Source organism: Mesorhizobium sp. WSM4871 (genome assembly GCF_055811295.1).
In genome coordinates this window covers 227996-285666 of record NZ_JBVVPU010000005.1, presented here as the reverse complement: position 1 = coordinate 285666, position 57671 = coordinate 227996, and the positions used below count along the sequence as shown (strand labels likewise).

Here is a 57671-nt window from a genome sequence, read left to right as displayed (position 1 = left end):
GCCATCGCGCAGGCCGGATGCCAGCCTGTATATGGTCACCGAGGCTTCGGGAACATCGGAGAGCAATCCTTCGACTGTCTTGAGATCCGCCGCGGACGCAGCCCCCGTCATGTCGGCATAGGCCCGATTGGCATAGACGACACGGCCTTTGGTGTCGGTGACGAGAAGGCCCTGCGACATTGAATCGACGAAGGCTTTCGACAGCTCGTCGTTTGTCGAACGCGGTGTGATCTGCACAAAACCGATCGCGGTGGCGAACAGAAAGCCGACGCCGATCATTGCCAGCACGCCAAGCATTCCAAGCAGGAAGGGATCGCCAAGACGGTCGCGGAACAGGCCGAAAACGATCGCGGCCCCCGTCAGGACGACGATGAAGACGATGAGCCGGGTAACCGCACCCGGTCGCGTGTTCTGGTCGACGATAGGTACCGGATAGAAATCGCCGCGCGCTTCCTTGACCATGTGCCCCTGCTTGTGAATTCCGGTACTTGCCCCTGCCCGGTTGAATCACATTCTCAATGCCTGGAAAAGGCCTCGGCGGCAAATCCACCCTAAAAATGACGCGTTCGGCGGCTAATCTCTACGGTGCAAAAGTGCGCGGCGGTTTTGCGACAACGGCATGCATGAAAACAAGACTTGATGCGCCTTGCATGAATCCGTTCAAACGCAACGCGCTTTGATGTTTCACGCTGTTCACGATGCGACAAAGGCAACTTGCGGTAGCGTGCCGCAACGGTCTAGTGTCGCGTTTCTTCGAAAGCCGTTTTGGGGGCACCGATGCTGCAGTGGCTGGATAGCGTGGCGGGTCCTGGTTATGCCGCAGCAATCCTGTGGGCGGTTGCCGCGCTTGTCCTCCTGGTCATTGTTTTGCTGGTCATCAAGCTGGTCCGCAGCCTGACCTTCGGAACATTCGTTGCCGGTGGCAGAAACCGCAAGACCCGGCTGGCCGTCATGGACGCTACCGCTGTCGACAGTCACCGCCGGCTGGTTCTGGTGCGCCGCGACGATATAGAGCACCTGCTGCTGATTGGCGGCCCGACCGATGTCGTCGTCGAACGAGACATCAGGCTGGCTGCGCCGCGCCGTCCTGCACTGACCGGGGATAGCGGTGGCCATCAGCCGGCACCGCGGCCACGCCCGCCTCAACCTGCTCCCACGCCCGCCAAGCAGGCACCGCAGCAATCGGCAAGCGCCGCACCAGCGCCTGTCCGCCCCCGTCAGATGGAACCGGCGCCAAGGCCGGCAACACAGCCGTCCCAACCGGCGGCCATCGCTTCGTTGCCCCCACATGGATCTGGAAATGGCAGTGTCGCCCGACACGCGCCGTCGCCGGATAACCAGGCCTCCGTCGACGATACGCTGATGCGGGAGCTTGAGTTCTCACTCGACGATTCGCCCACCAGCAGGACTGCGGGCAAGCCGGCGGCAAAGGCGCCACAGTCTCTCGATGACGAGATGACGAGACTTCTCGGCGAGCTTTCCAGTCAGAAAAAATAGCCAAACAAGAATGGCCGGGGATATCCCGGCCATTGACTGTTCTTGCCCGATGGCGACGCTTCAGTCGTCGCGGTAGACCTTTTCGCGGCGCTCGTGGCGCTCCTGCGCCTCGATTGACAAGGTCGCGATCGGACGAGCATCGAGCCGTTTCAGCGCGATGGGTTCGCCGGTTTCCTCGCAATAGCCGTAAGTACCCTCATCGATGCGCTGGAGTGCGGAATCGATCTTTGAAATAAGTTTTCGCTGGCGATCGCGGGCGCGCAGTTCGATGGCGCGGTCGGTTTCCGACGAGGCGCGATCGGCCAGATCGGGATGGTTGGCGTTTTCCTGCTGCAGGATCTCGAGAGTTTCGCGCGCTTCGCGCAGTATGTCGTTCTTCCAGGTGACGAGCTTCAGGCGAAAGTAGGATTTCTGCCGTTCATTCATAAACGGCTCGTCTTCAGAGGGTACGTAATCGGCGGTAACGATGTCGTTCATTCGACTCACCCAACAACCCCAAATTTGGCGCCTATATATTCGCGGACCGAAGGCTGCACAAGCGCAATCCGCGACAGTTTCACGCAATTGTTAATGTCGGACCGAACGGCATCGGCGACATCCTTCGCATGAAGGGCAAGACCGAATTCGCTTATGATTCGTTAGGTTTGAACGATGCCAGCCATTGTGCGCGAAGCCTTTCTCATAGCTAATCCTGCTATAGTCCTGGCGCCTGCGCCGACATGAACGGGGGTTTGGTGAGCAGACTTTATCTGTTGAGGCATGCGAAAGCCGGATGGGCGCTGCCCGGCGTCCGCGACTTCGATCGCCCGCTCGATGCATCGGGCGTCGCCGACGCCGAAATGATGGGCACCCTCATGCGGATCCGCAACTACACCCCCGATCTTACCCTTTGCTCCAACGCAAAGCGGGCGCGCCAAACGCTGGAAAGCCTAGCCGGACATACCGATACCGGCCGGGTGCTGTTCCTCGACACGCTCTACAGCGAGGACGCCGCCGCCTATCTGGCCGCCGTCCGCGACAATGGGGGGCCAGGTTCGGGTGGGCCGGACTCCCTGCTCGTCATCGGCCACAACCCGATGACGGAGGATCTCGCACTGGCACTTTCGGGCGACGGCGACGAGGCGGCACGGGGGTTGCTGAACCATGGTTTCCCAACGTCCGGCCTGGCGGTGGTCCGTTTTCCAGGCAAGCTTGCCCATGCAGCTCAAGGTGCAGGCTATCTCGAAGCCTTTATGACGCCGGCCGAGCCCTGACGCCATTTCAAACCTGCGATGCAAGGCCTATATCGGAGGCCACGGGAGTCCAAGAGAGCAGATTTGGCATCATCGCTGACCACTTTCACCGACGAGGCGAGGATTGCCCTGGATACGCTGTCGGGGCGCGCCGCCGGGCTTTTTTCACCGTCGCTGCGCCTTGGCGTGACCGGACTGTCGCGCGCGGGCAAGACGGTGTTCATCTCGGCTCTCGTCCACAACCTGATCCATGGCGGGCGCCTGCCCCTGTTCGAGGCGCAGAAATCCGGACGAATAGCCCGGGCTTTCTTGGAAGAGCAGCCTGACGCCGCCGTACCACGCTTCCAGTACGAGGATCACGTCGCCGCCTTGGTCAATGACCGCCTGTGGCCGGATTCGACGCGCGCCATTTCCGAGCTCAGGCTGACCATCGAATATGAATCGGCCTCCGGCTGGAGCCGCATGTTTTCATCAGGCAGATTGTCGGTCGATATCGTCGATTATCCCGGCGAGTGGCTGCTCGACCTGCCGCTGCTCGGCAAATCCTACGCCGATTTCTCACGCGAAGCCTTCGAGATGGCCGTGTTGCCGGTGCGCGTGGAACTTTCGCAGGAATGGCGGGCACTCTCCGCCGCCGTCGACCCCGACGCGGACGCCGACGAGATGACGGCGCGCCGCCTCGCCGAAAGCTTCGCTGCCTACCTCAAGGCATGCAAGCTCGATGAACGGGCGCTTTCGACCTTGCCGCCCGGCCGCTTCCTCATGCCCGGCGACCTTGAGGGCTCGCCGGCGCTGACATTCGCGCCGTTGCCGGCCTTAAGCGACCGGCGGGCGCGTTCCGGCTCGCTGCAGGCGATGATGGAGCGGCGCTACGAGGCCTACAAGACGCATGTCGTCAAACCGTTCTTCCGCGAACACATCGCCCGCCTCGACCGTCAGATCGTCCTGATCGACGCCTTGCAGGCCCTGAACGCCGGTCCAGGCGCGATGGCCGATCTGGAGCGCGCGGTGACCGAGATCCTCGCCTGTTTCCGTCCTGGCCGGGGCAATTTCCTGACAGATTTTTTTTCAAGGCGCATCGACCGCATCCTGGTGGCGGCGACGAAGGCCGACCATCTGCATCATGAAAGCCACGACCGACTGCAGGCAATCGTGCGGCGGCTCGCCGACCGCGCCGTAGCGCGGGCGAATTTCACCGGCGCCGATGTCGATGTGGTCGCCATGGCGGCCGTGCGCGCGACGCGCGAAGGCACGGTCAAGCAAGGCCGCGAAACGCTGCCGGTCATTATCGGTACGCCGCTGAAAGGCGAGAAAATCAACGGTGAAACATTTGACGGAAAAACAGAAACAGCCATATTTCCCGGAGACTTACCGAAGAAAGCTGATGCTGTTTTCGATATCTCCGGGCCAGACCATCGGCAGAACAGTGACGACCCTGCGATTCGCTTCGTACGCTTTCGCCCGCCAAAACTCGAACGCACCGCCGAAGGCGTCACGCTGTCGCTGCCGCATATCAGGCTCGACCGCGCCGTGCAGTTCCTGATCGGAGATCATTTGGCATGACCGCGCCGCGCAAGCCGGCGGCATTCCGCATCGAGCCGGAAGCTCCGCCAATCCAGGAAGTACCGGGCCAGGAAGCACCGGGCCAGGAAGCACAGGAAGGTCGCCGCTCCGACACACAGGCTGTGCGAAAACCCCGCGCGGTAAAGGCCGATGTCGCGGTCGTCGTGCCGGCCGAGATCGACGTCTTCGACGAACCCGACATCGTCGCCGCGGAACCACCGCCGGCAATCGCGCCGCGCAAGCGTTCGTTGCTCGGCAGCATATTCTTCGGCGCCATCGGCGTTCTGGTTTCTCTGGCCGTCGGTCTGTGGACTGACCAGCTGATTCGCGACCTGTTCCAGCGTGCGCAATGGCTGGGATGGCTGGCCGCCGGCATGGCCGCCATCGCGGTTTTGGCCCTGTTGGTCATTCTCGTCCGCGAATTCCTGGCGATCTCCCGTCTCGCTGAGGTCGAAAAGCTGCAGAAACGAGCGCTCGACGCCATCGCCCGCGACGACCCCAAGGCCGCGCGCGCCGTAGTCGACGAACTCTCCGCCTTTGTCGCGGCCAAACCCGAAACCGCGGCCGGCAGGCGCGCACTGGCCGAGCTGCGCGGCGAGATCATCGATGGCGGCAATCTGGTGCGCCTGGCCGAGGCTGAAATCCTCGGGCCGCTCGATGCGCGCGCCAAGGCAATGATCCTCGATGCGGCAAAGCGGGTGTCATTGGTGACGGCCGTCAGCCCGCGTGCGCTGTTCGATGTCGCCTATGTCGTGTTCGAAGCCGGCAGATTGATTCGCCGCCTGTCCGAGCTCTACGGTGGCCGGCCGGGCACGCTCGGGTTCTTTCGATTGGCGCGCAGCGTTCTTGCCCATCTGGCGGTCACCGGCTCGATTGCCGTCGGCGATAGCTTCGTGCAGCAGATCATTGGCCATGGCCTTGCCGCGCGGCTCTCGGCGAAACTTGGCGAAGGCGTCGTCAACGGCATGATGACGGCGCGCATCGGCATCGCGGCGATGGAGACGGCAAGACCCCTCCCCTTCAGCGCCGCGGGGCGGCCGGGATTGGGCGATTTCCTGTCCGCGCTGACATCGTTTGCAACGAAGAAAGAAAGTGAAACGACCCCCGACAAGTGAAGAACCGCGTATCCTTCGGGCGTTCCAGGGGCAGTTGTAGTGCTTTGATCCTTGCGCGTGACCCCCGTTGAAATCGATTCCGGTTTTCGGGGGATATGCCGCTTGTCTACCTGCATTTGCACGATGCCAATTGGTTCGACCTGGCCCGCAATAAGGCTTAAGCGGTCACCAAGCATTAACCAATCTTGTTCATGGTCGGGTGGGTTCCAAACTGATCTCTTTGTTGCCGGGTGTCGTCGATGAAAAGCGCAATTCTGTCCAGCGTCCTGCCCATGGCCGTCGCGCTGGCCGCAACCGCCGGCCTGGCCGGGAAAGCCCTTGGAGCAGAGCCGGACAAGCAGTTCTTCCGATCGGTCGAAGGCAAATGGGTCGGCCCGGGAGAAATCGTCGCCGGCAAATACAAAGGCACCAAATTCACCTGCAGTTTCACCGGCTCGACGCCTGACGGCAAGGTCGGCATGTCGCTCGACGGCGGCTGCCGCGTCGGCGTGTTCACCCAGCAGATGTCGGCCACCGTGCAGCACAAGGGCCGCCAAGGCTACAAGGGCAGCTTCATGGGTGGCGCCGCCGGCTCCGGCCTCGACATCATCGGCGGCAACGTGGTTGACCCGCACAAAGTCGTCTTCACCATCAACCGCAACCAGTTGCGCGGCGTCATGCAGGCTCTCGTGCCCGACGACAATTCGATGACGGTGACGGTCGCGGTACGCGTCGACGAGCAACTGGTGCCGGTCATCGGCATGAAGCTGAAGCGGATCGATGCTGTCGAAGTCGGATCGATAGCGCCGAACTGAACGCCGTCGCGGGCAACAATGCCGATCCTCCAGAGCAGTACTTAGCAGGCGCAACAAGAAGGTCGCGCAACCTTGTGTGACGTGCCGGCAACATGCGTCGCTCCACGTTCCGAATTGGCACTGTTCGATCTCTCCCGAAGCCCCTATCTTGGCCGCTCGATTGCCCAACGAAGGCGATCCCTAGAGAAAGAGCGGAACAGCAGGCATGGCAGCAGAAGCATCGGGTAGCGAACTGATCCAGGTGGTGGCATTGCTCGCCGCAGGTGTCGTCGCGGTACCGATCTTCAAGCGCCTGGGGCTCGGCTCCATCCTCGGCTATCTCGCCGCCGGCGTGGTGATCGGCCCGTTCGGACTTCGTATCTTTGCCGAATCGCAAGCCATTCTTCATGTCGCCGAACTCGGCGTCGTCATGTTCCTGTTCATCATCGGGCTGGAAATGCAGCCGTCGCGGCTTTGGGGCCTCAGGCGCGAAATCTTTGGCCTAGGGGCATTGCAGGTCGGTGTGTGCGCGCTATTGCTGACCGGGGTCGGCCTGGCGGGCGGCTTTCCGGTCTCGCAGTCCTTCGTCGCCGGCGCCGGCTTCGTGCTGACCTCGACCGCGATCGTCATGCAGCTTCTGGAAGAGCGTGGCGAAATCGCCGCGCCCAAGGGTCAGCGCATCGTCTCCATCCTGCTGCTCGAGGATCTGGCGATCGTGCCGCTGCTGGCCCTGATCGCATTCCTGGCGCCGGGCGGCGCCCATATGAGCCTGACGGAGCGGCTGACGGAGGTGGGCATCGGTCTTGCCGCGATCGTCGGGCTGGTGCTGGCCGGACGCTATCTGCTCAACCCGCTCTTTCGTATCCTGGCCGATTCCCGCGCCCGCGAGGTGATGACCGCCGCCGCACTTCTGGTCGTACTGGGGTCAGCGCTTGCCATGCAGCTCTCGGGCCTGTCGATGGCAATGGGCGCTTTCCTGGCCGGTGTGTTGCTCTCGGAATCCACCTTCCGTCATCAGCTCGAGGCCGACATCGAGCCGTTCCGGGGCATCCTGCTCGGCCTGTTCTTCCTGGCCGTCGGCATGTCGCTTGACCTCAATGTGGTCGCGCAGAACTGGCGGCTCGTCGCCATCTATGTCGTTGCCTACATGATAATGAAGGCGATCGGCATCTATCTCGTCGCCCGCATGCTCAAGACCGGCCATCGGGAGGCGCTTGAGCGTGCCGTCTTCATGGCGCAGGGCGGCGAGTTCGCCTTCGTTCTCTACTCCGCCGCGGCGGCGGTCGGCATCATCGACAGCCAGGCCAATGCGACGCTGACCGCGATCGTCATCATCTCCATGGTGCTGACGCCGCTGGCCATCCTGGCGCTGCGCTATCTGACGCCGCGCGACGAGCAGTCGCTTGAAGGGGTCGACATTGCCGACGGCCTTACCGGCAGCGTGCTGATCATCGGCTTCGGTCGCTTCGGCCAGATCGCCAGCCAGCCGCTGCTCTTGCGCGGGATCGACGTGTCGATCATCGACAATGAGGTCGAGATGATCCAGGCGGCGGCCGATTTCGGCTTCAAGGTCTATTACGGCGACGGCACGCGGCTGGACATTCTGCGCGCCGCCGGTGCTGGCCGGGCGCGCGCCGTGCTGATCTGCGTCGACAAGCCAGATGCCGCCGTCCGCATCGCTGAGCTGATCAAGGCGGAGTTTCCCCTGCTGACCGTGCTGGCACGCGCTTTCGATCGCGGAACCGCGCTGCAGCTCATCCGGGCCGGCGTCGACTTCCAGCTGCGCGAAACCTTCGAATCGGCCCTTGTCTTCGGCGGTTCCACCCTTGAGGCGCTTGGCGTCGATCCCGAAGACGTCGCCGAAGTCATCGAGGATGTCCGCCGCCGCGACGCCGCCCGTTTCGAGTTGCAGCTCGCCGAAGGCGTTCGCGCCGGGGCGCGCTTCCTCAAAGGCAATATCGGCACGCCCATTCCGACACCGCTCAGCACCCCGCGCCGCGCGGGCCAGGCGCTTAATGAAGAGACCGCCGACGTGCTGCATAAATCCGAAACGGCCGACTGAGGAGCTCGCAGATGATCGAAATGGACGAGCGGGCCCTTGCCGTCGCCCAATTCTGGCGTGATGCCGGAGAGGATGCGTGGTTCGAGAAGAACGACGCCTTCGATGCCGACTTCCGCAACCGGTTTCTCGACCTGCATTATGCCGCCGCCCGGCGCGAATGCGACGACTGGTCGAACCATGCTGAAGGCTCGCTCGCCTTGATGATCCTGCTCGACCAGTTTCCGCGAAACTGCTTTCGCGGCACCGGGCACATGTATGCGACCGACCCGCTGGCGAGATACTTTGCCGGAAAAGCCATCGCCGCCGGCCAGGATCTGGCGCTCGATGAAGATTTGCGTGTTTTCCTCTATCTGCCCTATGAGCATTCGGAGCTGCTCGACGATCAAGAACGGTCGGTGGAACTGACGGCCACCAAGGCGCCCGAGTATCTGAAATATGCTGAGGAGCATCTGGAAATCATCCGGCGCTTCGGCCGCTTTCCGCACCGCAACAGGATGCTCGGCCGCGAAACGACGCCGGAGGAACAGGCGTTCCTTGATGGCGGCGGGTTCTCCGGCTGATCTCTTGCGGAGCCTGCCGGCGTCAGGCCAGCCACCAGTCGCGGCCGGACGGCAGCCGCTCTATGCCAACCGTATCGACGGAGGCAAGCCGCTCGGGCACGCTCCTGCCGCCGACGGCGAGGCCGGGCGCGATCTCGGCCAGCGGCGCCAGCACGAAGGCGCGCTCCAGCATGCGCGGATGCGGCACTTCCAGCCCCGTCTCATGGATGATGCGATCGCCGAACACCAATATGTCGATATCGATCAGGCGCGGTCCCCAACGTTCCTCGCGCACCCGCTTCAGCCGGCGCTCGGCGTCGAGACACAGATCGAGCAACGCACGCGGTGTAAGCGCAGTTGATATTTCGGCTGCCGCATTGAGGAAATCCGGCTGGTCGAGCTTGCCCCAGGGCGGCGTCCGGTAAAGCGAGGAGACCGCGACGACACGCGTCTTCTCGTCGCCATCCAACATGCGCAGCGCCGCAGCCATAGACTTTGCCGGATCGCCGAGATTGCCGCCAAGGCTGAGGTAGACCGTATTATTCTGGCCAGACAACGGTCACCTCGACATGATCGAGCACACCGGGCACCGGCGCGTTCGGCTTGCGCACGGTGATTTCGGCCCTTTTGATCTGCGGAAACCGCGCCGTCAGAGCCCGGGCCACCTCCAGTGCCAGCGCTTCGATCAGAAAACGGCGCTCGCCGGTGACGATCTTTTCGATCACCGCGAAGGCAATGCCGTAATTGACCGTGTCGTCGATGGAATCATCAACCAGCGCCCGGCCCGGTTCTACCGTGAGGGCGGCATCGACATAAAAACGCTGGCCGAGCGTTTCCTCCTCGTCCAGCACGCCATGCCGGGCGAAGAAGGCGCAGTTCTTCATTCGGATGACATACATCGCTCAGCTTCCCCGGACATCTCGCGCCAGCATAGCATCGGCAATGGCCAGTGCATCCATGTTGATTGCGACATCGTGGACGCGAAAAAGCTGTGCGCCCTTAAGCCTTAGAATCACGCTTGTCGCCGCGGTCCCCGCACCCCTCGCCGAGGCGTCGCGGCCGGTAACAGTGCCGATGAAACGCTTTCGCGATGTGCCGGCCATCAAAGGAAAGCCCAACGCATCGAGTTCGGAAAACCGCGCCATCACGTCGAGGTTTTCCTCCGCTGTTTCCTTGGCGAAGCCAAAGCCTGGATCGAGCACGATGTGGTCATCGGCGACGCCGCTTCGCCGGGCGATTTCCAGCGATTTCCCGAGGAAGAAAAGCTGGTCCTCGATAACGTCGGGCAGTTTTTGCCGGTCACGCCCGGTGTGCATGATCACCAGCCCGGCGCCGGTTTCGGCTGCCACGCGCGCGATGCCCGGCTCGCGCTGCAGGCCCCAGACATCGTTGACGATATGCGCGCCGGCCGCCACCGCCAGCCGGGCAGTGTCCTCGCGATAGGTGTCGACCGAAATCAGCGCCTCGCCAAGCCCGGCCAGCGCCTCGATGACCGGCAACACGCGGGCCTGCTCTTCGTCAGCGGTTACCGCGGAGGCGCCGGGACGCGTCGATTCTCCGCCGACATCGATGACCGAGGCCCCCTCCTCCGTCATGCGGCGTGCCTGGGCTACCGCATGTTCGGGCGCGACGAACAGCCCGCCGTCGAAAAAACTGTCCGGAGTGACGTTGAGGATGCCGACAATCACCGACTTGCCGCCAAGGTCGAGATGGCGTCCGTGCGCCAACTGCCATCGCCTTGTCGTCATTGTCCATCAACCATGTGTGATCCGCCAAAGATCAATTTCGTTGCGTCGAGGACGGCCGTAACGCAAGGTGGCTGAAGAGGCAACAAGATGAACCGACCCCTGCTCTGCGCCCTGATGCTCGCAATGATCGCTTTGCCCGCGGGCGCTGCGTCACTGGTGAAGACATACAGCTATTTCCCCGTCGGCGGCAGGACGCTAGACGACATCGAGACTCAGCTCACCAAACACGGGCCTCGCGTGAAGAGCACCGGGATGAGGCATCCCGGTGCCACGCAAATGGCCTTCACCACGCGTGTCGGCTACGCGGAGAATGCGAATTCCTGCCGCATCGTCGCCGCCACCGTGACCGTCAAGGTCAAGGTGATCCTCCCGGAGTGGCGCCGTCCGCGCAAGGCCGATGCCGGCGTAAGATTGTTCTGGGACACTCTGTCTTCCGACATCAAGCGCCACGAGGAACGCCATGTCGAGATCGCCAAGAACCATGCCAGGGAACTCGAGGACGTGCTGAAAGCGAGCTATCCGCAGAAGACCTGCCAGGAGGCCAAGGCGAAGGCTGCCGAGATCACCGCAGCCATGCTTGCCAGGCATGACCAGGATCAACTGCGGTTCGACCGCGTTGAAAGCGTCAATTTCGAAAGCCGCATCATCCGGCTGCTGCGCTACCGCATGGAGCGCATCGAGAACGGCCGGTTGCCGCCGACCTGAGATTTCGCCGGGTCAGGGAACGCGCCGGCGCGAGCCAATTTCGCCGAAGCATGGTGCCAGGCTGGAAAAACTTCGAGCCGCTGTCGAAATCGGCCTATATGGGACGACATATGTCAGGTTCGCCAAGGCGAAACCCCAGAACCACGAGATAACGATCGACGCGGCAGACGCACCGGACCGGCCTCCGGGGACGCACGCAAGCCCATGAAAGACTTAAGACGATGGACCAGGCTGTCGACAAGCAGGCGACGATGGTGCCCCCATCACCGCTGACAGAGAGCGAGAAGAACGCCATCATCGGCGGCGTGCTGTTGTCGATGCTGTTGGCGGCGCTCGACCAGACCATTGTCGCACCGGCCATGCCGACCATCGCGCATGCGCTCGGCCATGCCCAATACCTGCCCTGGATCGTGACCGGCTATCTCCTGACCGCAACCGCGATGGCGCCGCTCTATGGCAAGATCTCCGACGTCCATGGACGCCGGCCGACCGTCTATGCGGCGATCCTCATCTTTCTAGCGGGCTCGCTTGTCAGCGCCATGGCCCCCAACATGCTCGTGCTGATCATCGGCCGGGCGATCCAAGGCGCCGGCGGCGGCGGCCTTTTCGCCTTGGCGCAGACCGTCATCGGAGACCTCGTGCCGCCGCGAGAGCGAGCGCGCTACGCCGCCTGGATCGCGGGAACATGGGCCGTCGCCAGCATCGCCGGGCCGCTGCTCGGCGGTGGCTTCGCCGAACATCTGCACTGGTCATTGATCTTCTGGATCAACCTGCCGCTCGGCTTTCTGGCCATGGCGATCATCAACAAGCCGCTGAAGAAGCTGCCGATCGCAGCAAAGCATCATCGCATCGACGGGCTGGGCGCATTGCTGCTTGTGGTGGCGACGGCATTGCTGCTGCTGGCGCTGAACTGGGGCGGCAGCACCTACCCCTGGCTGTCCGGCGAAATCCTTGGGCTGCTCGCCTGTTCGGCAATGTTCTGGGGTGCCTTCGCGCTGCGGCTGCTGAAGGCGGCAGAGCCGCTCATCTCGCTCGAGGTGCTTGGCAATCCGATCGTCCTGACCGGTACATTGTCCATGTTCCTGCTGCAGGCCGCCAATATCGGCCTGGCGGTCTACCTGCCGGTCTATCTGCAATCGGTCATCGGGCTGTCGGTTGGCGAATCGGGCATTGCCATGCTGGGACTGATGCTCGGCACCGTTGCCGGCGCGACATTCAGCGGCCGCACGATACCGCGCTTTGTCCACTACAAGCGGATCGCGATGGCCGGGGTCACCTTCGCCATAGTGTGTCTGGGCGTGCTCAGCCTTGTGGCGGGACATGCCTCGCTGCTGGTTGTCGAAATCCTGACGACATGCATTGGCCTCGGCAGCGGAACGACCTTTCCGGTTGCCACCGTATCGGTTCAGAACGCCGTCGATCAGCGGCACCTCGGCGTCGCCACTGGTGTGCTGACCTTCCTTCGCTCATTGGGCAGCGCCCTCGGGGTGGCGATGCTCGGCGCGGTCGCGCTGGGCTACGGCCTGCCGCTGGCGAGCGAAGGCGCGCGTACGACCAGCGCGGCTGCCGACACCGCCGCATTCGCGATGATCTTCCTCGCCGCGGCCGTGACCCTGGTCCTGGCGCTGGTCACGCTCGGACTGATGCCGGAAAAGCCGCTTCGCGGCCATGCGGAGACCGCGCCGGGTCTCACGGAGTAAGCCCGCGACCACGTCAATCGTGGACGCCCAGCTTCTTCTGCAGGCTGGTCGACGAGGTCGTATACTGGAATACGATGCGCTCGCCTGGGCTGATAATGCGCTTTGCCGCCTGCGCCATCAGCGCGACCTCATGGAACCCCGACAGGATCAGCTTGAGCTTGCCGGGGTACCAGTTGATGTCGCCGACGGCGAAGATGCCCGGCACCGATGTCTGGAATTTCTCGGTATCGACCGGGATCAAGTTCTCATGGAGATTGAGCCCCCAGTCGGCGATCGGACCGAGCTTCATGGTCAGGCCGAAGAACGGCAGCATGCGCGTGCACGCCACCTCGACATCGCCATCAGGCCCCTTGATGGTCGCCGATGAAAGCAGGCCGTCGGCGCCGGTCAGGCCTATCACCTGGCCGAGCTGGAAAGCCAGTTCCTTCGTCTCCTGCATGGCATACATCTTGTTGACGCTGTCCGGGGCGGCGCGGAATTCGGGGCGCCTGTGGACCAGCGTCACGCTTTTCGCCACCGGTTGCAGGTTCAGCGTCCAGTCGAGCGCCGAATCGCCGCCACCGACGATGACGAGATCGTGGCCGCGAAAATCCTCCATCCGCCGAACCGAATAGAAGACGCTCTTTCCTTCATAGGCCTCGATGCCCGGGATTGGCGGACGTTTGGGCTGGAATGAGCCGCCGCCAGCGGCGATGACCACCACCTTGGCTTCAAACACCTCGTTCTCGTCGGTGATGACGCGAAAGCCGCCGTCATCCAGCTTTTCGAGGCTTGAAACCATGCGATTATAAGTGAATTCGGGCTTGAACGGCGCGATCTGCTCAAGCAGCTTGTCGACCAGCCCCTGCGCCGAGATCGAGGGCCAGCCTGGTATGTCGTAGATCGGCTTTTCCGGGTAGAGTTCCGCGCATTGCCCGCCCGGCCGGTCGAGTATGTCGATCAGGTGGCATTTCATGTCGAAGAGGCCGAGTTCGAACACGGCGAACAGGCCGACCGGGCCTGCCCCGACGATGAGAACGTCCGTCTTGATCGTGTCGGTCATGCGATGCGCCTTGTGCCAAACTGGCGCGACACTGCATGACCATTGGCCCGCTGCCAAGCTGTCGCCGGGAAAATCATCGGGCCGTGACGTCAGCCCTGGCGAGCAGGCACGCGCACGACCAGTCCATCCAGCGCATCGCGCACCTTGATCTGGCAGGACAGCCGCGAGTTCGGCTGGACGTCGTAGGCGAAGTCCAGCATGTCCTCCTCCATCGCCTCCGGTTCGCCGACTTCAGCGGTCCAGGCCTCGTCGACATAGACATGGCAGGTTGCGCAGGCGCAGGCGCCGCCGCATTCGGCCTCGATCCCTGGCACCGCGTTGCGGATCGCGTTTTCCATGACGGTCGAGCCGTTCTCGGCATCCACGTCGAACTGCGTGCCGTCATGGGCAATGAAGGTCAGCTTGGTCATTTGTCACCTGAAGGGAAGTCCCAGCCAGATAATCACTCCGGCAGACAAGTCAACTGCCGTGCGAAAACGCCGCTCTATGCCGTTTTTTTGGAAACTGGAATTAGCGGTTGATGGCTGCGATGAAATCGCGCACTTCCTCGATCAGCGCGCCAAGGCGCTTGAGCGTGCTGGAGTCTTCGGGCTGACGCTCGATGGCGGTGGCGCAATCGGCGATGGCGAAGGCGCCGACCCCCCGGGCAGAGCCCTTCAGCCCGTGTGCCAGAAACAACCTTTCCCGGACGTCGGCGTCGGCTATCCGGTCGCGCACCGACAGCGCCTGTTGTACGAACAGGGCAAGAACCTCCCGCTCGAGCTCGCGATCGCCCATCGTCTGGCGGGCCAGATGCGCCATATCCACAGGCCGTGCCGGCCCGGTTCCCGACACGTCGCCGCCGGGCATTGAGAAGGCGATGCCGTTTTCGCCACGCATGAACTCTAACTCCTTGATCGTCGGATCGCCGGAAAAGCTAGGCGAATCCCATGGACAACGGGTTAATGAGTGGCCGCGAAAAATGTTGCGAAAACGGCGCCGGGATCACGGTGTTGTTAACCTTATATTTAAAGTTTTACGTATCTCGCGGAATGCATGTTTTCTTTACCCCGGTGTGTCATTACGATACGAGGGGTCCATTTTTCAGCCTCCTGCGCGGGATGCGAAAATCACAATCATAAGTCCCGCCGCAGCTTGTACAGGGTAGCGAAGGCATGGCGAAGAAAACAACGACGACAAGAACGCTCGACAGCGACGTAGCCAAGGAACTCGAAAAAGCGCTTGAAATCGACCTGAGCGGGGATGCCGTCGGCGACCTCGACATTGCAGCGTCGATGGAAGACCTGGAGGCGCAGATATCGCAGGCTGCGGACGAGCTGGCGCGCGAAGGCCGCAACCAGGACGCGGAGCCTGCCGTCAGCCAGAGCGAAACGCCAGCGCCTGTCGCAAACCAAAGCCACGCGAACCAAAGTCAAAAAACGGCGCCCGCCGCCAACCAGAGCCAGAGCGCGAAGTCAGCGGCAAAGGCCAAGCCAGCCGAACTGCGCCCGGTGGAAACGCGCAATGGCTCGCAGCCGGCCGGTTTCGCGCCAGCCAACGACGACCGTCAAAAGGATTACAAGACGCTTCTTCACAGCCTCAACCGGCGCGCCTCGAACACGATCTATTGGGTCGTGGCGATCGTTTCGCTCGTCTGGCTTGCCGGCGCTGGAGCGTTGGCCAATCTGCTGTTCGGACCGGATATCTGGAAAATCCGCACGCTTGACCAGTTTTTGGCCCGTCCCGAACTGATCGGCCTGGCGGCCGCGGCAATCCTGCCCGTTATCCTGTTCTGGGCGTTTGCCGCCATGATCCGCCGCGCCCAGGAGATGCGCATCGCCGCCCAGTCGATGACGGAAGTGGCCTTCCGCCTGGCCGAACCTGAAAGCCTTGCCCAGGATCGCGTGATGATGATCGGCCAGGCCGTTCGCCGCGAGGTGGCAGCCATGGGCGAAGGCATCGAGCGCACGCTGGCGCGCGCCGTCGAGCTCGAAACCCTGGTCCACAGCGAGGTGAACCAGATCGAACGCTCCTATTCGGAAAACGAAACCCGCATCCGTACGCTCGTCGACGGGCTGGGCAGCGAGCGCGAAGCCGTGGTCACCCACGCCGAGCGCGTGCGCGCATCGATCGCCGGCGCGCATGAGACGCTGAAGGAAGAAATCGGGTCTGCCAGCGACCTCATCCGCGACAGCATCCTCAACGCTTCGACCCAGCTGTCCATGACCATCACCAATTCCGGCGATACATTGATCGACAGGATCAACGGAAGTTCGATGTCGATCTTCGATCAGGTGGAAGGCCGGCTGGATACGATCACCGACCGGCTGTCGACCTCGGGCGAGGCGTTTGCCAGCCTGCTCGATACACGCATCGCCAAACTGACGGACACGACCGACGGCCTGACACGGTCGCTGACCGACCTGCTCGACGACCGGACCAACGGCATGGTGTCGCTGCTCGGCGGCGCCGCGCGCACGCTGAGTTCCGAGTTCGAAGCCAGCCTTAGCGGCATCGAGCGCACGCTTGCCGAACGGGGCCAGGCGCTGATCGGCGAATTCCAGACCCGTGCCGAAGCGCTGGACACCGGCACGCAGAAGCTCAACGCCGCGCTGGAGGCCCGTGCACGCCAGATCAACGAGACGCTGGTCGAACGCGCACGCGAAATCGCCCACACCTTCCAGGAAAGCAAGGACACGCTGTCGGCCATGATCGATCAGGGCAAAACCCAGATCGGCGCCGACATGGCCGACATCGTTTCGTCGACCTCATCCATGCTTGAAGCGCGTGCCAGCGACTTCGCCGGGCGCATGGAAGCGGCGCGCCATGTCGTTTCCCGTTCCTTCGACAGCGATATCCAGCGACTTGCCGACGCCCGCGTCGGCATCGAGGAGGCCGTCGAAAACCACAGCCGCAAGCTGTCGGAAAGCCGCGAGCGCATGACGGCGGCAATGCAGGCCGATCTGGAGAAGTTCGCTGAAAGCCGCGCCGGCATCGACGCAGCCGTGACCGACCAGGTGCAGAAACTTGCCGAGGGCCGCAGCCTGATCGCGCGCGCTCTCGAAGAGGATCTGCGCAAGGTCAACGAGTCGCGCGCCGCCATCGACGCTTCGCTCGGCAGCCATCTCGAAAGGCTCGAAGAAGGCCGCAACAGGCTTGCGCTTGCCCTCGACGAAGACTCTGGGAAACTTGTGCAAGCCCGCACAATCATTGATGAAATGGTTGCTGGTCACGTCGGAAAGCTTGCTGAGGGTCGCGGCATTCTTTCGCGGGCGCTGGAGGCCGACCTCGCCAAGCTGGCCGACAACCGCGCCGGCATTGACGGGCTGGTCGCCGCCCAGGTTGAGAAGATCGCCGAAGGCCGCGCCGTCCTCGCCAAGGCACTGGAAACCGACATTGTCGGCATCAAGGACCTGATCGAGAGCCATTCCGCGAAACTGGCGGAAGACCGCGCCGGGCTGTCGCGTTCGCTCGACGATGACCTGTCCGGCATCAGGGGCCTGATCGACAGCCATTCGGGCCGGCTTGCCGAGGATCGCAGCCTGTTGTCGCAAACGCTCGAGGCCGACCTCGCCAAGCTGGCGGAAAGCCGCACTAGCATCGACGGACTGGTCGCCGGCCAGGTCGAGAAACTGGCCGAAGGCCGCGATATCCTCAAGCGCGCGCTGGAAACCGACCTGAACACGATCAAGGGCGTTATCGCTGGCCAGTCCGAAAGGCTGGCGGAAGACCGCAACCAGCTTTCACGAGCGCTGGAAACAGACTTGCAGAGCGTCAACAGTCTTATCTCCGACCACATGAACAGGCTCGCCGAGGACCGCTCGACACTGTCGAAGGCGCTCGAGGACGATCTCGCCAAGCTGGCCGAAAGCCGCTCGAGCATCGACGGGCTAGTCGCCGGTCAGGTCGAGAAGCTGGCCGAGGGCCGGGATATCCTCAAGCGCGCACTGGAAGCCGATCTCGGCAGCGTCAACAATCTCGTCAACAGCCACGCCGAGAAGTTGGTCGAGGACCGTTCGGCCTTGTCGAAGGCTCTTGAGGACGATCTCGCCAGGCTGGCGGAAAGCCGCTCAAGCATCGACGGGCTGGTCGCCGGCCAGGTCGAGAAACTGTCCGAAGGACGCGACATCCTCAGGCGCGCGCTGGAAGCGGACCTTAATACGATCAAGGGCGTCGTTGCGGACCAGTCCCAGCAATTGACCGACAATCGCGCGGAGTTTGCGCGGGCGCTGGAAGCCGATCTTGGCAGCGTCAACAGCCTCGTCGGCAACCATGCCGAAAAACTCCTGCGGGACCGCTCGACGCTGTCGAAGGCGCTTGAGGACGATCTCGCCAAACTGGCGGAAAGCCGTACGAGCATCGACGGACTGGTCGCCGGCCAGGTCGAGAAATTGGCCGAAGGCCGCGACATACTGAGGCGCGCGCTGGAAGCCGATCTCAACACGATCAAGGGCGTCGTTGCGGACCAGTCCCAGCAATTGACCGACAATCGCGCGGAGTTTGCGCGCGCGCTGGAAGCCGATCTCGGCAACGTCAACAGCCTCGTCGGCAACCATGCCGAAAAACTCCTGCAGGACCGCTCGACGCTGTCGAAGGCGCTTGAGGACGATCTCGCCAAGCTGGCCGAAAGCCGCTCAAGCATCGATGGGCTGGTCGCCGGCCAGGTTGAGAAATTGGCTGAAGGCCGCGACATACTGAGGCGCGCGCTGGAGGCCGATCTGGAAAGGCTTGCGGCAAGCCGTGGCGAAGTCGACGACATCATTACCGGCCATGTCGGCAAGCTCGCCGAAGGCCGCGACATGCTGACCCGCGCCTTGGACGACGATCTTTCCAAGCTTGCCGACACGCGCAAGGACGTGGACCGTTCCCTGTCCCGCCATATCGACCAGATCGCCGCCCGAAGCACCGACATCTCGGATGCCATCGCAGCCGACGTCGAGAAGATCGAGCAGGCGTTCAGCCGGCAGACGGGTGTCATCGAGGAGCGCGCCGGAACTATGGAGCGCGCGTTGTCGACAGGCGTCGACAACGTCCGCGCCGTGCTCGAGAAGAGCGCTGTTTTCGTTGCTGGAGCGCTGCGCGAAAAGGTCATGGAAGTCACCAGCGCGCTGCATGAGCAGGCGGGTGTGGCGTTCAGCGACGCCGACCACAAGATCGCCGAACGCGCCGAGCAGACCTCGGCCGCCCTGCTTGCCAGGGCAGAGGATATCGCCCGCACCTTCGAGGAGGCGGATCGCCGCCTTGCAGCGCGTGCACAGGACACGTCGAGCGCGCTTATCGCCCGCGCCGAGGACACATCGAGCGCACTCATGGCCCGTGTCGACGACACGTCGAACTCCTTGCTGGCGCGCGCCCAGGCAACAGCCGATCAACTGGCCGCCCGTGCCGGCGAGATCGCCGGAACATTCGATGCGGCGGACCAGAAGCTGGTTGCCCGCGCCGTCGAAACAGCACAGTCGCTGGCCGCACGCGCCGGCGATATCCTGCGCAATTTCGAAGGCGCCGACGAACGGCTGACCGTGCGGATCGGCGAATCGGCCGAAGCACTTGCGGCACGTGCGTCGGATCTCGGCCGTATCTTCGATGCCGCCGACCAGCAGTTGATGTCGCGCATTGCCGAAGGCTCGGAGGCACTGTCGGCGCGCGCCTCCGAGATCGGCCGCATCTTCGACGAAGCCGATCACCGCCTGGTGGCGCGCATCGCCGACAGCACCTCGATGATCGGCGAGCATGCCGACAACATAGTCGGTGCCTTCGCCAGCACCGAGCAGCGTGTTGCCGAACGTGCAAGGCTGACCGGTCAGGATCTTGCCGTCCATGCGCGCGAAATCGAGCAGGCGCTGGCCGGCGCCGATGAGCGCCTGGCTTCAAACGCGGCGGCTGCGGCGGCTCGTGTCGAGGAGCAGCTTGCCGGCGTCGAGAACCGTCTCGCCTACACTACCGAAACGGTGGGCCAGAGGCTCAACGAGCAGGTTTCAACCGCCGAGGCGCAACTCATTTCACGCGCCAACGCAATCGCCGAGACCTTTACCGCGGTCGGCCAGCATATCGGCCAGAGCACCAACGACGCGGCGAAGACCATCGGCTCCAACACTCGCGAGCTCAATACCATGCTTGCGGCGCGTTCGGCCGAGATATCGAAAATCCTCGACGAAACGGCGCGGCCTCTGGTCGAGCGCTTCGCCCAGGGCGGCTCGGAACTGCAAAAGAGCATGGAAGAAGTCACCGAGCGCGCCACCGAGAAGCTGCGCAGCGAAAATGCCGCTCTCGTCAACGCGCTCGCCAGCCGCACCGCCGAAACGCTGTCGGCCGTCGAGGGCGCACGCTCGACGCTCGCCGACAGTGTCGCCGAGCTCATCGGCCGCATGAGCACATCCAGTGCGCAGCTCGGTCAGTTGATCGAGCAGGCGGCGACCAATCTCGGCCAGGTCGACGAACGCCTGAGCGGCAGCACGCAGAGCTTTGCCGCGACGACCGAAAAAGCCGCGCAGACCTTCGCCAGTTCGGCGCGCCTGGTCGATTCCAACACGACCCGGCTTACCGAACTGTCGTCCGCCACCTTGCGCGAGGTCGCCTCGATCGCCACCAAGTTCGACGAGCACAGCCGGTTGCTGTCCAGCGCTTCGGACCTGCTGGGCTCGGCCCAGGCCAACCTCGAACACACGCTGGAGCGCCAGTCCTCGCTGGAGGATCTCGCCGTCGGCCTGGTCAAGAAGTCGGAAGATTTGGAAAAGGTGATGCGCTCGTTCGAGAACCTGGTCGGCCAGACGCTGCAAAATGCCGAAGGCAAGACACTGGAATCGGCCGACAAGATCCGGTCCGCCATCTTCGAGGTTGTCGATTCGGCAACCAAGCGTTTCGCCGACGCAACCGAGGAGATGCGGCGCACCGCAGGCTCGATCAAGAGCGAGCTCGACCTCACCCGCGCCGAGCTCAAAAAGGGTGTCATCGAGATGCCGGAGGAGGCAAAGGAATCGACCACGGCCATCCGCCGCGCGGTTTCTGAACAGATCAACGCGTTGAAGGAACTTTCGGATATCGTTGCGAAATCCGGCCGCGGCGCCACCGATCCCTCGGAGCCGCGCAGCCTGCGTCCGGCGCCGCAGGCGCCTGTCGCACGCGCTCCCGAGCCGCCACGCCGGAACCCGTCGCCAGCGCCGCAGCCGGAGCTTCGTGCGCCGCAAGTGCCGTTGGGCGGGTCCGCCTTGCGTGACCTGGAGCGCCCGGTTGAGACGGCGCGTCAGCGCGATCCCAATGCCCGGACGCCTCAGGGTGGCTGGGTGCGCGATCTCCTGACCGGGGCATCGCGCGAAGAGGAAGCCAGGCCCGCCGCTCCGGCCGAAACGCAACGCCCGGCCCCTGCCCAGCGTTCACCGCTTCATGTCATGGAGTCGCTCAACTCGCTTTCCGTCGATATCGCCCGAGCCATCGATCACGATGCTTCGATCGAATTGTGGAACCGCTATCGGCGCGGCGAGCGCGACGTGTTTACGCGGCGTCTCTACACGCTGAAGGGCCAGCAGACTTTCGACGAAATCCGCCGCAAATATCAGACCGAGGCGGAATTCCGCGCCGCCGTCGACCGCTACTGCGACGATTTCGAGAAGCTGCTCAAGGACGTGTCGCGCAACGACCGCGACAACATCATGGCGCAGACCTACCTGACGTCGGACACCGGCAAAGTCTACACCATGCTTGCCCACGCCAGCGGCCGCCTGCATTGATCAGGCAATAGGGGAATTAAAAAAGGCGGGAGATTTTCCCGCCTTTTTCATTTCCGCCCACAGGTTCCGCGGCCGGCCTTGTTTTCTCAGATCACCGAATCGGTCCAGCGCACGATGTCCCTGGCCGCGTCGCCGAACGCATTGTCGAGCGCGCCGACATAGGCCTGGTTGCCGCTGCCCGAGACGGGCGCGCTCGCGGTAAAGCTCTTCGATGCGCGCACCTCGCCGTTGCGGTCGTTCAGTATCCGCACGAACAGATCGACCTCGGCGTGTTCGCCGCCATCGACGCGGACGTCGAAGGACCGGACCTCGACGATCACCTGATAATCGATCGCCAGCCCCTCACCCGGCTTGCCGACGCCGGCGAAGCTGCCCGAACGCTGGAACGTCTCGGCCAGCCGCGCCTGCACGATCAGCGGCAGCCGGTCGGCCCATTGCGCGCCTTTGAGATACTGGATCGACCGATCGGACGGCCTGATGACGATGTTCTGGCTGTCCAGCGCCTTGAGCGCCGACGGCTGGGCGATGAGTATCTGGCGGCGGCTGTGGCTGCGCGCATCGAGCGACGGCGCCGAAAGCTCGAACGTGTCGAGCGGAGCCGGCCCGCCGCCCGGCAAGGCAGCGCAACTGGCAAGGGTCATGGCAAGCAATGCCACAGCCGATCTGACGCCGCCCGATTTGACCCAAAACGACTTCACACGCGATCCCCGCAATACCCGGCCCCGTTGTCCCCAGATCGTAAGGTCAACCTGCATTGGTGGTCCACGTTTTTGCTGGGTGCGAAGGCCGAAGTCAACGCCGCGCCCTGCCATCGAACTGTCGAACCTCGCCTTCTCCCCCTGAAAGTATCCGCTGCGGATTGCGGCTGAGGTCGGTCACCGCCTCTTCGATACGGTTGATCGAGCGGCGGCTGTCCTGGACCAGCGCCTCGACGTTTTGCAGGCCCTGGCCGGAGAATCGCGCCAGATTGTCGGTGATGGTGCCGAGGCGGGCGTTCAGCGTGTCGGCGACCTGCTTGAACGATTTCAGCGTATTCCTGGCATCGGCCATGACCCCGTCCGCCTGACCGGAGCCCAGCAATTTGTCGACCTTGGCCAGAATGCCGTCGACGCGCACCGAAGCGTCGTTGAGGCGCCCCGCGAGCTGGTGTGCGTCCTTGATCGTTTCGTCGATGTCGTCGCTTCGGTCGGCGAATTTATCGGTCACCTTGGCAATATCGGCGGCAGCCTTGTTGGCGTTTTCGCTGGCTTTCTGGATATTTGCCAAGGCGGTGCGAACCTGCGCCGGGTCGATGCCGTCGAGAACGCCGTCGACCTTGGTCAGTGTGCCTTGCGTCTTCTGGGCGAAGTCGTTGATCGACCCCACCGCTGTGTCGACATTCTTGATGACGGTGTCGAACTGCTTTGAGGTTTCCTTCAGATTGCCGGTCGCTGTGTCGACATTGGCGACGATGCTCTTGATCTGGTCCTTGTCGACAGCATTGAGCAAGCCTTCGGCCGCCTTCAGCGTGCCGTCGAGTTTGCCGGAAACGCCCTTCAACTCGTCCGACAGCGAACTGACGCTGGCCAGGAACTTGTCGATACCGGCGGAGTTCTTGGCCAGCGCGTCGGAGAAGGTCTGCACATTGTTGACGGTCTGCGTCAGCGGCCCGCGAACGTCCTTGGTGAAGCCTTCGAGCTGGGTGAGAACCGTGTCGGCGCGGGTGAAAATGTTCTGCGCCGTCTGCAACAAATTGGTGACCGCCGACGGGTTGGCGACGATCTCGGCGACCTTGCCTTCCGCTTCCGCCTGGTCGAGAAGCTTCACTTCCTTGGGATCGGCGCCCTTGAGTTCGATATTGGCCTGGCCGGTAAGGCCGGCAAGCCCGATATCGGCCTGTGTCGACTTGGTGATCGGCGTCATGCGGTCTATCTCGGTGTCGGCGATAGCGGCGGTCGGATTGTCGACATCGATATAGACGCGCCTGACATCGCCGACCTTGACACCGTTGAACAGCACGAAACTGCCGCGGCCGAGACCGGATGCCGAACCGGGGATGCGCACACGCAGCATCACCGTCTCACCCTTGTCACCGATTGCGGCCGTCCAATAGACGAACGCAAAAGCCGCCAGGATCGCGGCCAGCGTGAAAATGCCGACAATAACGTAGTTGGCTCTGGTTTCCATTGCCTCACTTATGGCTATGCGCGCGCTGCAAGATCAAGTTGCCTGGCACGTTTTCCGCGGAAATAGGATTTCACCCACGGCTCCTCGCTTTTCAGCATGTCGTCGATCGTGCCTTCGACCAGCACCTTCTTTTTGCCGAGCACAGCCACCCGATCGCAGGCGGTGAACAGCGTGTCGAGATCGTGCGTGACCATATAAACGGTCAAATCCATGGTGTCGCGCAGCTTGACGACCAGTTCGTCGAACTCCGCAGCACTGATCGGATCGAGGCCGGATGTCGGCTCGTCGAGAAAGACGATGTCGGGGTCGAGCGCCAATGCGCGCGCCAGTGCCGCGCGCTTGATCATGCCGCCGGAAAGCTCGGAAGGGAATTTCTGCGCCGCATCCGGTGGTAGCCCGACCAGTTCGACCTTGAGCATCGCCAGCTCGTCCATCAGCTTTCGCGGCAAGTCGAGATACTCACGCATCGGCACCTGCACGTTTTCAAGCACCGTGAGCGCGGAAAACAGCGCGCCATGCTGAAAGAGGACGCCAAGGCGCATGTCGATGCGAAGACGCTCCCTTTCGCTCGCCGTTTCGACATCGACGCCGAACAGCTTGATCGTCCCCGATTGCTTGGGCGTCAGGCCGAGGATGGTGCGCAGCAGGACCGACTTGCCGGCGCCCGAAGCGCCGACAAAGCCGAGGATCTCGCCGCGCCTTATATCGAGCGACAAATGATCGAGAATGACCTTGTCGCCGAAGGAGACGGTGATGTCGTGCGCCGAAAGCACGATCTCGTCTTCGTCGGCTTCCGCCGCAACCCTGGTTGCCTCTGTGCTGCCCTGCATTGCCATGTCAGAACTCGATCGCCGCGTAGAACATGGCGAAAAGCCCGTCGAGAATGATCACCACGAAGATGGATTTCACCACGGAAGCGGTCACGTGCTGGCCGAGCGATTCGGCGCTGCCGCCGACCTTCATGCCCTCGACGGAGGCGATCGTGCCGATGATCATGGCCATGAACGGCGCCTTGATCAGGCCGGCAAAGATGGTGCTGATATCGATGGCGACCCGCAGCCGGTCGATAAAGGCCGCCGGCGGAATATCGGAATAGAGCCATGCGGCCAGGATGCCGCCGCCAAGAGCCGCGAAATTGGCGATGATCGTCAGGCAAGGCAGCGCGATCACCAGCGCGACCAGCCGCGGAAACACCAGCACGCCGATCGGATTGAGCCCGATGACCTTCAGCGCGTCGACCTCCTCGCGCATCTTCATCGAGCCAATTTCAGCGGTGATGGCGCTGCCCGAGCGGCCGGCGATCATGATCGCAGTCATCAGCACGCCGAGCTCGCGCAGGATCAGCACCCCGACCAGGTCGACGACAAAGATGTCGGCGCCGAAATAGCTGAGCTGATAGGCGCCTTGCTGGGCGACGATCGCGCCGACGATGGCCGACATCAGCACCACCACTGGTATGGCGCCGACGCCCATGCGATCGATCTGGTTGAAGATCGCCGCCGGATTGACCGCATGGCCGCGGCCAAGCTTCATCTGCGAGCCCTGTATCGTGGCGCCAAGAATGTTCATCGAGGCCAGGAAATCGTCGCGCATCTCATAGACCCGCCGGCCAACCGCTTCGAGCGCACGGATGACGATATTCGGCGGCCTGGCATTGCCCGACTCAGGCTCGCGCCGAACCGCGTCGCCGACCGCGCCGAGCAGGATGGAGGCGATCTCGCTTTGCCCCTGCAGGTCGATCTCGACACCCTTCTTTTCGAAGACGCTGACCAGGCGGTCGATCAGCCAGGCGCCGGCGGTGTCCATCTTTTCAATATGGGAAAGATCGAGCGTAAGTGTCTTGAAACCGCTGCGTTTCTCGATCTTGCGCATCTCGGCATCGACCAGTGCCACGGTGCGCGTCGTCCAGTTGCCGGCGAAGACGCAGCGCAGAACATCGCCCTCTTCACCAACCTCAACGCGCGGCCGGGGGTCGGCCTCGCTGGGGGTGCCGCTTGCGAAACGTTTGCGGGTGGTCAACATGGCGTCCTGTTTAGCCTGACGGGCCAATCTGTTTAACCTGACGGACCCCACCTGTCGATTTGCCGACAAGCCCCTTCTCGCACAGCCGGAGCAGAAAAATATGGCGCGTGTCATTTCGGTCGAGGCCGAGCGCTTTCCCATCGCCGGCACCTTCACCATTTCGCGCGGCTCGAAGACCGAAGCCGAGGTGATCATTTGCACGATCGGCCAGGGCAGCCACAGCGGACATGGCGAATGCGTCCCCTACAAGCGCTACGGCGAAACCATGGAGGGCGTCCACGCCGCGATCGAGGCCATGCGGCAACAGATTGCAGGCGGCATCGACCGGGTCGGGCTGCTCGACGCCGTGCCGGCGGGTGCGGCGCGCAACGCCATCGACTGCGCGCTCTGGGATCTGGAGGCGAAGATCACCGGAACACCCGTGGCGCGTGCGATAGGCGCGGTTCCGTTGCGGGCGCTGGAGACGGCCTACACGTTGTCGCTCGGCGAACCGGAAGCGATGGCCGCACAGGCCCGCGCCAACGCCATGCGACCGCTGCTCAAGGTCAAGATCGGCGGCGACAACGACATCGCCCGTATCCGCGCCGTCACCGAGGCGGCACCGCAAAGCCGCATCATCCTCGACGCCAATGAGGGCTGGACGGACGATAACATCGTGGAAAACCTCGCCTTTGCCGCGGAGCAAAGCATCGCGCTGATCGAACAGCCGCTGCCCGCGGGCCGTGACGGCATCCTTCGCCACATCGCGCATCCGGTGCCGATCTGCGCCGACGAAAGCGTGCATGAGGCGAAGGATCTCGCCTCGCTCGCCGGCCTCTACGATGCCATCAACATCAAGCTCGACAAGGCGGGCGGGCTGACAGCAGCCCTCGCCCTTCGCGACCGCGCCCGCGAACTGGGTTTCGGCGTCATGGTCGGCTGCATGGTCGGCACGTCGCTTGCCATGGCACCGGCCGTGCTGCTCGCCCAGGATGCCGATTTCGTCGATCTCGACGGTCCGCTGCTTTTGGCCCGCGACCGCGTGCCGGGCCTCGTCTACGAGGGATCGCTGGTGTCACCCCCCGATCCGGCGCTGTGGGGCTGAACGCGCCGCAAGTCCGATCAGCGCCAGCCCGATCAGGGCGATCGGGATCATGGCGAAAAAGCCGTCCACGCCAAGGCGGTCGTAGAGCGGGCCGGACAGGAGCGTGACCACGGCCGTGAAAAAGCCGTTGGAGAAATAGGCGATGCCTTGCGCGGCTCCGGTTCGTTCCTCCGCGACTGTCTCGCCGATCATCTTCTGCAGGCCGATCAGCACCAGCGCCACCGAAATCGCATGCAGCGTCTGGACAGCGAAAAACCCGGCGACGCCGAGACCAAGCGGCCAGATCAGTGGGAAAGCGATCCAGCGGACGATCGATCCGATCCCGGCTATCACCATGATCGACACGACGGAGAATGAGCCGAAAACACGGGTGAAGGCCAAAAACATGCAGATCTCGGCCACCACGCCCCATCCCCAGAGCAGCCCGACAACCGAATCGCTGATGCCGATCGATTTCCAGTAGATCGACACGAAACCGTAGAGAAACGCATGGCTGGCGGTGATGACGCCGACGCCGATGGAGAAATACAGGAAATACGCATTGAGAAGTTTCGGCGCCGATTGCTGGATATCACTGGCTGACAGTGGCGAGGCGCGTCGGGGACGACCGAGCCGCGGCGCAATCAGTCCGACGGCAAGGGCCGCGGCAAACGCCACGAAGATGATCGCCGGGACAGCCCCGGCGCTGGTCGCCGACAGGATGAAGCCGCCCGCAAGATTGGCGCAGAGATAGGAGATCGATCCCCATTTGCGCATGCTTGCGTAGTTCGAGCCGAAGCGGCGCACACCCGACAGCGCCAGCGAATCGGCGATCGGCGAGTGCGGCGTCCAGACGACGGCAAGCGCCAGCGACACGGCGAGCACCATGGCGTAAGTCGGTGGCAGGAAGTAGCCGGCGGCCAGCACCAGCGATGCGGCGACCAGCGCGATATAGACATTGGCGCGGTCCCTCGCCCGGTCGGCGAGCGCCGTCAGCAATGGCGTGGTCACCACACGCAGGAACATCGGCGCGGCGAGAATCACCGCTATCTCGCCGGCATGAAAACCCTTTGCCTGCAGCCACAGCGGAAAGTAGGGCAAATGCGTGCCGAGCGGCACGAAAAGCGTGAAGAAGATCAAGCTCATGCGCAGCTCGAAATGGCGCGGCTTGACAAGCTGTTCGGGCGAAAGCGGCGGCAGGGACATGAATCGATCCAATGACGCTGCATTCGTCGGCTGCAACGCGCATCGATCCCTAACATGCGGGAAAGCGAGTCGAAACCGCCTGGACCAACGCATGGCCCGAAAATCCGATTCCGATTTTCGGAGAGCATGATGCGTGGATTAGAAAGTGTTAGGGGTACCTTGTACGTCCGAGTGGACGCACGTCGCCCTAATTAACGCCGCATCAAGCCGCTTCGACGACCCTGTCCTCGATGAGCATCGGGATGAATGGCTCGTCTGGCGCTTCAGGCAGGACATGCGCCCAGGTCAGGATCTCCATCCGGCCGTCGAAATGCTCGACCACCGCCGTGCAGCTTTCGACCCAGTCGCCGGTATTGATATATTGCACGTCCTCGAAATTCTCGATCGTCGCATGGTGGATGTGCCCGCAGATGACGCCGTCGACATGCGAGCGGCGTGCTTCCTCGGTCAGCACCGTCTGGAACGAGCCGATGAAGTTCACCGCCTTCTTGACCTTGACCTTGGCCCAGGACGAGAACGACCAGTAGGACAGGCCGAGCAGCTGACGCAGTCGCGTGATGACGCGGTTGACCAGCATCGCCCCGTCATAGGCATAGTCGCCGAGATAGGCCAGCCAGCGCTGATTATGGACGACGGTATCGAACTGGTCGCCATGGATGACCAGCAAACGCTTGCCGTCGGCAGTCTCGTGGATGGCGCGGTCGGCGACGACGATGCCGCCGAAATGCACGCCCTGGAACTGGCGCGCGAACTCATCGTGATTGCCAGCGATATAGGTGATGCTGGCGCCCTTGCGCGCCTTGCGCAGCAGTTTCTGGACGACGTCGTTGTGGCTCTGCGGCCAGTGCCAGCTGCGTCTCAGGCGCCAGCCGTCGACGATATCGCCGACGAGATAGATGATGTCGGCGTCGTGATAACGCAGAAAATCGATCAGGAAGTCGGCCTTCGCCGCCTTCGATCCGAGATGGATATCGGAGATGAACATGCTGCGGAAAGTGCGGGGCTCTGCGCCGGGCATTGGATTCTCACCGTTGCTTTCGAGCAGCCTATGCGCCGATTCATGCAACAATCGTATGACGGTTGCGATTGGTCCAGCCAAAGGGGTAGCCTGCCACGCTGTTCAAAGGAGAAGAAATCATGGATCTCGGCATTCGCGGCAAGAAGGCCATCGTCTGCGCTTCGAGCAAGGGGCTAGGGCGCGGCTGCGCCATGGCGCTGGCCGAGGCCGGCTGCGATCTGGTGGTCAATGGACGCAATGCCGAGCTGCTGGCGAAAACCGCGGCCGAGCTGCGCGAGAGATTCGGCGTGAAGGTGACGGAGATCGCCGGCGACGTGTCGAAGCCCGAGGTGCAGAAGGCACTACTCGCCGCCTGCCCCGACCCCGATATCCTCGTCAACAACAATGGCGGACCGCCGTTTCGCGATTTCCGCGAACTCGATCGCGAAAAAATCCTCGAGGGTGTCACCCAGAACATGGTGACGCCGATCGAGCTGATTAAGGCCGTCATCGACGGCATGGCGTCGCGCGGCTTCGGCCGCATCGTCAACATCACCTCGCTGTCCGTCTATGTGCCGATCCCCGGCCTCGACCTGTCGTCGGGCGCGCGCGCCGGGCTGACCTCGTTCCTTGCCGGCGTGGCGCGGACGGTGATGGACCGCAACGTGACGATCAATAACATGCTGCCGGGCAAGCTCGACACCGACCGGCTGCGCGGCCCGCATGAACCCGGCAGCGTCGAGGATCCGGCTGCCGCTGCCAAGCGCAAGGCCCAGGCGGCGGCCAACGTTCCGGCCAAGCGGCTTGGAACGCCGGAAGAATTCGGCCAGATCTGCGCCTTCCTGTGCTCGGTCCATGCCGGCTATCTGACCGGGCAGAACATACCGGTGGATGGCGGCCTCTACGTCAGCGCGTTCTAGTGGTGGAGATCAAAGATTCCAAATCCCGGCGCGCTCGACCAAGGACCGGTCGTGAAAGCAGCGGCCAAACTGACGTGGGGTCAGTCCGGTCACCTCTCGGAAGCGGGCGGAAAAATGGCTTTGGCTGCCAAAGCCGCAGGCCCGTGCCACGTCGGACAACGGAATCTTGCCTGCTGCAAGAAGCCGCTTGGCACGCTCGGTACGCCTGCGCAACACGTAGCGATAGGGGCCAAAGCCAGTCGAGCGTTTGAAGGCTCGGGCGAAGTGATAGGGGCTTAGACCGGCCACGGCTGCCAAGTCCTCGATCGTCAGGTCCTGTTCCAGATGGGCTTCGACATACTCCTGCACCCGCCGCAGTACGACTGGCGCCAGACCGCCACGGATGAAGAGCGCTCTCGGCGGGCGTTCGCTGCAGCGGGCCGCGAGGTAGGTGGTCAGCATTTCGCCAGCCTGAGTTATGGCGATACGGTCAGCCGGCTCCTCCCACGACAGCGGCAGCACCATGGAGCGGATAATGTTTTCGAGCGACGGATCGCGTTGGAGGCCCTCTTCGCGCAGGCTTATCAGGCTGGGATCGGCATCGAGCGTCTCCACCACCCGGGATTCAAACACTGGCGTCGGGATGTAGAAGTGGAGAAGCCGGCCTTTCCCGGCAGCTTCCCAAGCGGTCGGCGCACCGGCCGGTACAACCCAGAGGCTGCTTTCGCCATGGATGGGGTCGTAGCTGCGTCCGCGCAGCCGGCGAAAGCCCGCACCCTCGGCGACCCAGAAACTGAGCGTATGGTGATTGGCCGGGTTGTAGCGGTAATGCCCGCGTCCCTCCCGCTCCCAGAGCGCTGCCGCCAAGCCCTCCCCGAAGCGTGCCGAGGTCCGCAAAGGAACACCCGACTGCTGCAAATGGTTGAAGATGGCGTAGTCCTGCAGTCGTAACATGGCAAAGTAGATAAACAAAATCTGCCGACCAGCAAGACCCCTGCCCATCCCAGCAAGACCCCTGCCCATTCCGCAGCAAGATCAGAACAAAACGCGGAGCTTTTGGACTGACAGCGCCACGGTCCCTGCACTATGTTTCGGCCCAGCGGAGAGCTTCGCAGAGCGAGGAAAGAACATGCTGTTACTTGGCGACGCCGAACATAGCCGACGAAGTGGCCAGCGGGAAATGGGAGGCTGAGGTGGCTCACACGAAAACTCACGCCGGTCGTCACTCGTTGACAGTTCGCCTGCTTGGACTTGTGCTGAAAACCACCGCAACTGCAATTGCAGCTCTCGAAACTTGGCAACGGACCGTCTCGAGACGTCGGGCGATCGCGAATTTGACCGCCGACCAGTTGAGGGACATCGGTCATGCCGAGGCCCCCGCGCCTATGCTTGAAGTCAAGGCCGGCCTGATCACGAACCTGATCTCGGCAAGGTAGACGCGGTGTTCGAACGCACTCTGAAAGGGAGATGATCATGGCCAGTCAGCTTGCGCAGGCAGCGCCTTCGACCAAACATGCAAACGTCCAGCCGATTGCCACACAGGAGCTTCCTTCCGCCGTCCCGCTAATGGCGCTTTCGACCGGTTTCTGGGCCTTCAAGACCCTGGCCGCTGCTCACGAGTTGGATCTCTTCAGCCGCCTTGCGGGCGGCGCCGGCATCACGGTCGCCGGACTGGAGGAAGCGCTCGGCCTGCATCAACGCCCGGCCGAGATGCTGTTGACCGGCTGCGCTGCACTAGGGCTTCTGGAGAAAACGGACGGCCGTTATCGCAATACGCCGCTAAGCGAAGCCTATCTCGTTCGCGGGAAACCGTATTACTTCGGCGGCTTCGTGCAGATGGCCGACAAGCGGCTCTACGCGGGCTGGGGAAGGCTTACAGAGGCGCTGCGCACGAATCGGCCAACCACATGGAATCCTGCAGCGCAATCCTCGATGTTCGACGGCGAGGATCCGATGGTGCTGGCACTCTTCTGGGAGGCGATGCATTCGCTCTCCACGATGACCGCGCGCAAGCTCGGTGAAGCGGTGGATTTCTCGCATTTCCGCCGCCTCCTGGACATCGGCGGCGGATCGGGCGCGTACGACATCGAGCTTTGCAAACAGTATGGGGAGCTGCGTGCGACCGTGTTTGACCTGCCGCATGTGGCCGCGATCGCCGCGGGAAAAATTGCCCGGGCCGGCTTGACCGACCGCATCGAGACCACCGGCGGCAACTTCTTTGAACAGCTTCCCGGGGATCACGACGTGCATCTCCTGTCGATGATCCTGCACGATTGGGACGAAGCGAAGAACCGCGCCCTGCTGCGCCGGTCCTTCGAGGCTTTGCCGAGCGGCGGCGCGGTCGTCATAAGCGAGCTTCTCGTCAATGACGAAAAGACCGGGCCGGCGCCGGCCGCGCTGATGAGCCTCAACATGCTGATCGAGACGGAAGGGCGAAACTACACGCCGGCCGAATATTCGGCATGGCTCGACGAAGCCGGTTTCCGGCACATCGAGACGATCTGGTTCGACGCACCCGCCGCGAGCGGCGCCGTGATCGGCCGCAAGCCCTAGGGCCACGGAGGAAAGCATGAGCATTCACGACTTCGGATCCGCCGCGGCGCGCGTGGCGTCGCAGGCGGCTGGGCGGGCGTTGCCTGTGGCATTGATGGCGTTGGTGTTGGCGATCGGATCGCCGCCTGCCGGCGCGGCCGACCGCGAGCTGGTCGAACGGGGGAAATACCTGGCGACCATCGCGAGCTGCACCGATTGCCACACGCCGGGACATTTCCTCGGCAAGCCCGACATGACGCGGCACCTCGGCGGCTCCGATGTCGGCTTCGAGATCGCGGGGCTCGGGGTCTTCTACGGCCCCAACCTCACGCCCGATGAGGCGACCGGTCTCGGGCGCTGGAGCGAGCGGGATATCGTCACGGCGATCCGCACGGGCAAGCGCCCCGACGGACGCATGCTCGCTCCGATCATGCCGTGGGCCGCACTCGCGGAGCTCACCGAATATGACGCCGCGGCGATCGCAGCCTATCTCAAGAGCCTGCCGCCGGTGAGCAACAAGGTCCCTGGACCGTTCGGACCGGGCGAGGCGCCGACTTCGTTCGTGATGAAGATCGTGGCGCCGGCGAAGCAATAGGGTCTCGCAGGGCGCCGCCCGTCCCTTTGCCGGCTCACAGCGCTCCTGACTTGTGACAAGCATTTCGAGAGCCTGCCAGTCGTCATCCTCATCGAAAAGATCCAGCGCTGACATTGTTGGGCCGCGGGGTCGTTTTTGCGCCCCCCTTGCAGACATTCAACTGGAGTATCGGCATAGCTCGCCGCAGCAACTCGCTGTCGTCCCGACATTTCAATGGCTGACGCACAGACGGGCCGACGGTGCGAAGTCATTACCCTCGCGCTTGCGACATATCACCTCTCGAAAAGCCACGGCTGCATGCTAAGACACTCAAAACACCAAGCGGACTGAATTGAGGAGCGGCCGGATGGAAGGCGAAGGTAAAAAAGCAGCCCGGTCGGACCTTGATGAAGCCGCGCTCTACTTCCACAAGCACCCCAGGCCCGGCAAACTCGAAATCCAGGCGACAAAACCGCTCGGCAACCAGCGCGACCTGGCGCTGGCCTATTCACCCGGCGTCGCGGCGCCCTGTCTGGAAATCCGCGACAATCCGGCGGCCGCCGCCGATTATACGGCGCGCGCCAATCTGGTCGGTGTCGTCTCCAACGGATCGGCGGTGCTGGGCCTCGGCAATATCGGGCCGCTCGCCTCCAAGCCTGTGATGGAAGGCAAGGCGGTGCTGTTCAAGAAATTCGCCGGCATCGACGTCTTCGACATCGAGATCGACGCGCCTGGCATCGAGCGCATGATCGAGACCGTCGCGGCGTTGGAGCCGACCTTCGGCGGCATCAACCTCGAGGACATCAAGGCGCCGGAATGCTTCGAGGTCGAGGAACGGCTGAAGGCCCGCATGGGTATACCGGTATTCCATGATGACCAGCACGGCACCGCGATCATCGTCGCCGCCGCCGTGCTCAACGGGCTGGAGTTCGCCGGCAAGACCATTTCCGACATCAAGATCGTCACTTCGGGCGCGGGCGCGGCTGCACTGGCCTGCCTCAACCTGCTGGTCCTGCTCGGCGCGCGTATCGAAAACATCTGGGTCACCGACCGTTTCGGCGTTGCCTACAAGGGCCGCGTCGACGAGATGGACCGCTGGAAGGACCCCTATGTGAAGGACACCGAGGCGCGCACGCTGGCCGATGTGATCCCCGGCGCCGACGTCTTCCTCGGCCTCTCCGCCGCCGGCGTGCTGAAGCCGGAATTGCTCGCACACATGGCGCCAAAGCCGCTGATCCTGGCGCTGGCCAATCCCAATCCCGAGATCATGCCGGAAGCGGCGCGGGCGGCACGACCCGACGCGATGATCTGCACCGGCCGATCCGATTTTCCCAATCAAGTCAATAATGTACTCTGTTTTCCTTACATCTTCCGTGGTGCGCTGGACTGCGGCGCCAGCGCCATCAACGAAGAGATGAAGATGGCCGCGGTGCGGGCGATCGCGGCGCTGGCCCGCGAAGAGCCGTCCGATGTCGCCGCCCGCGCCTATTCCGGCGAGACGCCGATCTTCGGGCCGGATTTCCTGATCCCTTCGCCGTTCGATCCCAGGCTGATCCTGCGCATTGCCCCAGCTGTCGCCAAGGCGGCCTGCGACACCGGCGTCGCCACACGGCCGATCACCGACTTCGCCGCCTATATCGACCAGCTGAACCGCTTCGTCTTCCGCTCAGGCCTGGTCATGAAGCCGGTGTTCTCGATGGCCAAGACGTCGAGCGCCAAACGCGTCATCTATGCCGACGGCGAGGACGAGCGCGTGCTGCGCGCCGCGCAAGTCGTGCTGGAGGAAGGCATCGCCGAGCCGATTTTGATCGGGCGCCCGCATGTCATTGAAGTCCGGCTGAAACGCTACGGGCTGCGCATCAAGCCGGGCGTCGATTTCGGTCTGATCAACCCAGAGGACGATCCCCGCTACCGCCACTATGTCGATCTGCTGATCGAACTTGCCGGCCGCCGCGGCGTGACGACGGAAGCCGCGCGCACCATGGTGCGCACCGACAACACAGTCATCGCCGCGCTTGCCCTGAAGCGCGGCGATGCCGACGCCATGGTCTGCGGCCTTGAAGGCCGTTTCGAGCGGCATCTGCGCAATGTCACCCTGATCATCGGCCCACGCGCCGGTATCAAGGACCATGATTTGTCGACGCTTTCGATGCTGATCTCGCAGCGCGGTATCATTTTCCTCACCGACACCCACGTCTCCGTCGACCCGACGGCCGAGGAGATCGCCGAAATGACGGTGCTGGCGGCGGAAGAAATCCAGCGCTTCGGTATCGAACCCAAGGCCGCCTTGCTCTCGCATTCGGATTTCGGCTCGCGCGATTCACCCAGCGCGCTGAAGATGCGGCAGGCTGCGGCGATCCTGGCGCGCATTGCGCCGGACCTGCAATGCGACGGCGAGATGCATGCCGATACGGCTCTGTCCGAGCAGTTGCGCCAGCGCGTCTATCCGCATTCGCGGCTGAAAGGCGAAGCCAATCTGCTGGTGTTTCCCAATCTGGACTCGGCCAACATCACGCTCACCGCGCTACGCACGATGATGGATGCGCTGCATGTCGGGCCGATCCTGCTCGGCACCGACAGACCGGCGCATATATTGACGCCGTCGGTGACGTCGCGCGGCGTGGTCAACATGACCGCGCTCGCCGTGGTCGAAGCGGCCCACAAGGCTCAGGCGATAGTAAATCTGGGCTGAGCCCGTCTTCGGCGGCAAGCTAAACAAACAGTTAACTGCAATCGCGGTAGCTTTGGCGGCGGGAAACGGAGTTCTGGGCAAATGATGGGCGCAGGGTGGAAGCTGACGCGTGCGGCGGCGCTGCTTGCCGCTTTGGCGTTGTCCAGCCTTGCCGTCACCCAGTCGCAGGCCGCCTCCCGTGTTTGCCGGCAGTTGGAAGCCGATCTGGCGTCCGCCTCGCGTGGCGGCGGCAAGCCGGCTCTGCTCAGGAAATATGACGACGCGATCGTCCGGCAACGCCAGCAGATCGCAAAGGCCAGCAACCAGTCCGGCTGCGGCTTCTCGCTGTTTAGCCGCAATGAAAACGCCTGCGCCGCGCGTGACGCCACGCTCGACCGCATGAACGCCAATCTCGACGCGTTGGAGGCCAAGCGGGCGCAACTCGCCGGCGGCGGCTCGCGGCGCGATCGCGCCCGCATATTGGCCGCGCTCGATGCCAATGGCTGCCGCGACAGCATTGTTGCTCCGAAGCGCGCGCCGCTGCGGGAAGCAAACCGAGAAGACGGCAATGGCAACCTGCTCGATCGGCTTCTGGACGGCGACAAAAGACAACCCGGAGCGCCGGAGAGCCATCCCGGCGAACAACGCGGCATCCGCGCCATGATCAACCAGCCCGACCGGATGGACCTGCCACGCCTTGGCGGCGAATTCCGCACGGTTTGCGTGCGCACCTGCGATGGCTACTTCTTCCCGATGTCGAATGCCGCCTCGATGGGCGATTTCGAGCGCGACCAGAAGAACTGCGATTCGAGCTGTCCCGGCACCGAGATGCAAGTGTTCTACACGCGCGGCCAGGGTGGCGATTCGGCCGACATGACGTCGTCGGCCACCGGCAGGCCCTACCGCGAACTGCCGACCGCCTATCTCTACAAGCAGTCCTCACGCCCGCCGGCCTGCGGCTGCAATGCGGCACAGAATTTCGAAATCATTGCCGGCAAGCCGCCAAGTCCTGAACAGTCGCAGGCCGATATGCAAACCGAGCCGTTCATTCCGGTGCCCGTCGCCAAGCCGGATCCGGGCGCCGATCCCGAGACCTTGGCCAATGCCGAAGGCGGTCTCGACCGTGAAGCCATCAAGCGCATGGCCGTCAAGCCCGTGGCGTCGACCTTGCCGCCGCCGGAACAGCGCAAGGTCAGGGTCGTCGGGCCAGCGTTCCTTCCCGACCCAAAAGCGGCAATAGATCTGCAAGTTCCGGCCCCGAAGGCTGTCCGGTAAGTGCCAGCCTGAGTGGCATGAACAGCGCCTTGCCCTTGCGGCCGGTCGCTTCCCTGATCTTGCTCGTCCAATTCTTCCAGACCGAGCCATTCCACGGGTCTTCCGGCAAAAGATCGAACGCCTGATGAAGAAAATCGCGGTCTTCGTCGGAAAACTCAGGCGGCTCCTGCGGACCTTCGCGAAGCGTGCGCCACCAGATTGCCGCGTCGGCCAGCCTGTCGACATTGCCACGCACGGCGAGCCAGAATGGCTCGGCCTGTTCGCCCGAAATGCCAAGCACGATCAACCGGTCGCGCGCTTCGGAAAACGGCATGTGGTGGAGCAGTGTGCGGTTGAGCACGAAGAGCTCGTCCGGATCGAATTTGGCGGCGGATTTCGACGTTGCGGCTGGATCAAAGCGCTCGGCAAGCCCGTTCATATCCGGCACCGCCACGACATTTTCCGAAGTGCCGACGAGTACGGCCAGCGAGGCGACGGCCATCGGTTCGATGCCGGTCTCGCGCAGGCTTTCGATGGACAGTGCGCCGGTTCGCTTCGACAGCCCCTCGCCCGTACTGGTGGTCAAGAGATTGTGGTGGCCGAACACCGGCGGCTCGGCGCCCAGCGCCTGGAACAGCGCTATCTGCACGCCGGTGTTGGTGACATGGTCGTCGCCGCGGATGACATGGCTGATGCCCATATCGATATCGTCCACCACGGAGGGCAGCGTGTAGAGATAGGTGCCGTCCTCGCGCCGCAGGACCGGGTCCGAGAGCGAGGCCAGGTCGACGGTTTCCTCGCCGCGCACCATGTCGTTCCAGTGGATTTCGGTGCGTTCCGGCTGCAAGGGATCGCTGGTGAAATTCGGCAGGAGGAAGCGCCAGTGCGGCCGGCGGCCGTCCGACTGGTATTCGGCGACCTGATCGCGCGTCAGCGTCAGCGCCTCGCGGCCATAGACCGGCGGCAGGCCTCGCGTGCGGCGCACCTTGCGCCTGAGATCGAGCTCTTCCGGCGTTTCATAGCAGGCATAGACAAGGCGCGCCGCCTTCAACCTCTCCACCGCGGCGTCGTAGATCTCGAAACGCCGCGACTGGTATTCCGTGGCATCGGGAAATATGCCCAGCCAATGCAGATCATAGAGAATGGCGTCGGAAAATTCCTGCGTCGAGCGCGCGACGTCGGTGTCGTCGAAACGCTGGATGAAGCGGCCCTTGTTGTTCAACGCAAACAGCCAGTTGAACAAAGCGGTGCGCGCATTGCCGATATGGATGCGGCCGGTGGGCGACGGGGCAAAACGGACGGTAACTGTCATGAGCGGGGCGTACCGGATGCTTTCGGTGTTGACAAGACACGCCCCCGCGCGCTGCCGCAGACATAGAATATGACGGCGGAAATGAAAAGCCTGCAGCGCAGGGCGGAGTTCGATCCAACAGAGCTTGAATCAAAAACCCGCCTCGGTGGGCGGGCCGTTGGCGCAAATCAGCACCATGAATAAATTCCTAGCATAACTGATGTCACCTGTCGAGTTGAAACCATCCAAAGTTGCGAGACAATCGCTTCGGTTTGCGCCGCCCAGCCTGCGTTCCAGCGTTGGTGGTTGGCGAAAGCCGAAGCGAAATCCAATCTCCCCCGCAATCGGCAGCTTCATCGGCGGCGCCGACGTCGACAATTGATCGATACAACCCCGTCAGATCGCCAGCCCCTTGGTCAGTTCCAACGCCTGACGCTCGAACAGCCGGCGGTAGATGCCGCCTTGCAGGCGGATCAGTTCGTCATGCGAACCCTCTTCGGCGATGCGGCCGCGATCGAACACCAGCAGCCTGTCCAGCGCCCGCACCGTCGACAGCCGATGCGCGATGACCAGCGTGGTGCGGCCGACCATCAACCGCTCCATCGCCTGCTGGATCAGCACCTCCGATTCCGAATCGAGGCTGGATGTCGCCTCGTCCAGAATGAGGATCCTGGCATCGGCGAGGAAAGCGCGCGCAATCGCCACCCGCTGGCGCTCGCCGCCGGACAGTTTCACGCCGCGTTCGCCGACCAGCGTGCCGTAGCCCTTCGGCAGGTCGGCGATGAAGTCGTGCGCGCTGGCCAGCCGCGCGGCATGCTCGATCTCCGCCTGGCTGGCGCTCGGCCGGGCATAGGCGATGTTTTCGGCCAGCGACCGGTGAAACAGGATCGGCTCTTGCTGGACGATGGCGATCTGCCCGCGCAGCGACGCTTGCGCCACCTGCGAGATATCCTGGCCGTCGATCAGGATCTGCCCCGAGTTCACGTCGTAAAGGCGCTGGATCAGCTTGACGAAGGTCGTCTTGCCCGAGCCGGAATGGCCGACCAGCCCGACGCGTTCGCCCGGCGCGATATCCACCGAAAAGTCGCGGTAGAGCGGCAGCCGATGGTTGCCATAGTGGAAGGTGACGTGGTCGAACCCAATACGGCCGTCGGTGATGCGGATCGGCCTGGCGCCGGGCCGGTCCTCGATGCCGAGCGGTTCGGACTGGAAGTCGACCAGTTCCTCCATGTCGTTGATCGACCGCTGCAAATTGCGGATATGCGTGCCGATATCCCGGAGATAGCCTTGCAACACGAAGAACGAGGTCAGCACGAAGGCGACGTCGCCGGCGCTCGCCTGCCCCCACGACCACAGCAGCAGCGAAAATCCGATCACCGCCGTCCTGAGCAGCAAAAGCATCGTCCCTTGCGTGGTGCCATTGAGGGTGCCGCGCACCCAGGTTCGCCGCGTGCGGGCACGCCATTTGGCGACCACCTTGGCAAGACGCGTTTCCTCGCGCGTCTCGGCGCCGAAACCCTTGACCACCGCATTGCAGCTCACCGCGTCGGCCAGCGAGCCGCCAAGACGCGTGTCCCAGGCGTTGGCAAGCCTTGCCGCCGGCGCGACATAGCCGAGCGACAGCATCGCTGTCACCGCGATGAACAGCACCGAGCCGGCGGCGACCACCACGCCCATTATCGGCCAGAACCAGCCGAGCAGCAGCGTCGAGCCGATCAGCATGACGAGCGACGGCAGCAGCGCAATCAGGATCGTGTCGTTGAGCAGGTCGAGCGCCCACATGCCGCGCGTTATCTTGCGCACGGTCGAGCCGGCGAAGCTGTTGGCATGCCAGTCGGTGGAAAACCGTTGAACGCGGTGGAAGGCGTCGGCGGCAATGTCGGCCATCATCTTCAGCGTCAGGTCCGTGATGCCCATGAAGGCGATGTTGCGCAGAACGACGCCCGCGAGCGCCAGCGCCACCAGCATGGAAAACGCCGCCATCGCCGCGTTCCAAGCGATCTCATCGGCCGCAGCGCTGCTGGCGACGGCGTCGACCAGTCGGCCGGAATAGAGCGGCGTCAGCACGTCGGCCGAGGTCGACAGCAGGAAGGTGCCCATGATGAGCGAAAGCCGCCAGGGCTGACGCCGCCAATGGCCGAACGTAAAACCAAGAACGCTGCGAAAGGCGCTCGCGCGCAAATCGATCTGAAAACGAGCCATGATGTCATCCGGGCGCAAACGAGCCCGGTCCCGGTAAGGTAGAAATTGAAAAAACCGCGTTGGCGCCAACTGGCGCCCGGAAATGCGGAGGTTTGGTATATTTTGGCGGCTCGCCCCCTAACGGGCGGCGACCGGCAGCGGCAAATGCCTGTTCTCAGTTCAGCTCTCGTCGCGAAGGAACTTCGCGGCCTGCTGAACAGGACCTAGGCTTCGCGGCCTCGCATAACGACGTCAAATCCTGGCATTCGGTCCTCCCAAAGGGAATCGCGGAGAAGTTCTTATAAAGACGCCTCTGCGCATCGCCAAGCGAGGTCGGGGCCAAAAGCGTATCTGGTCCAAACAGTGAGACGATTTTGCAACAATCGCGGTTGTGCCGCTTGCTCAGCCTGCCGGGCTGCGGTCGAGCCGCATATAGCGGCCATCGGTGGACGGCTTGAAGCCGAGCTTTTCATAAACCGCGTGGGCGTCGTTGGTCGCCAGGCTCCAGTGCGTGATCATCTTGCAGTCCGGATGATCGATAAGCGCCTGGACAAGCCGCGTGCCGATCCCTCGCCCGCGATGCTCTGGCCAGACGATGACGTCGGCAAGATAGGCAAACACCGTGCGGTCGGTGATCGCCCGACCGAAGCCGACCTGTTTGCCGCCGATGTAAGCGCCGGCGCAGAGCGAATTGGCAAAGGCGCGGCGGTGCGTTTCGTCGCTGCGCCCGGTGCCCCAGTAGCTCGCCATCAACAGGTCGGAGGTCGCCCGGAAGTCGATCCGCGACACATCGAAGCTGATCTCGCAGTCAGGCACGGCCACTATCTTTGCTTGAGCATGATCTTGTCCGAAAACCGCATTCCACTTTTTGCTTGCGCTGACCTTCGGTTCGGGATCATGCCCTAGCCCCGATCCCTGAACCGGTTGGTGATGGGATAGCGGCGGTCGCGGCCGAAATTCTTCCTGGTGATCTTCACACCGGGCGCAGCCTGCCGGCGTTTGTATTCGGCGATATAAAGCAGGTGCTCGACGCGCGTCACCGTCGCCCGGTCGTGGCCGCGCGCGACGATATCGTCGACGCCCATCTCGTGCTCGACCAGACACTCCAATATGTCGTCCAGCACCGGATAGGGCGGCAGCGAATCCTGGTCGGTCTGGTTCTCGCGCAGTTCCGCCGACGGTGCCTTGTCGATGATGTTCTTCGGGATCACCTCGCCGGAAGGACCCAGCGCGCCCGGCGGCACATGCGAATTGCGCCAGCGCGACAGCGCATAGACCTGCATCTTGTAGAGGTCCTTGATCGGATTGAAGCCGCCATTCATGTCGCCATAGAGCGTGGCGTAGCCAACCGACATCTCGCTCTTGTTGCCCGTCGTGACGACCATCGAGCCGAACTTGTTGGAGATCGCCATCAGTATGGTGCCGCGCGCGCGGCTTTGCAGATTTTCCTCGGTGATGCCTTCCTTGGTGCCCTCGAAAAGCTGCGTCAGCGTGTGCAGAAATCCCTCGACCGGCTCGAAGATCGGCACGATGTCGTAACGGCAGCCAAGAGCGCGGGCGCAATCCTCGGCGTCCTTCAGCGAATCCTTGGAGGTATAGCGATAAGGCATCATCACGGCGCGCAGCCGTTCCTCGCCCAGCGCATCGACGGCAAGGGCGGCGCAGATCGCCGAATCGATACCGCCGGAAAGGCCGAGAACGACGTTCTTGAAGCCGTTCTTGTTGACGTAATCGCGCAAGCCCAGCATGCAGGCGCGGTAGTCGGCTTCCTCCCGTTCCGGGATCTTCGACATCGGCCCTTCGGAGCAGACCCAGCCGTCAGAAGTCCTCTTCCAGGTGGTGACGTCGACCGCCTCCTCGAACTGGCTCATCTGGAAGGCAAGCCGCTTGTCAGCACCTATGGCAAACGAGGCGCCGTCGAAGATAAGCTCATCCTGGCCGCCAAGCTGGTTGGCGTAGATGATCGGCAGGCCGCATTCGATGACCTGGCGGATGACGACCTGATGGCGCACGTCGATCTTGGCGCGGTAGTAGGGCGAGCCGTTCGGCACCAGCAGGATCTCTGCCCCGCTCTCGGCCAGCGTCTCGCAGACGGCGACATCGCCCCAGATGTCTTCGCAGATCGGGATGCCGAGCCGCACGCCGCGGAAATTGACCGGTCCCTGGAGCTCAGGCCCGGCCTGAAAGACGCGCTTTTCGTCGAACTCGCCATAGTTCGGCAAATCGAGCTTGTAGCGCTCGGCAAGGATCTTGCCGCCATCGGCAAGAATGATCGAGTTGTGCGTGCCGCTCTTGCGCTTCAGCGGCGTGCCGATGATGACGCCCGGGCCGCCGTCGGCGGTGTCATTGGCAAAGTCCTGCGCCGCCCGCTCGCATGCCTTCAGGAAGGCCGGCTTCAGCACCAGATCCTCAGGCGGATAGCCGGCGAGGAAGAGTTCCGTGAACAGCACGAGGTCCGCGCCCTGGCGGCCGGCATCCGCCCTCGCCTCGCGCGCCTTGGCGAGATTGCCTGATATGTCGCCGACCGTCGGGTTGAGCTGGGCGACGGCGATGCGCAGGATATCGGGAGCGGTCTTCTTGGTCATGCCTGCTGACTTAGCGCGGCAAAATTCGTCGGGCAATGGCGTTCGTTTAGACCAATGTACGGTCTTATTCGCCCATATATTCGCGCAGGGCCTCCGACGAATGGTTCTCGCCGATCGACATCGCCAGGATGCGCGAAATATGCCGGCGCGGTAGCCGCGTTTGCGCGGCCCACTGGTTGATCTGAGCCTGGATCTTGTCGAGATCCCTCTTCGAACTTGGGCTTTCGGCGATGTCGAGGCCGGCGTCACGCAGGGCAGCCGCCATGTCGGCGGAGATGATGAAGGCGTCCCATTCCAGCCAGCGCAGGAAATACTGGCCGGTATTGCCTCCGAGCCGGCTGCCATGTTTGCCGAGAAAGGCCATCAGTCCGACCTGGTCGTCAGCTGGCCATTCGGCGAGAAATCTGCCGAAGCCGCCATGCTCCTTCGACACCCGCTCGACGAAGGCAGCGTTGTCGCGAACGGATCTGATCTTCTGCGGGTTGCGCACGATGCGCTGGTCGGAGGCCAGGTCGTGCCAGAAATCATCGGGCTGGAACAATAGCCGCTTCGGCTCGAAGTGAAGAAAGGCTTCTTCGAAACTCGGCCATTTCTGCTCGATGACACGTCAACAGTCAATTAGACATAGAAGGCAAACGGCCCCGTCGCTCTGCCCAAAGCCCGATAACTCCTAGGGTTTGGGCGCTGTTACGAACACAGAAATCCAGTGGTCGCATGTTCGCTCGCCAAAAAGGCTGATCGAAGCCTAGCCGCTTAATGTTGCGGAGTTGCCAATCCCTTGGATCATGCTCCATTTCGCCACGCCTATGGGCCGCTAACTCTTTCCATTTGAGAGAAACCGCATACTCAACGAACATCGTATTGTGGAAGTGTCTGAAGACTTCCAAGGTGCTGTTGGCATCCCGCACAAGCGGCCCGTGCAGAACTATCGTGCAATAGCCACCGGTTAGTTTGCGGGACATTTCCAAGCGGTGATGATCGATTGTGATTTGGCCCAAGTCGTACAAGCCACCGTAAGGCTGGTGACGAGGCATTCGAGCAACCTTGTGTTCGAACCCTATCAGATGTCCGTCAAACGACAGGACGCAGTCCACCCATCCACTACCGGTACCTTTGGCAGTCATCACACCTTCGGGCACGCCCAATTCGGAGGTGGTTGCCCTGCGTCTATGGAGCAGTTGGTGATGTTTAGCAGCGTTCTCAAAAGCCTCGTCAAACATGTTCTCTGTGCCACGAAGTTGGCCTTCGCCAGCCTCAGCCAGTGAAAGCGCCTCCCCCAGTTTTTCAGTGCATTTCTCCAATGCCTCTTTGGCAATCCGTGTCACCTTGTTTTGACATTTGGTTGCGTCGAAGATTTTCTGCATCTGTTAGCCCCCTTGCTCACCGCTACTGTTCCGTCACGTCCTGACGTTATATGGCGAGCCATCCCGCACTTTTGCGAGCAGCGAAACCAACTCTTTTGAGTATTTGTGCGTCACTGAACGATCACCAGATTTAACTGCACAGTGGTAGCGATTATCACTCGCTTTGATGTTCATACCGGTTTCTTTCAGCACTTTGACAATCAGGCTTCCTGCGCCGTGCCAACCTTCATATCCAAGCTGTCGGCCTACTTGAGTCAGAACGTATGGATGAGACATGTTAGCGTTCGACGAGGCGACGATTCCGAGCAGTTTCGGAAGCATTTCAGACTCGTCTGCCACCGATTCCAATGTTTCGTAGTCAACCTCAACCTTGCGACGAGGTATGTCACTACGGATAAGGTTATAGGTACGCGCGGCCAACGCTCGCAGCAGCTTGGTGTTGATCGGGTGCAGCTCTTTTTCCTGCGCAATTGCCTTATAAATCCATGAAAAATCACTGGCTAAAATTGCTCTAACTCGGTACTGCCTGTCGCCTTCTCCAATTACATATTCTTCCTGAAAGCTGGTAAGCCGTTCGACATCAGGTTCGTATTGCACATAGAATATGTTGCGAATAAACTTGTCATTGTCGCCGATTATCCGCCCCACATCATGGATTATCCCATTGACGTTGCTATCTCCAAAGCCATAGCCAAATACGAAAACAGGGTGCTCGGCCAGATAAGTTAAAAGTTTAGCCGATATGTATTTCTTCTTTTCACTGTAGTTATCGTAGTCATCGCCCGTTATGACTAACGTCTCGGGACTTTCCATTGACCCATGGATTTTAAAAATCTCTCCAACCAGATTGAGATTAGAGCGTATCACCTGTTCACCAATCACCGGCACGTAACCTTCAAATACATTTTCCAAGAAGCTGTCATAATTTGTCGTGATCAGCGCATGGGGACTGGTGTTTTGGAAGAGCGCTATTTCCTTTGCGAGCTTCAGTTTGTTTATGTCACCGGCCTTGGGTGTAACCGATTTGACGGACTCACAAGCCAGATGCTTTAAAAAAATACTTCTGTGAACTCCCTTTACATAATGCTCGTCAGGGAACCTCCCCCGGTCACGTTCTTTCCATGCCCATTCGAAACAGGCATTTTCCATTACCGTTCCAATTTTTATTGGTTCGCCGTTTTCTCGCTGAAAGATGTAATTGAATTCGCCTTCGGTTTGACCGATTGCGTTCGAAATTTCCTTAAGAAGCTCAATCCAGTTAGGAGCGCCGAAATAACGCTTGGATAAGCCGGTCCCGATAAAGAAGATAGGTTGGCACTCCATCTCATCGAGAGTGTCCCGAATAAGTGCATCTTGGCGCTCTAAATAGCGCTGATAGTTGTCGCTCGCCATTGTCGGTCCCTCTCTATGCCCCGTCACCTTTCAGGATGCAGTGAGCGTGAATGCGTAGTCCCTGAAAAGCTCTTCACAGGTCATGTCACCGTCACCGAACCTCCACACGCTAGGTGATAGAAGCGATGAAACGGAATTGAATACCAAGTCCCGATCATATTTCGAAATTCCTGCCATAGTCATATAGACCGTCTTATCCTTCATCGTACTTCCCGATGGCGGCGTTAGGAATTTCATGTTCAAGGGAATGTAGCCAAAACCCAGGAATAAGACGGTTTTCGCTTCGCAAATAGCTTTGTGAATCGCCCTGACATCGCTAGATTCAGGGTCAACACCTTCCGTGTAGGTTTTGATGTTCTCGGTCAATTTAATCAGCTTGGAAACCTCGTTTTCTGGTATTTCCTCACCAAACTCGATTACCGGCCCCTCGCCCTCCATCCAGAATGTTGAACCAATGGAGCCGTAGGGGTGATAGATTGCCATGGAATTGACCAAATCTTTCACATCCGGAATAGGTTTCACTCCGTGGTAGTATCTTCCAATCGCATAGTACATGAAATGCTCGAAGCACCTGTCATAATTGAATGATATGACAGTCAGACTTTTGAGCCGCTCCACCATTTTGTTATAGTCATCATCGAACAACAATCCGGAGAACCGATTGTACCAAGAATCATCCGACTTCAGAAAATTAACCGGATACCGTAGGGTATGATCAAACCACAGGACGCTTTTGCGTTCAGCGTTTAAAATGCAGCGAATAATCGCAAGTTTCCCGCACAATTCAATCTCTCGGGAATTCTTATTGGCATTTAGATAATCGTCTATAGACCGGGCCAAGGGGATACTGGAAGCTATCGCAGCCGCAGCCCGCCAAAGCGCCTTCCATTTGTTGGCCTTTGCTCCCGGATTATTTTCACGTTGAGATACTTCACGAATGGCGATGTTCAAAAGACGATCAGTCAATTCCTGACTGTCGCCGGCGGCTGTTTTCCGGGGGACGTATAACGCCTCCGAAATTGAATTGCGTAACTCTCTGCCGAGGGGCAAGCCAAGCTGTTTGCTCGCCCCTGCCCCTAGGATCAAAACCGTCTTATCTTCAAACATTTATGCGCCCTCCGCACAGAATACATCGATCGACAAACGTCGATCGTATCCTGACCGATCGACGATCGTGTCTTATTCGCCCATGTACTCCCGCAGGGCCTCCGGCGAATGGTTCTCGCCGATCGACATCGCCAGGATGCGCGAAATATGCCGGCGCGGCAGCCTGGTTTGCGCGGCCCAGGCGTTGATCTGAGCCTGGATCTTGTCGAGGTCCCTCTTCGAACTTGGACTTTCGGCGATGTCAAGGCCGGCGTCGCGCAATGCGGCCGCCATGTCGGCCGAGATGATGAAGGCGTCCCATTCCAGCCAGCGCAGGAAATACTGGCCGGTGTTGCCTCCGAGCCGGCTGCCGTGCTTGCCGAGAAAGGCCATCAGCCCGACCTGGTCGTCCGCCGGCCACTCGGCGAGGAATCTGCCGAAGCCGCCATGCTCCTTCGACACACGCTCGACGAAGGCAGCGTTGTCGCGAACGGATTTGATCTTCTGCGGATTGCGCACGATGCGCTGGTCGGAGGCCAGGTCGTGCCAGAAATCATCGGGCTGGAACAACAGCCGCTTCGGCTCGAAGTGGAGAAAGGCTTCTTCGAAACCCGGCCATTTCTGCTCGATGACACGCCAGACGAAGCCGGCCGCGAAAACACGCTCGGCCATGGTCGACAGGATCCGGTCGTCGGTAATGTCAGCCACCGCCGCGTTGTCGGGCATCGGGCCCAGCAGCGACGCCAGCGCTGCTTCACCGCCCTTGCGTTCTGCCGCGCGGGCGCGAATTTTCTGAAAATTCATCGTTGTTTCCTCACCCCGTCGCATCAATCTACCACTTCCCGGATGAACCGGCAGCCTCTACCTCTATCGCTGACGAAGGAGGCGACGATGAACAAGACGATCGACGACCTGGCAAACCGCTGGCTGAAGCGAAAGCCGGATGGTCTGAGTGCACTCGAGAACCGGGTTCTGCAATCGGCGCTCGAGCGCACCACGATTTCGACGGATACCAACAAGGCCGTCGCCATTCACCAGACGTTTGGCGATCGTCTGGCCGACACTATCGCCCGGATCGGCGGCTCGTGGTCCTTCATCCTGACATTCATCGCCTTTTTGATCCTGTGGACGGCAGGCAATGTCTGGCTTTTGTCGCGTGATGCCTTCGATCCCTACCCCTTCATCTTCCTCAATCTCGTGCTTTCCATGGTCGCTGCCCTGCAGGCGCCGGTGATCATGATGGCGCAGAACCGCCAGACCGAGCGCGACCGCATCGACGCCGCACACGACTACGAGGTCAATCTCAAGGCCGAGATCGAGATCATGGCCCTGCATGAAAAGCTCGACGAACTGCGTCACAGTCAGATCATCGGCATGCGCGACGAGATCGCCAAGCTGGCCGAACAGGTCAAGCGCATCGACGACATCCTGTCGAAGCAGCGGACGTCTTCATGACGGAGACCATCCATCATTTCATCGAGCAATATGGACTGATCGCGGTTTTCCTTGGCTGTGTCGCCGAGGGCGAGAGTGCTGCCATTCTTGGCGGATTCTTCGCGCATCAGCATGTCTTCATCCTGTGGCAGGCCTTTGTCGCAGCGGCCCTCGGCGCCTTCGCCGGCGACACCTGCTTCTTCATCCTCGGCCGCAGTTTTGCGGACCATCCCTTTGTCGTGAGATTGCGCAAGCGCCCCGGTTTCCGCCGCGCCTATCGCCTGCTCAACACCCATCCCAACCTCTTTGTGCTGTCGAACCGCTACGTCTACGGCATGCGTCTGGTCGGGGGCATAGCCGCGGGGCTCTCGCGCATCACCATGCGCCGTTTCGTCATCCTCAACGCCCTTTCGTCGGCGCTGTGGGCAATCCTGTTCGTCACGATCGGCTATGTCTTCGGCCTGGGCGCCGAGCGCATTCTTGGCCAGGCGCTGGCCCGCCACGAGCGGCTGCTGACGGCGCTTGCCATCGGTCTGGGCGTGGCCATCGTTGCCTGGTTCGTCGCCCGCCATGTCGCCAAGAAAGAGCGCGTCAGGGACGCCGGGGCGGATCGGGGTTAGCGCATGTCGCCCAACAGGCGCTCTGTCAGACCGGTAGCCCCGTGATCCGCTCGATGATGGCGATGCCCCAGACGCCGGCAACGATCACCACCGAGATCAGCACCGCCAGCGAGCCGCAATCCTTGGCGAGCTGGATATCGACATTGAACTCCCGGCTGAAGGCGTCGCACGCAGCTTCGATACCGGTGTTCAGCACCTCGACCATGATCAAAAGCAGCACCGCGCCGATCAGCAAGGCATAGCCGCGCCACGAGACCGACACGAACCAGCCAAGCGGCAGGGCAAGTACCAGCAGCATGAGCTCCTGCTGAAAAGCCTTTTCGCTGGCGGCCAGTTTGCGGAACGCCCGTACCGAATTGAAGAAAGCACCGATCAGCCGCTGCATGCCCAATCCCCTTTCCGAATCACCGGCAGGGGATATCGCAATGGCCCGATCAATGGAATAAGGCGGCCTCTCCAAAATTCATTCATCCGCGACCCTGAGCGACGGTGTCGACTTCTCGAATTGCGGCAGCCCGTCGTCGATAGTGTAGTAGTCGCCCTTGTCGCCGACGAAGATATGACATTCGCCTTGAAGCCCAGTCGGCCTGTCGAATGCTCCGGCCAGAACCGAGACATAGGCGTCCTCCCGCGGCTTCCAGAACAGCACCGAGCCGCATGTCTTGCAAAAGCCGCGCCTGGCAAACGACGACGCTTCATACCAGGTGATGCCCTCGGCGCCGGCGATCTCGATGTTTTCGTCGGAGACATTGGTTGCAGCGTAGTAGTGCCCGCTCTGCTTGCGGCATTGCGAACAGTGACAGTAAATCACCCCGCGCAAGGGTCCGCGCGTCTTGAAGCGCACGGCACCGCACAGGCACGAGCCGCTGTGATCGTCATCCATTGTGGTCTCCATTCGAAATCCTCATCGACGACAGGATTCCAGTTTTGCAGCGGCTGCGCTGGAGCAAATACGACATTCAGCAGGCTACCGCCGGGAAGCCATTCCCAAACAAAAAAGCGCCGGATTTCTCCAGCGCGTTTTTGATCCTGATTTTCGATGGTGACCGAAACTAGCCGTTGACGGCCTGCTTGTGCTGCACCGGATGGCTCTTCTTGAGCAGGTCCGACACAAGGAAGGCCAGTTCGATCGCCTGGTCGGCATTGAGGCGCGGGTCGCAATGGGTGTGGTAGCGATCCTGCAGCTCTTCGGCGGTGATGGCGCGGGCGCCACCGGTGCATTCGGTGACGTTCTTGCCGGTCATCTCGACATGAATGCCGCCCGGATGCGTGCCTTCGGCGCGGTGCACCTCGAAGAAGGTCTGCACTTCCTTCAGAATGCGGTCGAATGGCCGCGTCTTGTAGCCGGCGGCCTCGATGGTGTTGCCATGCATCGGATCGGACGACCACACCACGCTGCGGCCTTCCTTCTTCACTGCCCGCACCAATTTCGGCAGATGCTCGGCGACCTTGTCGGAACCGAAGCGCGCGATCAGCGTCAGCCGACCGGGTTCGTTCTCGGGATTGAGCAGGTCTATGAGCTGCAAGAGGCCGTCCGGGGTCAGCGACGGACCGCATTTCAGCCCCAGCGGGTTCTTGATGCCGCGGCAATATTCGACATGGGCATGGTCGGGCTGGCGCGTGCGGTCGCCGATCCAGATCATGTGGCCCGACGTGGCGTACCAGTCACCCGAGGTCGAGTCGACCCGGGTCAGCGCTTCCTCGTAACCAAGCAGCAGCGCCTCATGGCTGGTATAAAAATCTGTCTCGCGCAGCGCGTAATTGGTCTCCGAGGTGATGCCGACAGCCTTCATGAAGTCCATCGTCTCGGTGATGCGGTTGGCGAGCGCACCGTATTTCTCGCCCTGCGGACTGTCGGACACAAAACCGAGCATCCATTGGTGCACATTCTCCAGGCTGGCATAGCCGCCCTGGGCGAAGGCGCGCAAAAGGTTGAGCGTCGCCGCCGACTGGCGGTAGGCCATCTCTTGCCGTGCGGGATCCGGAATACGCGACTTGGCGTCGAACTCGATGCCGTTGATGATGTCGCCGCGATAGCTGGGCAGCGTCACGCCGCCCTTGGTTTCGCTGTCGGACGAGCGCGGCTTGGCGAACTGGCCGGCGACGCGGCCGACCTTCACCACCGGCTGCGCGCCTGCGAAAGTCAGCACGACGGACATCTGCAGGAAGACGCGGAAAAAGTCGCGAATATTGTCCGCGCCATGCTCGGCGAAACTCTCGGCGCAATCGCCACCCTGGAGAAGGAATGCGTCACCGGCAGCGACACTGGCAAGCTGCTTCTTCAGCTTGCGCGCCTCACCTGCAAAAACCAGCGGCGGAAAGGTGGCAAGCTGGGCTTCCGTGTTCTTCAGCGCATTGAGATCCGGATAGGCAGGAACCTGCTGGATCGGCTTTGCTCTCCAAGAATTCGGCGACCATTTCGTCATCGTTGCACCAACGCTGTTTCAAGCGGGCGCCATCGCCCGCCGTTCCGCCCCTATATGGGGATCGCGCTCCATACACGAAGCCGATTTCCTATTCTAGACCGGAATTGGCTGCCTGGCGAATGCGACAACACTGCGGAAAATACTGCGAGGCAAACGCTAGGCGGCCTTCTCCACCAGCCGCGCCAACTGCGTCATGACAACCGCCGAGCCCGCAAGCCGCTTCTCGGCCGTCGGCCAATCGCGGGTAAAGACAACGCTGTGGTCTGGCCGGATCTTGGCCAGCGAACCCTGCTCGCCGATGAATTTGACCAGCCCGACCGGGTTGGAAAACTCACGCTTGCGGAAGTGGATGACGACGCCCTTCGGGCCGGCGTCGAGCTTCTCGACATTCGCCTTGCGGCAGAGCGCCTTGATGAAAACGATCTTCAGCAGATGCTTCACCTCTTCCGGCAGCGGCCCAAAACGGTCGATCAGCTCGGCGCCGAAGGCATCGATCTCCTCGGTGTTTTCGAGATCGCCAAGACGGCGGTAGAGCGCAAGCCTGAGTTGCAGATCCGGAACGTAGCTTTCCGGGATCATCACCGCCGTGCCGACGGCGATCTGCGGCGACCAGCCGCCATCCTGCACCTCGCCGGAATCCTTGACCTCGGCCACAGCCTCCTCCAGCATCTGCTGGTAAAGCTCGAAGCCGACCTCCTTGATGTGGCCGGACTGCTCTTCGCCGAGAAGATTGCCGGCGCCTCTGATATCGAGGTCGTGGCTGGCAAGCTGGAAGCCGGCGCCCAGTGTGTCGAGCGACTGCAGCACCTTCAGCCGGCGCTCGGCGGTGTCGGTCAGCTTGCGATTGGCCGGCAGCGTGAACAGCGCATAGGCGCGCACCTTCGAGCGGCCGACGCGACCACGCAACTGGTAAAGCTGCGACAGGCCGAACATGTCGGCGCGATGCACGATCAGCGTGTTGGCGGTCGGGATATCGAGGCCGGATTCGACGATGGTGGTCGACAACAGCACATCGTACTGGCCGTCGTAGAAAGCGTTCATGATGTCGTCGAGCTCGCCAGGCGGCATCTGGCCATGGGCCACCGCGACCTTTAGCTCCGGCACGGATTCCTTCAGGAAATCATGGATTTCCGCCAGATCGCTGATGCGCGGGACGACATAGAAGGAATGGCCGCCACGGTAACGCTCGCGCAGCAGGGTCTCGCGGATGACCAGTGGATCGAAAGGCGAGATGAAGGTGCGCACCGCCATGCGGTCGACCGGCGGCGTGGCGATCAGCGACAGTTCGCGCACGCCGGTCAGCGCCAGTTGCAAGGTGCGCGGGATCGGCGTCGCCGACAACGTCAGCACATGGACATCGGTCTTCAGGTCCTTCAGCCGCTCCTTGTGCTTGACGCCAAAGTGCTGTTCCTCGTCGATGATCAGCAAACCGAGATTCTTGAACGAGATCGAGGCCCCGAGCAGCGCATGGGTGCCGACGACGATGTCGACCTGGCCTTCGGCGATGCCCTTCTTGGTCTCGGCCAGTTCCTTGGCGCCGACCAGCCGCGAAGCCTGGGCGACACGGATCGGCAGGCCGGAGAAACGCTGCGAAAAGGTCTTGAAATGCTGGCGTGACAACAGCGTCGTCGGCACCACCACCGCGACCTGGAACCCTTCCATTGCCGCGATGAAGGCGGCCCGCAGCGCCACTTCCGTCTTGCCGAAGCCGACATCGCCGCAGATCAGCCGGTCCATCGGCTTGCCGGCGCTGAGGTCGTCCATGACTGAATCGATCGCCGTCTGCTGGTCCTCGGTCTCCTCATAGGGAAAGCGCGCGGCAAATTCCCCATAGAGCCCATCCGCCGGCACCAGCGCGGGTGCTGCGCGCATCTGCCGCTCGGCGGCGATGCGGATCAACTGCCCGGCCATGTCGAGCAGGCGCCGTTTCAGCCGCGCCTTGCGCGACTGCCAGGCGCCGCCGCCAAGCTTGTCCAATGTCGCTTCAGCCGAATCCGAGCCGTAGCGCGACAGAAGCTCGATGTTCTCCACCGGCAGGAACAGCCGGTCGTCGCCGGCATAGTGGATTTCGAGACAGTCATGCGGCGCGCCGACCGCCTCGATGGTACGCAGGCCGATGAAGCGGCCAATGCCGTGATCCGTGTGGACGACAATGTCGCCGGAGGACAGCGACGAGGCTTCGGCGATGAAGTCGGAAGGGCGCTTCTTGCGCTTCGAGCGCCGGATCAGGCGGTCGCCCAGAATATCCTGCTCGGCGACGACGACCAGCCTCTCGGTCTCGAAGCCGGATTCGAGCGGCAGCACGGCAAGCGCCGCCTGCCCCGGCTCGAGCTTTTCCGCCTCGGCCAGAGTTGCAACGGATTTGAGGTTGCCAAGATGATGCTCGGCCAGGATCTGGCCGAGCCGGTCGAGCGAGCCTTCGGTCCAGCCGGCGATGACGACGCGCCGGCGCGCGGCGCGCTCGTCGGCAATATGCTTCACGACGACGTCGAAGACATTGATGCTGGGGTCGGCGCGCTCCTCGACGAAGCTGCGGCCATGCCGCGATCCGGCGTGGTAGACCTTCTTGGCGCCGGCATCGGGCGCATCGAAGGCGGTGAAGTCGATCGCTTCGCGGGGACCGAGCGAGGCGACCAGGTTCTCCGGCGAGAGAAAAAGCAGGTCCGGCGGCACCGGCTTGTAGGGTACTGCGTCCTTCAGCGCGCCGTCGGCCTGTTTCCTGCGCGCCTCATAGTGATCGAGGATCAGCGTATGGCGTTCCGCCAGCGCCTCATGCGCCAGATGATCGAAGACGACAGGCGCATCCGGCAAATAGTCGAACACCGTCTCCAGCCGCTCGTAGAAGAAGGGCAGCCAGTGTTCCATGCCGGCAAAGCGCCGTCCCTCGCTGACCGCGGCGTAGAGCCCGTCGTCGCGCTGCGGCGCGCCGAAGGCTTCGATATAGGAGCGGCGGAAGCGGCTGATGGTCTCGGGCGTCAGCGCCACTTCGCTCATCGCCTGCAGCGCCATCGATTTGCGCTGACCGGTGGTGCGTTGCGTGGCGGCATCGAAGACGCGGATCGATTCCAGCGTGTCCCCGAAGAAATCGAGCCGCAGCGCTTCCGTCCAGCCGGGCGCGAACAGGTCGAGAATGCCGCCGCGAACCGCGAATTCACCGACGCCGCGCACGGTCGGCACACGCTCGAAGCCCGATATCTCCAGCCGCGACACCAGCGCATTCATGTCGATCTGGTTGCCCGGCCTGGCATGGAAGGTCTGCGCTTCCACCAACTCCGCCGGCGGAATGCGCTGCAACAGCGCATTGGCAGTCGTCAGGATGACCGCGCGGTGCGGTTTCTTGGCCAGCGCAATCATCGCCGTCAATGCATCGAGCCGCCTGGCAGCGGCATCCGCGCCTGGCGAAACGCGGTCATAGGGCAAGCAGTCCCAGGCCGGCAATTCCAGCACCGGCAGGCCGGGCGCGGCAAAAGCCAGCGCTTCCGTGATCGCCGGCAGCCGCTGACCGTCGCGCGCCACGAACAGCACCGGCTTGTCCGGCGCGATCTCGTGCGCCGCCTGCACCAGTGCAAACGCTTCATAGCCATCGGCGACGCCGTCGACGATGAACTGGCCGGCGCGACCCTTGGGCAGGCCGATTGTGGGGATCAGGCTCATGGATTCAACGTTTTCAGAAATTCATTGCCCGGCGGGACGCCAGGATCTTTTGCAGGACGGCACAGTCGATGTCGGGTGGAACCGGGCGTTCGCCGGTGACCATGGGCAGGAATTCGGTGTCGGGAATGTCGAGGAGCCTCTCATATTGGTCGATTTCGTCGCCGGTCAAGGCGCCGATCTCGGCATCGGCGAAGCCACCGAGAATGAGATCCATTTCGCGCATGCCGCGATGCCAGGAGCGGAACAAAAGCTTGCGGCGGCGGGCATCGAGCCCCACGCTTGATCGTCTCGTTCCCGTCATGGTGCCGCATCCTTGCCTGTCGCGGCGCATATAGCGTGGATAGAGGACGGTGTCAGCCTTGCGCTGCGGCTGTCGCGACATAAGCTGACATCATGCGTCCTTCCATCCTTGATCCGCTGTTCGTCCCGATCACTTCGCTTGCCGGCGTCGGGCCGAAGGTGGGCGCGTTGATCGAGAAAGTGGTGGCCGCCGATCTTGGCGACCGTGCCGCGCGCGCCGGCGACCTCCTGTTCGTGCTGCCCAATACCGTCATCGACCGCCGCAACCGGCCGGGCATAGCGCTGGCGCCGGCGGGCGCCATCGTCACCCTCGATGTGCGCATCGACCGCCACCAGCCGCCGCCGCGCGGCAACAGATCGGTGCCGTACCGGGTCTACGCCCATGACGATACCGGCGAGATCGCGCTGACCTTCTTCCATGCGCACGCCACCTACCTCGAAAAAGCGATGCCCGAGGGCGAGCATGTCGTGGTCTCCGGCCGCATGGAATGGTTCAACGGCCGCCCGACCATGGTCCATCCCGACCATATCGCGCTGGCCAACGACGCCGAAAACCTGCCGCTGGTCGAGCCGGTCTATCCGCTGACCGCTGGGCTCTCGGGAAAAGTGCTGCGCCGGGCGATCGGCCAGGCGCTCGGCCGCCTGCCGGAACTGCCGGAATGGCAGGATGAGGCGTTCATGCGCCGCCAGACTTTCCCAGCCTTCGGTGACGCACTCGCCCGCGTTCACTATCCGGCGGACCCGATCGATGTCGCCATCGAGGGGCCGGCGTGGCGGCGGCTTGCCTATGACGAGTTGCTGGCCGGCCAGGTATCGCTGGCGCTGGTGCGGGCTAAAGTCCGCCGCCTGTCCGGCAGGCCGCTGATCGGCGACGGCCGCATCGTCGACAAGCTGCGCGCGGCCCTGCCCTATTCGCTGACTGCCAGCCAGGAATTCGCGCTCGCCGAGATCAACGCCGATCTTGCCGATCCCGAACGCATGCTGCGACTTTTGCAGGGCGATGTCGGCTCTGGCAAGACGGTGGTGGCACTGCTTGCGATGGCACGCGCCGTCGAGGCCGGCGGCCAGGCGGCCTTGATGGCGCCGACAGAAATCCTGGCGCGCCAGCATCTTGCGACCATCACACCCCTGGCTGAACGCGCAGGATTGCGCGTCGCCATCCTCACCGGCCGTGAAAAGGGCCGCGAACGCGCCGACACGCTGGCCGACCTCGCCAGCGGCGAGATCGACATCGTCGTCGGCACCCATGCGCTGTTCCAGGAAACCGTGACCTTTCACGATCTCGTCTTCGCCGTCGTCGACGAACAGCACCGCTTCGGCGTCCATCAACGCCTTGCCATCACCGCCAAGGGCGACGCACCCGATATGCTGGTGATGACGGCGACGCCGATCCCGCGCACGCTGGTACTGACCGCTTTCGGCGACATGGACGTATCGAAACTGACCGAAAAACCGTCCGGCCGCCAGCCGATCCGCACCGTCACCCTGCCGCTGGAGCGGCTCGACGAACTCATCGGCCGTATGCTCGACGCCGTCGCCGACGGGCAGAAGATCTACTGGATCTGTCCGTTGGTCGAGGAATCCGAAGACATCAAGCTGATGTCGGCCGAGGATCGCTTTGCCGCGCTGAAGCCGTTGTTCGGCGACCGGATCGGCCTCGTGCATGGCCGCATGAAGGGCGCTGACAAGGACGAAGCGATGCGCGCCTTCAAGCAGGGGGAGACGCGCATCCTGATCGCCACCACGGTTATCGAGGTCGGTGTCGACGTGCCGGATGCGACGATCATGGTCATCGAGCACGCCGAACGCTTCGGCCTTGCCCAGCTGCATCAATTGCGCGGACGGGTCGGGCGCGGCGACAAACCGTCGTCCTGCGTACTGCTCTACAAGGACCCGCTCGGCGAGACGGCCAAACGCCGGCTGTCGGTGATGCGCGAGACCGAGGACGGCTTCCGCATCGCCGAGGAAGATCTGAAACTGCGCGGCGAAGGCGAGTTGCTGGGCACCCGCCAGTCCGGCACGCCGGGCTTCCAGGTGGCACGCATCGAGGCGCATGCCGACCTGCTGGAGGCCGCCCGCGACGACGCGCGCCTGATCTTGTCGCGCGATCCGGAACTACAGTCCGAACGCGGTACCGCGCTTCGGCTGCTGCTTTACTTGTTCGGCCGCGACGAGGCGGTGCGGCTGCTGCGCGCCGGCTGAGGCGTGGTGCCAACCGATGGATTGGCAAGCGGACCGTCAATCCGCTCGCCGTTCAACGTCACCACCTTGGCCT

The 57671-nt window shown here is 62.4% G+C and carries 49 protein-coding genes and 2 pseudogenes (2 of these 51 running past the window's edge); 20 read left to right on the top strand and 31 right to left on the bottom strand.

Features of this window, described 5'->3' with window-relative positions; genetic code table 11:
• Window positions 1-462, bottom strand: the start of a protein-coding gene (gene cckA / locus AC0L2H_RS13110; protein ID WP_473590613.1) for a cell cycle histidine kinase CckA. It extends 2112 nt beyond the left edge of the window; only the first 462 of its 2574 coding nucleotides appear in the window; the start codon lies at window positions 460-462; its stop codon lies beyond the left edge, outside the window.
• Between the two features lie 315 nt (window positions 463-777).
• On the opposite strand from cckA, the gene AC0L2H_RS13105 reads away from it, so the two are divergent.
• Complete coding sequence (locus AC0L2H_RS13105) at window positions 778-1497, top strand: hypothetical protein (RefSeq protein ID WP_473590612.1); 720 nt, start codon at window positions 778-780, stop codon at window positions 1495-1497.
• Between the two features lie 60 nt (window positions 1498-1557).
• On the opposite strand, the gene dksA is transcribed toward AC0L2H_RS13105, so the two are convergent.
• A complete protein-coding gene (dksA, locus tag AC0L2H_RS13100; protein WP_006202025.1) occupies window positions 1558-1974 on the bottom strand; it encodes an RNA polymerase-binding protein DksA in 417 nt (138 codons plus the stop codon).
• Between the two features lie 257 nt (window positions 1975-2231).
• Between dksA and AC0L2H_RS13095 the strand changes: the two genes are divergently transcribed.
• From AC0L2H_RS13095 to AC0L2H_RS13070, 6 genes are all read left to right on the top strand, one after another.
• Window positions 2232-2750 (top strand): SixA phosphatase family protein, encoded by a 519-nt coding sequence (locus AC0L2H_RS13095; RefSeq protein ID WP_473590611.1) that lies wholly within the window; start codon window positions 2232-2234, stop codon window positions 2748-2750.
• A 63-nt stretch (window positions 2751-2813) separates the two neighbouring features.
• Window positions 2814-4292 (top strand): YcjX family GTP-binding protein, encoded by a 1479-nt coding sequence (locus AC0L2H_RS13090; protein ID WP_473590610.1) that lies wholly within the window; start codon window positions 2814-2816, stop codon window positions 4290-4292.
• Window positions 4289-5407, top strand: coding sequence for a YcjF family protein (locus AC0L2H_RS13085; RefSeq protein ID WP_473590609.1), 1119 nt, complete (start codon window positions 4289-4291; stop codon window positions 5405-5407). Before AC0L2H_RS13090 ends, AC0L2H_RS13085 begins: the two co-directional genes overlap by 4 nt.
• Before the next feature lie 239 nt (window positions 5408-5646).
• A complete protein-coding gene (locus tag AC0L2H_RS13080; RefSeq protein WP_107647936.1) occupies window positions 5647-6201 on the top strand; it encodes a hypothetical protein in 555 nt (184 codons plus the stop codon).
• 205 nt (window positions 6202-6406) lie between these two features.
• On the top strand, window positions 6407-8242 hold the full coding sequence (locus tag AC0L2H_RS13075; RefSeq protein ID WP_473590608.1) for a monovalent cation:proton antiporter-2 (CPA2) family protein: 1836 nt from the start codon (window positions 6407-6409) through the stop codon (window positions 8240-8242).
• Window positions 8243-8253: 11 nt separating this feature from the next.
• Window positions 8254-8802, top strand: coding sequence for a DUF924 family protein (locus AC0L2H_RS13070; RefSeq protein ID WP_473590607.1), 549 nt, complete (start codon window positions 8254-8256; stop codon window positions 8800-8802).
• A 22-nt stretch (window positions 8803-8824) separates the two neighbouring features.
• On the opposite strand, the gene folK is transcribed toward AC0L2H_RS13070, so the two are convergent.
• From folK to folP, 3 genes are read right to left on the bottom strand one after another with little or no spacing between them, the layout of a single operon-like run.
• Window positions 8825-9337 (bottom strand): 2-amino-4-hydroxy-6-hydroxymethyldihydropteridine diphosphokinase, encoded by a 513-nt coding sequence (folK, locus tag AC0L2H_RS13065; protein ID WP_473590606.1) that lies wholly within the window; start codon window positions 9335-9337, stop codon window positions 8825-8827.
• Complete coding sequence (gene folB / locus AC0L2H_RS13060) at window positions 9321-9680, bottom strand: dihydroneopterin aldolase (RefSeq protein ID WP_107647939.1); 360 nt, start codon at window positions 9678-9680, stop codon at window positions 9321-9323. The genes folK and folB overlap by 17 nt, the downstream gene beginning before the upstream one ends.
• 3 nt (window positions 9681-9683) lie before the next feature.
• A complete protein-coding gene (gene folP, locus AC0L2H_RS13055; protein WP_473590605.1) occupies window positions 9684-10529 on the bottom strand; it encodes a dihydropteroate synthase in 846 nt (281 codons plus the stop codon).
• A gap of 87 nt (window positions 10530-10616) precedes the next feature.
• Here folP and AC0L2H_RS13050 point away from each other — a divergent pair, with 87 nt between their 5' ends.
• Both AC0L2H_RS13050 and AC0L2H_RS13045 read left to right on the top strand, forming a co-directional pair.
• Complete coding sequence (locus AC0L2H_RS13050) at window positions 10617-11234, top strand: DUF922 domain-containing Zn-dependent protease (protein ID WP_473590604.1); 618 nt, start codon at window positions 10617-10619, stop codon at window positions 11232-11234.
• A gap of 182 nt (window positions 11235-11416) precedes the next feature.
• Window positions 11417-12934: pseudogene (locus AC0L2H_RS13045) on the top strand (MDR family MFS transporter); the annotation flags it as partial.
• A gap of 13 nt (window positions 12935-12947) precedes the next feature.
• Here the strand turns inward: AC0L2H_RS13045 and AC0L2H_RS13040 are convergent.
• From AC0L2H_RS13040 to AC0L2H_RS13030, 3 genes are all read right to left on the bottom strand, one after another.
• Window positions 12948-13976 carry an NAD(P)/FAD-dependent oxidoreductase gene (locus tag AC0L2H_RS13040; protein WP_473590603.1) on the bottom strand — a complete coding sequence of 343 codons (1029 nt, stop codon included), beginning with the start codon at window positions 13974-13976 and terminating at the stop codon, window positions 12948-12950.
• Window positions 13977-14065: 89 nt separating this feature from the next.
• Complete coding sequence (locus AC0L2H_RS13035; RefSeq protein WP_023762917.1) at window positions 14066-14386, bottom strand: 2Fe-2S iron-sulfur cluster-binding protein; 321 nt, start codon at window positions 14384-14386, stop codon at window positions 14066-14068.
• A gap of 100 nt (window positions 14387-14486) precedes the next feature.
• Complete coding sequence (locus AC0L2H_RS13030) at window positions 14487-14855, bottom strand: Hpt domain-containing protein (RefSeq protein ID WP_473590602.1); 369 nt, start codon at window positions 14853-14855, stop codon at window positions 14487-14489.
• Window positions 14856-15130: 275 nt separating this feature from the next.
• On the opposite strand from AC0L2H_RS13030, the gene AC0L2H_RS13025 reads away from it, so the two are divergent.
• Window positions 15131-21679 (top strand): coiled-coil domain-containing protein, encoded by a 6549-nt coding sequence (locus AC0L2H_RS13025; RefSeq protein WP_473590601.1) that lies wholly within the window; start codon window positions 15131-15133, stop codon window positions 21677-21679.
• An 86-nt stretch (window positions 21680-21765) separates the two neighbouring features.
• Here AC0L2H_RS13025 and AC0L2H_RS13020 read toward each other — a convergent pair whose 3' ends face one another.
• Genes AC0L2H_RS13020 through AC0L2H_RS13005 form a run of 4 tightly spaced genes read right to left on the bottom strand, consistent with a single transcriptional unit; the run spans window position 21766 to window position 25867 of the window.
• Window positions 21766-22434, bottom strand: coding sequence for an ABC-type transport auxiliary lipoprotein family protein (locus tag AC0L2H_RS13020; RefSeq protein WP_473590600.1), 669 nt, complete (start codon window positions 22432-22434; stop codon window positions 21766-21768).
• 37 nt (window positions 22435-22471) lie between these two features.
• Window positions 22472-23845, bottom strand: coding sequence for an MlaD family protein (locus tag AC0L2H_RS13015; protein ID WP_473590599.1), 1374 nt, complete (start codon window positions 23843-23845; stop codon window positions 22472-22474).
• A gap of 14 nt (window positions 23846-23859) precedes the next feature.
• Window positions 23860-24681, bottom strand: a complete 822-nt coding sequence (locus AC0L2H_RS13010) for an ABC transporter ATP-binding protein (RefSeq protein ID WP_473590598.1) — start codon at window positions 24679-24681, stop codon at window positions 23860-23862.
• Window position 24682: 1 nt separating this feature from the next.
• Window positions 24683-25867 (bottom strand): ABC transporter permease, encoded by a 1185-nt coding sequence (locus AC0L2H_RS13005; RefSeq protein ID WP_473590597.1) that lies wholly within the window; start codon window positions 25865-25867, stop codon window positions 24683-24685.
• A gap of 100 nt (window positions 25868-25967) precedes the next feature.
• On the opposite strand from AC0L2H_RS13005, the gene dgcA reads away from it, so the two are divergent.
• On the top strand, window positions 25968-26951 hold the full coding sequence (gene dgcA, locus AC0L2H_RS13000; protein ID WP_473590596.1) for an N-acetyl-D-Glu racemase DgcA: 984 nt from the start codon (window positions 25968-25970) through the stop codon (window positions 26949-26951).
• Here the strand turns inward: dgcA and AC0L2H_RS12995 are convergent.
• Window positions 26922-28136, bottom strand: coding sequence for an MFS transporter (locus AC0L2H_RS12995; protein WP_473590595.1), 1215 nt, complete (start codon window positions 28134-28136; stop codon window positions 26922-26924). The genes dgcA and AC0L2H_RS12995 overlap by 30 nt on opposite strands.
• A gap of 202 nt (window positions 28137-28338) precedes the next feature.
• Window positions 28339-29154, bottom strand: a complete 816-nt coding sequence (locus tag AC0L2H_RS12990; RefSeq protein ID WP_473590594.1) for a UDP-2,3-diacylglucosamine diphosphatase — start codon at window positions 29152-29154, stop codon at window positions 28339-28341.
• Between the two features lie 119 nt (window positions 29155-29273).
• Here AC0L2H_RS12990 and AC0L2H_RS12985 point away from each other — a divergent pair, with 119 nt between their 5' ends.
• Window positions 29274-30053 (top strand): SDR family oxidoreductase, encoded by a 780-nt coding sequence (locus tag AC0L2H_RS12985; RefSeq protein WP_473590593.1) that lies wholly within the window; start codon window positions 29274-29276, stop codon window positions 30051-30053.
• A 9-nt stretch (window positions 30054-30062) separates the two neighbouring features.
• Here AC0L2H_RS12985 and AC0L2H_RS12980 read toward each other — a convergent pair whose 3' ends face one another.
• Entirely contained in the window at window positions 30063-31034 is a 972-nt protein-coding gene (locus AC0L2H_RS12980) for a helix-turn-helix domain-containing protein (RefSeq protein WP_473590592.1), read from the bottom strand.
• A 137-nt stretch (window positions 31035-31171) separates the two neighbouring features.
• Between AC0L2H_RS12980 and AC0L2H_RS12975 the strand changes: the two genes are divergently transcribed.
• From AC0L2H_RS12975 to AC0L2H_RS12955, 5 genes are all read left to right on the top strand, one after another.
• Complete coding sequence (locus AC0L2H_RS12975; protein WP_473590591.1) at window positions 31172-31468, top strand: DUF1127 domain-containing protein; 297 nt, start codon at window positions 31172-31174, stop codon at window positions 31466-31468.
• 130 nt (window positions 31469-31598) lie between these two features.
• Complete coding sequence (locus AC0L2H_RS12970; protein ID WP_473590590.1) at window positions 31599-32585, top strand: methyltransferase; 987 nt, start codon at window positions 31599-31601, stop codon at window positions 32583-32585.
• Between the two features lie 16 nt (window positions 32586-32601).
• Window positions 32602-33159, top strand: coding sequence for a c-type cytochrome (locus AC0L2H_RS12965; protein ID WP_473590589.1), 558 nt, complete (start codon window positions 32602-32604; stop codon window positions 33157-33159).
• Between the two features lie 346 nt (window positions 33160-33505).
• Window positions 33506-35830, top strand: a complete 2325-nt coding sequence (locus AC0L2H_RS12960) for an NADP-dependent malic enzyme (protein WP_473590588.1) — start codon at window positions 33506-33508, stop codon at window positions 35828-35830.
• A gap of 81 nt (window positions 35831-35911) precedes the next feature.
• Window positions 35912-37084 (top strand): DUF2865 domain-containing protein, encoded by a 1173-nt coding sequence (locus AC0L2H_RS12955; RefSeq protein WP_473590587.1) that lies wholly within the window; start codon window positions 35912-35914, stop codon window positions 37082-37084.
• Here AC0L2H_RS12955 and gltX read toward each other — a convergent pair.
• The 10 genes and pseudogenes from gltX to AC0L2H_RS12905 form a co-directional block, all read right to left on the bottom strand.
• Window positions 37002-38375 (bottom strand): glutamate--tRNA ligase, encoded by a 1374-nt coding sequence (gene gltX, locus AC0L2H_RS12950; RefSeq protein ID WP_473590586.1) that lies wholly within the window; start codon window positions 38373-38375, stop codon window positions 37002-37004. The genes AC0L2H_RS12955 and gltX overlap by 83 nt on opposite strands.
• A 129-nt stretch (window positions 38376-38504) precedes the next feature.
• The gene (locus AC0L2H_RS12945) at window positions 38505-38711 is read right to left on the bottom strand and encodes a hypothetical protein (RefSeq protein ID WP_473590585.1); all 207 of its coding nucleotides are present in this window, start codon (window positions 38709-38711) and stop codon (window positions 38505-38507) included.
• Window positions 38712-38750: 39 nt separating this feature from the next.
• Window positions 38751-40556: an ABC transporter ATP-binding protein gene (locus tag AC0L2H_RS12940; protein WP_473590584.1), complete on the bottom strand. Its 1806-nt coding sequence runs from the start codon at window positions 40554-40556 to the stop codon at window positions 38751-38753.
• 381 nt (window positions 40557-40937) lie between these two features.
• The gene (locus AC0L2H_RS12935) at window positions 40938-41351 is read right to left on the bottom strand and encodes a GNAT family N-acetyltransferase (RefSeq protein ID WP_473590723.1); all 414 of its coding nucleotides are present in this window, start codon (window positions 41349-41351) and stop codon (window positions 40938-40940) included.
• Window positions 41352-41437: 86 nt separating this feature from the next.
• On the bottom strand, window positions 41438-43120 hold the full coding sequence (locus tag AC0L2H_RS12930) for an NAD+ synthase (protein ID WP_473590583.1): 1683 nt from the start codon (window positions 43118-43120) through the stop codon (window positions 41438-41440).
• Between the two features lie 64 nt (window positions 43121-43184).
• A pseudogene (locus AC0L2H_RS12925) lies at window positions 43185-43727 on the bottom strand (DNA-3-methyladenine glycosylase I); the annotation flags it as partial.
• 7 nt (window positions 43728-43734) lie between these two features.
• Window positions 43735-44484, bottom strand: a complete 750-nt coding sequence (locus AC0L2H_RS12920; protein ID WP_473590582.1) for a hypothetical protein — start codon at window positions 44482-44484, stop codon at window positions 43735-43737.
• 33 nt (window positions 44485-44517) lie between these two features.
• Window positions 44518-45876: an SIR2 family NAD-dependent protein deacylase gene (locus AC0L2H_RS12915; RefSeq protein WP_473590581.1), complete on the bottom strand. Its 1359-nt coding sequence runs from the start codon at window positions 45874-45876 to the stop codon at window positions 44518-44520.
• Window positions 45877-45906: 30 nt separating this feature from the next.
• Window positions 45907-46983: a hypothetical protein gene (locus tag AC0L2H_RS12910; protein WP_473590580.1), complete on the bottom strand. Its 1077-nt coding sequence runs from the start codon at window positions 46981-46983 to the stop codon at window positions 45907-45909.
• Between the two features lie 72 nt (window positions 46984-47055).
• Complete coding sequence (locus AC0L2H_RS12905; RefSeq protein WP_473590579.1) at window positions 47056-47766, bottom strand: DNA-3-methyladenine glycosylase I; 711 nt, start codon at window positions 47764-47766, stop codon at window positions 47056-47058.
• A gap of 87 nt (window positions 47767-47853) precedes the next feature.
• Here AC0L2H_RS12905 and AC0L2H_RS12900 point away from each other — a divergent pair, with 87 nt between their 5' ends.
• Complete coding sequence (locus AC0L2H_RS12900; RefSeq protein ID WP_473590578.1) at window positions 47854-48417, top strand: DUF1003 domain-containing protein; 564 nt, start codon at window positions 47854-47856, stop codon at window positions 48415-48417.
• Window positions 48414-49016, top strand: coding sequence for a DedA family protein (locus tag AC0L2H_RS12895; RefSeq protein ID WP_473590577.1), 603 nt, complete (start codon window positions 48414-48416; stop codon window positions 49014-49016). Before AC0L2H_RS12900 ends, AC0L2H_RS12895 begins: the two co-directional genes overlap by 4 nt.
• Window positions 49017-49041: 25 nt before the next feature.
• Here AC0L2H_RS12895 and AC0L2H_RS12890 read toward each other — a convergent pair whose 3' ends face one another.
• The 5 genes from AC0L2H_RS12890 to AC0L2H_RS12870 all read right to left on the bottom strand — a co-directional run bounded on the left by AC0L2H_RS12890 (window position 49042) and on the right by AC0L2H_RS12870 (window position 55397).
• A complete protein-coding gene (locus AC0L2H_RS12890) occupies window positions 49042-49401 on the bottom strand; it encodes a diacylglycerol kinase (protein WP_473590576.1) in 360 nt (119 codons plus the stop codon).
• Between the two features lie 78 nt (window positions 49402-49479).
• Complete coding sequence (locus tag AC0L2H_RS12885) at window positions 49480-49899, bottom strand: GFA family protein (RefSeq protein WP_473590575.1); 420 nt, start codon at window positions 49897-49899, stop codon at window positions 49480-49482.
• Between the two features lie 169 nt (window positions 49900-50068).
• A complete protein-coding gene (locus tag AC0L2H_RS12880; protein ID WP_473590574.1) occupies window positions 50069-51442 on the bottom strand; it encodes a class II 3-deoxy-7-phosphoheptulonate synthase in 1374 nt (457 codons plus the stop codon).
• Between the two features lie 156 nt (window positions 51443-51598).
• Window positions 51599-55096 (bottom strand): transcription-repair coupling factor, encoded by a 3498-nt coding sequence (mfd, locus tag AC0L2H_RS12875; RefSeq protein ID WP_473590573.1) that lies wholly within the window; start codon window positions 55094-55096, stop codon window positions 51599-51601.
• 13 nt (window positions 55097-55109) lie between these two features.
• Window positions 55110-55397, bottom strand: coding sequence for an FAD assembly factor SdhE (locus AC0L2H_RS12870; RefSeq protein WP_473590722.1), 288 nt, complete (start codon window positions 55395-55397; stop codon window positions 55110-55112).
• 92 nt (window positions 55398-55489) lie between these two features.
• On the opposite strand from AC0L2H_RS12870, the gene recG reads away from it, so the two are divergent.
• Window positions 55490-57598: an ATP-dependent DNA helicase RecG gene (gene recG, locus AC0L2H_RS12865; RefSeq protein ID WP_473590572.1), complete on the top strand. Its 2109-nt coding sequence runs from the start codon at window positions 55490-55492 to the stop codon at window positions 57596-57598.
• On the opposite strand, the gene AC0L2H_RS12860 is transcribed toward recG, so the two are convergent.
• Window positions 57550-57671 carry the 3' portion of a DUF502 domain-containing protein gene (locus AC0L2H_RS12860; protein WP_473590571.1) on the bottom strand. The gene runs 637 nt beyond the window's last position, so only the last 122 of its 759 coding nucleotides appear in the window; its start codon lies beyond the right edge, outside the window — the gene reads right to left on this strand; the stop codon is at window positions 57550-57552. The genes recG and AC0L2H_RS12860 overlap by 49 nt on opposite strands.

Excerpts from the sequence above, each read along its gene's own strand:
- AC0L2H_RS13105 (WP_473590612.1), top strand. The coding sequence starts at position 778 with ATGCTGCAGTGGCTGGATAGCGTGGCGGGTCCTGGTTATGCCGCAGCA.
- dksA (WP_006202025.1), bottom strand. The coding sequence starts at position 1,974 with ATGAACGACATCGTTACCGCCGATTACGTACCCTCTGAAGACGAGCCG.
- AC0L2H_RS13085 (WP_473590609.1), top strand. The coding sequence starts at position 4,289 with ATGACCGCGCCGCGCAAGCCGGCGGCATTCCGCATCGAGCCGGAAGCT.
- AC0L2H_RS13080 (WP_107647936.1), top strand. The coding sequence starts at position 5,647 with ATGAAAAGCGCAATTCTGTCCAGCGTCCTGCCCATGGCCGTCGCGCTG.
- AC0L2H_RS13075 (WP_473590608.1), top strand. The coding sequence starts at position 6,407 with ATGGCAGCAGAAGCATCGGGTAGCGAACTGATCCAGGTGGTGGCATTG.
- AC0L2H_RS13070 (WP_473590607.1), top strand. The coding sequence starts at position 8,254 with ATGATCGAAATGGACGAGCGGGCCCTTGCCGTCGCCCAATTCTGGCGT.
- folB (WP_107647939.1), bottom strand. The coding sequence starts at position 9,680 with ATGTATGTCATCCGAATGAAGAACTGCGCCTTCTTCGCCCGGCATGGC.
- folP (WP_473590605.1), bottom strand. The coding sequence starts at position 10,529 with ATGACGACAAGGCGATGGCAGTTGGCGCACGGACGCCATCTCGACCTT.
- AC0L2H_RS13050 (WP_473590604.1), top strand. The coding sequence starts at position 10,617 with ATGAACCGACCCCTGCTCTGCGCCCTGATGCTCGCAATGATCGCTTTG.
- AC0L2H_RS13040 (WP_473590603.1), bottom strand. The coding sequence starts at position 13,976 with ATGACCGACACGATCAAGACGGACGTTCTCATCGTCGGGGCAGGCCCG.
- AC0L2H_RS13035 (WP_023762917.1), bottom strand. The coding sequence starts at position 14,386 with ATGACCAAGCTGACCTTCATTGCCCATGACGGCACGCAGTTCGACGTG.
- AC0L2H_RS13030 (WP_473590602.1), bottom strand. The coding sequence starts at position 14,855 with ATGCGTGGCGAAAACGGCATCGCCTTCTCAATGCCCGGCGGCGACGTG.
- AC0L2H_RS13025 (WP_473590601.1), top strand. The coding sequence starts at position 15,131 with ATGGCGAAGAAAACAACGACGACAAGAACGCTCGACAGCGACGTAGCC.
- AC0L2H_RS13020 (WP_473590600.1), bottom strand. The coding sequence starts at position 22,434 with ATGCAGGTTGACCTTACGATCTGGGGACAACGGGGCCGGGTATTGCGG.
- AC0L2H_RS13015 (WP_473590599.1), bottom strand. The coding sequence starts at position 23,845 with ATGGAAACCAGAGCCAACTACGTTATTGTCGGCATTTTCACGCTGGCC.
- AC0L2H_RS13010 (WP_473590598.1), bottom strand. The coding sequence starts at position 24,681 with ATGGCAATGCAGGGCAGCACAGAGGCAACCAGGGTTGCGGCGGAAGCC.
- AC0L2H_RS13005 (WP_473590597.1), bottom strand. The coding sequence starts at position 25,867 with ATGTTGACCACCCGCAAACGTTTCGCAAGCGGCACCCCCAGCGAGGCC.
- dgcA (WP_473590596.1), top strand. The coding sequence starts at position 25,968 with ATGGCGCGTGTCATTTCGGTCGAGGCCGAGCGCTTTCCCATCGCCGGC.
- AC0L2H_RS12995 (WP_473590595.1), bottom strand. The coding sequence starts at position 28,136 with ATGTCCCTGCCGCCGCTTTCGCCCGAACAGCTTGTCAAGCCGCGCCAT.
- AC0L2H_RS12990 (WP_473590594.1), bottom strand. The coding sequence starts at position 29,154 with ATGCCCGGCGCAGAGCCCCGCACTTTCCGCAGCATGTTCATCTCCGAT.
- AC0L2H_RS12985 (WP_473590593.1), top strand. The coding sequence starts at position 29,274 with ATGGATCTCGGCATTCGCGGCAAGAAGGCCATCGTCTGCGCTTCGAGC.
- AC0L2H_RS12980 (WP_473590592.1), bottom strand. The coding sequence starts at position 31,034 with ATGGGCAGGGGTCTTGCTGGTCGGCAGATTTTGTTTATCTACTTTGCC.
- AC0L2H_RS12970 (WP_473590590.1), top strand. The coding sequence starts at position 31,599 with ATGGCGCTTTCGACCGGTTTCTGGGCCTTCAAGACCCTGGCCGCTGCT.
- AC0L2H_RS12965 (WP_473590589.1), top strand. The coding sequence starts at position 32,602 with ATGAGCATTCACGACTTCGGATCCGCCGCGGCGCGCGTGGCGTCGCAG.
- AC0L2H_RS12960 (WP_473590588.1), top strand. The coding sequence starts at position 33,506 with ATGGAAGGCGAAGGTAAAAAAGCAGCCCGGTCGGACCTTGATGAAGCC.
- AC0L2H_RS12955 (WP_473590587.1), top strand. The coding sequence starts at position 35,912 with ATGATGGGCGCAGGGTGGAAGCTGACGCGTGCGGCGGCGCTGCTTGCC.
- gltX (WP_473590586.1), bottom strand. The coding sequence starts at position 38,375 with ATGACAGTTACCGTCCGTTTTGCCCCGTCGCCCACCGGCCGCATCCAT.
- AC0L2H_RS12945 (WP_473590585.1), bottom strand. The coding sequence starts at position 38,711 with ATGAAGCTGCCGATTGCGGGGGAGATTGGATTTCGCTTCGGCTTTCGC.
- AC0L2H_RS12940 (WP_473590584.1), bottom strand. The coding sequence starts at position 40,556 with ATGGCTCGTTTTCAGATCGATTTGCGCGCGAGCGCCTTTCGCAGCGTT.
- AC0L2H_RS12930 (WP_473590583.1), bottom strand. The coding sequence starts at position 43,120 with ATGACCAAGAAGACCGCTCCCGATATCCTGCGCATCGCCGTCGCCCAG.
- AC0L2H_RS12920 (WP_473590582.1), bottom strand. The coding sequence starts at position 44,484 with ATGCAGAAAATCTTCGACGCAACCAAATGTCAAAACAAGGTGACACGG.
- AC0L2H_RS12915 (WP_473590581.1), bottom strand. The coding sequence starts at position 45,876 with ATGGCGAGCGACAACTATCAGCGCTATTTAGAGCGCCAAGATGCACTT.
- AC0L2H_RS12910 (WP_473590580.1), bottom strand. The coding sequence starts at position 46,983 with ATGTTTGAAGATAAGACGGTTTTGATCCTAGGGGCAGGGGCGAGCAAA.
- AC0L2H_RS12905 (WP_473590579.1), bottom strand. The coding sequence starts at position 47,766 with ATGAATTTTCAGAAAATTCGCGCCCGCGCGGCAGAACGCAAGGGCGGT.
- AC0L2H_RS12900 (WP_473590578.1), top strand. The coding sequence starts at position 47,854 with ATGAACAAGACGATCGACGACCTGGCAAACCGCTGGCTGAAGCGAAAG.
- AC0L2H_RS12895 (WP_473590577.1), top strand. The coding sequence starts at position 48,414 with ATGACGGAGACCATCCATCATTTCATCGAGCAATATGGACTGATCGCG.
- AC0L2H_RS12890 (WP_473590576.1), bottom strand. The coding sequence starts at position 49,401 with ATGCAGCGGCTGATCGGTGCTTTCTTCAATTCGGTACGGGCGTTCCGC.
- AC0L2H_RS12885 (WP_473590575.1), bottom strand. The coding sequence starts at position 49,899 with ATGGATGACGATCACAGCGGCTCGTGCCTGTGCGGTGCCGTGCGCTTC.
- AC0L2H_RS12880 (WP_473590574.1), bottom strand. The coding sequence starts at position 51,442 with ATGACGAAATGGTCGCCGAATTCTTGGAGAGCAAAGCCGATCCAGCAG.
- mfd (WP_473590573.1), bottom strand. The coding sequence starts at position 55,096 with ATGAGCCTGATCCCCACAATCGGCCTGCCCAAGGGTCGCGCCGGCCAG.
- AC0L2H_RS12870 (WP_473590722.1), bottom strand. The coding sequence starts at position 55,397 with ATGACGGGAACGAGACGATCAAGCGTGGGGCTCGATGCCCGCCGCCGC.
- recG (WP_473590572.1), top strand. The coding sequence starts at position 55,490 with ATGCGTCCTTCCATCCTTGATCCGCTGTTCGTCCCGATCACTTCGCTT.